At 69.9% G+C, this 55,853-nt stretch carries 53 protein-coding genes, 2 tRNA genes and 3 pseudogenes (1 of these 58 only partly in view); 19 read left to right on the plus strand and 39 right to left on the minus strand.

All coding sequences use genetic code 11. The features are described 5' to 3' along the window. Window positions 1-115 precede the first annotated feature (115 nt). Window positions 116-418 (minus strand): GroES family chaperonin, encoded by a 303-nt coding sequence (locus KHP12_RS22080; RefSeq protein ID WP_044581870.1) that lies wholly within the window; start codon window positions 416-418, stop codon window positions 116-118. Window positions 419-548: 130 nt separating this feature from the next. Beyond that, entirely contained in the window at window positions 549-911 is a 363-nt protein-coding gene (locus KHP12_RS22085; RefSeq protein WP_086884603.1) for a DUF3618 domain-containing protein, read from the minus strand. A 138-nt stretch (window positions 912-1,049) separates the two neighbouring features. Here KHP12_RS22085 and bcp point away from each other — a divergent pair, with 138 nt between their 5' ends. Then, window positions 1,050-1,517 (plus strand): thioredoxin-dependent thiol peroxidase, encoded by a 468-nt coding sequence (gene bcp / locus KHP12_RS22090; protein WP_211833534.1) that lies wholly within the window; start codon window positions 1,050-1,052, stop codon window positions 1,515-1,517. 121 nt (window positions 1,518-1,638) lie between these two features. On the opposite strand, the pseudogene KHP12_RS22095 reads toward bcp, so the two are convergent. Both KHP12_RS22095 and KHP12_RS22100 read right to left on the minus strand, forming a co-directional pair. Then, window positions 1,639-1,806 (minus strand): annotated as a pseudogene (locus KHP12_RS22095) (site-specific integrase); the annotation flags it as partial. Between the two features lie 29 nt (window positions 1,807-1,835). After that, window positions 1,836-2,555, minus strand: a complete 720-nt coding sequence (locus KHP12_RS22100) for a DUF8548 family protein (RefSeq protein ID WP_498073218.1) — start codon at window positions 2,553-2,555, stop codon at window positions 1,836-1,838. A gap of 274 nt (window positions 2,556-2,829) precedes the next feature. Between KHP12_RS22100 and KHP12_RS22105 the strand changes: the two genes are divergently transcribed. Further along, window positions 2,830-3,597: a BRCT domain-containing protein gene (locus KHP12_RS22105; protein WP_211833544.1), complete on the plus strand. Its 768-nt coding sequence runs from the start codon at window positions 2,830-2,832 to the stop codon at window positions 3,595-3,597. A gap of 725 nt (window positions 3,598-4,322) precedes the next feature. Here the strand turns inward: KHP12_RS22105 and KHP12_RS22110 are convergent. From KHP12_RS22110 to KHP12_RS22125, 4 genes and pseudogenes are all read right to left on the minus strand, one after another. Next, the gene (locus tag KHP12_RS22110; RefSeq protein WP_211833552.1) at window positions 4,323-4,670 is read right to left on the minus strand and encodes a hypothetical protein; all 348 of its coding nucleotides are present in this window, start codon (window positions 4,668-4,670) and stop codon (window positions 4,323-4,325) included. A gap of 190 nt (window positions 4,671-4,860) precedes the next feature. Next, on the minus strand, window positions 4,861-5,280 hold the full coding sequence (locus KHP12_RS22115; protein WP_308016956.1) for a hypothetical protein: 420 nt from the start codon (window positions 5,278-5,280) through the stop codon (window positions 4,861-4,863). Window positions 5,281-5,389: 109 nt separating this feature from the next. Beyond that, window positions 5,390-6,571: a helix-turn-helix domain-containing protein gene (locus tag KHP12_RS22120; protein ID WP_211833556.1), complete on the minus strand. Its 1,182-nt coding sequence runs from the start codon at window positions 6,569-6,571 to the stop codon at window positions 5,390-5,392. A 257-nt stretch (window positions 6,572-6,828) separates the two neighbouring features. Then, window positions 6,829-7,442: pseudogene (locus KHP12_RS22125) on the minus strand (IS481 family transposase); the annotation flags it as partial. Between the two features lie 211 nt (window positions 7,443-7,653). On the opposite strand from KHP12_RS22125, the gene KHP12_RS22130 reads away from it, so the two are divergent. The 3 genes from KHP12_RS22130 (at window position 7,654) to KHP12_RS22140 (ending at window position 10,476) form a co-directional block, all read left to right on the plus strand. Beyond that, window positions 7,654-8,760: a hypothetical protein gene (locus tag KHP12_RS22130; RefSeq protein ID WP_211833558.1), complete on the plus strand. Its 1,107-nt coding sequence runs from the start codon at window positions 7,654-7,656 to the stop codon at window positions 8,758-8,760. Between the two features lie 573 nt (window positions 8,761-9,333). Next, window positions 9,334-10,338, plus strand: a complete 1,005-nt coding sequence (locus KHP12_RS22135) for an HNH endonuclease signature motif containing protein (RefSeq protein WP_107471862.1) — start codon at window positions 9,334-9,336, stop codon at window positions 10,336-10,338. 54 nt (window positions 10,339-10,392) lie between these two features. Next, window positions 10,393-10,476: transfer RNA gene (locus tag KHP12_RS22140), tRNA-Leu, on the plus strand. A gap of 64 nt (window positions 10,477-10,540) precedes the next feature. Here the strand turns inward: KHP12_RS22140 and rdgB are convergent. The 4 genes and pseudogenes from rdgB to KHP12_RS22160 form a co-directional block, all read right to left on the minus strand. Next, window positions 10,541-11,176 carry an RdgB/HAM1 family non-canonical purine NTP pyrophosphatase gene (rdgB, locus tag KHP12_RS22145; RefSeq protein ID WP_086884604.1) on the minus strand — a complete coding sequence of 212 codons (636 nt, stop codon included), beginning with the start codon at window positions 11,174-11,176 and terminating at the stop codon, window positions 10,541-10,543. 47 nt (window positions 11,177-11,223) lie between these two features. Further along, the gene (locus tag KHP12_RS22150; protein ID WP_037962150.1) at window positions 11,224-11,619 is read right to left on the minus strand and encodes a hypothetical protein; all 396 of its coding nucleotides are present in this window, start codon (window positions 11,617-11,619) and stop codon (window positions 11,224-11,226) included. Window positions 11,620-11,699: 80 nt separating this feature from the next. Continuing rightward, window positions 11,700-12,431 carry a ribonuclease PH gene (gene rph, locus KHP12_RS22155; protein WP_037962148.1) on the minus strand — a complete coding sequence of 244 codons (732 nt, stop codon included), beginning with the start codon at window positions 12,429-12,431 and terminating at the stop codon, window positions 11,700-11,702. 86 nt (window positions 12,432-12,517) lie between these two features. Further along, a pseudogene (locus tag KHP12_RS22160) lies at window positions 12,518-12,760 on the minus strand (PTS sugar transporter subunit IIB); the annotation flags it as partial. Between the two features lie 192 nt (window positions 12,761-12,952). On the opposite strand from KHP12_RS22160, the gene KHP12_RS22165 reads away from it, so the two are divergent. Then, the gene (locus KHP12_RS22165; RefSeq protein WP_086884606.1) at window positions 12,953-14,260 is read left to right on the plus strand and encodes a PTS transporter subunit EIIC; all 1,308 of its coding nucleotides are present in this window, start codon (window positions 12,953-12,955) and stop codon (window positions 14,258-14,260) included. A 79-nt stretch (window positions 14,261-14,339) separates the two neighbouring features. On the opposite strand, the gene KHP12_RS22170 is transcribed toward KHP12_RS22165, so the two are convergent. The 8 genes from KHP12_RS22170 to clpS form a co-directional block, all read right to left on the minus strand. Then, window positions 14,340-15,092 carry an MBL fold metallo-hydrolase gene (locus KHP12_RS22170; RefSeq protein WP_037962143.1) on the minus strand — a complete coding sequence of 251 codons (753 nt, stop codon included), beginning with the start codon at window positions 15,090-15,092 and terminating at the stop codon, window positions 14,340-14,342. A 222-nt stretch (window positions 15,093-15,314) separates the two neighbouring features. Next, window positions 15,315-16,265: a PLP-dependent cysteine synthase family protein gene (locus tag KHP12_RS22175; RefSeq protein WP_037962141.1), complete on the minus strand. Its 951-nt coding sequence runs from the start codon at window positions 16,263-16,265 to the stop codon at window positions 15,315-15,317. Next, window positions 16,265-16,543 (minus strand): MoaD/ThiS family protein, encoded by a 279-nt coding sequence (locus tag KHP12_RS22180; RefSeq protein ID WP_086884607.1) that lies wholly within the window; start codon window positions 16,541-16,543, stop codon window positions 16,265-16,267. The genes KHP12_RS22175 and KHP12_RS22180 overlap by 1 nt, the downstream gene beginning before the upstream one ends. Window positions 16,544-16,637: 94 nt before the next feature. Continuing rightward, a complete protein-coding gene (locus tag KHP12_RS53435) occupies window positions 16,638-16,754 on the minus strand; it encodes a putative leader peptide (protein ID WP_014061047.1) in 117 nt (38 codons plus the stop codon). A 91-nt stretch (window positions 16,755-16,845) separates the two neighbouring features. Then, the gene (locus tag KHP12_RS22185) at window positions 16,846-17,271 is read right to left on the minus strand and encodes a M67 family metallopeptidase (protein ID WP_037962137.1); all 426 of its coding nucleotides are present in this window, start codon (window positions 17,269-17,271) and stop codon (window positions 16,846-16,848) included. 80 nt (window positions 17,272-17,351) lie between these two features. Further along, window positions 17,352-18,770 carry an amino acid permease gene (locus KHP12_RS22190; protein ID WP_037962135.1) on the minus strand — a complete coding sequence of 473 codons (1,419 nt, stop codon included), beginning with the start codon at window positions 18,768-18,770 and terminating at the stop codon, window positions 17,352-17,354. A gap of 211 nt (window positions 18,771-18,981) precedes the next feature. Beyond that, window positions 18,982-19,593: a DUF2017 domain-containing protein gene (locus KHP12_RS22195; RefSeq protein WP_086884608.1), complete on the minus strand. Its 612-nt coding sequence runs from the start codon at window positions 19,591-19,593 to the stop codon at window positions 18,982-18,984. After that, window positions 19,593-19,904, minus strand: coding sequence for an ATP-dependent Clp protease adapter ClpS (gene clpS, locus KHP12_RS22200; RefSeq protein ID WP_037962133.1), 312 nt, complete (start codon window positions 19,902-19,904; stop codon window positions 19,593-19,595). Before clpS ends, KHP12_RS22195 begins: the two co-directional genes overlap by 1 nt. Before the next feature lie 83 nt (window positions 19,905-19,987). On the opposite strand from clpS, the gene KHP12_RS22205 reads away from it, so the two are divergent. Both KHP12_RS22205 and KHP12_RS22210 read left to right on the plus strand, forming a co-directional pair. After that, entirely contained in the window at window positions 19,988-21,322 is a 1,335-nt protein-coding gene (locus KHP12_RS22205) for a nicotinate phosphoribosyltransferase (protein WP_086884609.1), read from the plus strand. A gap of 98 nt (window positions 21,323-21,420) precedes the next feature. Continuing rightward, entirely contained in the window at window positions 21,421-22,005 is a 585-nt protein-coding gene (locus KHP12_RS22210) for a nicotinamidase (protein ID WP_086884610.1), read from the plus strand. A gap of 597 nt (window positions 22,006-22,602) precedes the next feature. On the opposite strand, the gene KHP12_RS22215 is transcribed toward KHP12_RS22210, so the two are convergent. Beyond that, window positions 22,603-22,917: a hypothetical protein gene (locus tag KHP12_RS22215; protein ID WP_086886108.1), complete on the minus strand. Its 315-nt coding sequence runs from the start codon at window positions 22,915-22,917 to the stop codon at window positions 22,603-22,605. Between the two features lie 134 nt (window positions 22,918-23,051). Beyond that, window positions 23,052-25,439 carry an immune inhibitor A domain-containing protein gene (locus KHP12_RS22220; RefSeq protein ID WP_086886107.1) on the minus strand — a complete coding sequence of 796 codons (2,388 nt, stop codon included), beginning with the start codon at window positions 25,437-25,439 and terminating at the stop codon, window positions 23,052-23,054. A 319-nt stretch (window positions 25,440-25,758) separates the two neighbouring features. On the opposite strand from KHP12_RS22220, the gene KHP12_RS22225 reads away from it, so the two are divergent. Then, window positions 25,759-26,040 (plus strand): hypothetical protein, encoded by a 282-nt coding sequence (locus KHP12_RS22225; RefSeq protein ID WP_086886106.1) that lies wholly within the window; start codon window positions 25,759-25,761, stop codon window positions 26,038-26,040. Between the two features lie 49 nt (window positions 26,041-26,089). Here the strand turns inward: KHP12_RS22225 and KHP12_RS22230 are convergent, their stop codons facing one another. The 3 genes from KHP12_RS22230 to KHP12_RS22240 form a co-directional block, all read right to left on the minus strand. Then, window positions 26,090-26,596 (minus strand): RDD family protein, encoded by a 507-nt coding sequence (locus KHP12_RS22230; RefSeq protein WP_037962120.1) that lies wholly within the window; start codon window positions 26,594-26,596, stop codon window positions 26,090-26,092. Between the two features lie 113 nt (window positions 26,597-26,709). Further along, on the minus strand, window positions 26,710-27,294 hold the full coding sequence (locus KHP12_RS22235) for an RDD family protein (RefSeq protein ID WP_210609352.1): 585 nt from the start codon (window positions 27,292-27,294) through the stop codon (window positions 26,710-26,712). A gap of 174 nt (window positions 27,295-27,468) precedes the next feature. After that, complete coding sequence (locus KHP12_RS22240; protein ID WP_086886117.1) at window positions 27,469-29,241, minus strand: RDD family protein; 1,773 nt, start codon at window positions 29,239-29,241, stop codon at window positions 27,469-27,471. 303 nt (window positions 29,242-29,544) lie between these two features. Here KHP12_RS22240 and KHP12_RS22245 point away from each other — a divergent pair, with 303 nt between their 5' ends. Next, a complete protein-coding gene (locus tag KHP12_RS22245) occupies window positions 29,545-30,465 on the plus strand; it encodes a helix-turn-helix transcriptional regulator (RefSeq protein WP_210609355.1) in 921 nt (306 codons plus the stop codon). A gap of 143 nt (window positions 30,466-30,608) precedes the next feature. Continuing rightward, on the plus strand, window positions 30,609-31,658 hold the full coding sequence (locus KHP12_RS22250) for an NAD(P)-dependent alcohol dehydrogenase (RefSeq protein WP_210609357.1): 1,050 nt from the start codon (window positions 30,609-30,611) through the stop codon (window positions 31,656-31,658). Between the two features lie 106 nt (window positions 31,659-31,764). Here the strand turns inward: KHP12_RS22250 and KHP12_RS22255 are convergent, their stop codons facing one another. From KHP12_RS22255 to hppD, 3 genes are all read right to left on the minus strand, one after another. Next, the gene (locus tag KHP12_RS22255) at window positions 31,765-33,132 is read right to left on the minus strand and encodes an FAD-binding oxidoreductase (protein ID WP_164430271.1); all 1,368 of its coding nucleotides are present in this window, start codon (window positions 33,130-33,132) and stop codon (window positions 31,765-31,767) included. 114 nt (window positions 33,133-33,246) lie between these two features. Beyond that, window positions 33,247-34,242: a phage baseplate protein gene (locus KHP12_RS22260; protein ID WP_244203499.1), complete on the minus strand. Its 996-nt coding sequence runs from the start codon at window positions 34,240-34,242 to the stop codon at window positions 33,247-33,249. Window positions 34,243-34,530: 288 nt separating this feature from the next. After that, window positions 34,531-35,679 (minus strand): 4-hydroxyphenylpyruvate dioxygenase, encoded by a 1,149-nt coding sequence (gene hppD / locus KHP12_RS22265; RefSeq protein ID WP_211833560.1) that lies wholly within the window; start codon window positions 35,677-35,679, stop codon window positions 34,531-34,533. Window positions 35,680-35,838: 159 nt separating this feature from the next. Here hppD and KHP12_RS22270 point away from each other — a divergent pair, with 159 nt between their 5' ends. The 4 genes from KHP12_RS22270 to KHP12_RS22285 all read left to right on the plus strand — a co-directional run bounded on the left by KHP12_RS22270 (window position 35,839) and on the right by KHP12_RS22285 (window position 38,591). After that, window positions 35,839-36,306, plus strand: a complete 468-nt coding sequence (locus tag KHP12_RS22270; RefSeq protein ID WP_037962099.1) for an Lrp/AsnC family transcriptional regulator — start codon at window positions 35,839-35,841, stop codon at window positions 36,304-36,306. A gap of 91 nt (window positions 36,307-36,397) precedes the next feature. Next, complete coding sequence (locus tag KHP12_RS22275; protein ID WP_086886424.1) at window positions 36,398-36,994, plus strand: ArsR/SmtB family transcription factor; 597 nt, start codon at window positions 36,398-36,400, stop codon at window positions 36,992-36,994. Between the two features lie 21 nt (window positions 36,995-37,015). Then, a complete protein-coding gene (locus tag KHP12_RS22280) occupies window positions 37,016-37,231 on the plus strand; it encodes a hypothetical protein (protein ID WP_037962095.1) in 216 nt (71 codons plus the stop codon). A gap of 1 nt (window position 37,232) precedes the next feature. Further along, window positions 37,233-38,591, plus strand: coding sequence for an MFS transporter (locus KHP12_RS22285; protein WP_086886425.1), 1,359 nt, complete (start codon window positions 37,233-37,235; stop codon window positions 38,589-38,591). Here the strand turns inward: KHP12_RS22285 and KHP12_RS22290 are convergent. The 9 genes from KHP12_RS22290 to KHP12_RS22330 form a co-directional block, all read right to left on the minus strand. Continuing rightward, on the minus strand, window positions 38,530-39,315 hold the full coding sequence (locus KHP12_RS22290; RefSeq protein ID WP_086886426.1) for a S16 family serine protease: 786 nt from the start codon (window positions 39,313-39,315) through the stop codon (window positions 38,530-38,532). The genes KHP12_RS22285 and KHP12_RS22290 overlap by 62 nt on opposite strands. Window positions 39,316-39,552: 237 nt before the next feature. Next, the gene (locus KHP12_RS22295; protein ID WP_037962091.1) at window positions 39,553-40,194 is read right to left on the minus strand and encodes an IclR family transcriptional regulator; all 642 of its coding nucleotides are present in this window, start codon (window positions 40,192-40,194) and stop codon (window positions 39,553-39,555) included. An 807-nt stretch (window positions 40,195-41,001) separates the two neighbouring features. Next, a complete protein-coding gene (locus KHP12_RS22300) occupies window positions 41,002-42,798 on the minus strand; it encodes a DEAD/DEAH box helicase (RefSeq protein ID WP_086885612.1) in 1,797 nt (598 codons plus the stop codon). Window positions 42,799-42,908: 110 nt separating this feature from the next. Then, window positions 42,909-43,283: a type II toxin-antitoxin system death-on-curing family toxin gene (locus tag KHP12_RS22305; protein ID WP_037962087.1), complete on the minus strand. Its 375-nt coding sequence runs from the start codon at window positions 43,281-43,283 to the stop codon at window positions 42,909-42,911. Continuing rightward, window positions 43,283-43,480: an Arc family DNA-binding protein gene (locus KHP12_RS22310; protein WP_020870939.1), complete on the minus strand. Its 198-nt coding sequence runs from the start codon at window positions 43,478-43,480 to the stop codon at window positions 43,283-43,285. Before KHP12_RS22310 ends, KHP12_RS22305 begins: the two co-directional genes overlap by 1 nt. A gap of 32 nt (window positions 43,481-43,512) precedes the next feature. Further along, window positions 43,513-45,057 carry an MFS transporter gene (locus KHP12_RS22315; protein ID WP_086885611.1) on the minus strand — a complete coding sequence of 515 codons (1,545 nt, stop codon included), beginning with the start codon at window positions 45,055-45,057 and terminating at the stop codon, window positions 43,513-43,515. Window positions 45,058-45,190: 133 nt separating this feature from the next. Further along, window positions 45,191-46,261 carry a YeiH family protein gene (locus tag KHP12_RS22320; RefSeq protein WP_051573809.1) on the minus strand — a complete coding sequence of 357 codons (1,071 nt, stop codon included), beginning with the start codon at window positions 46,259-46,261 and terminating at the stop codon, window positions 45,191-45,193. After that, entirely contained in the window at window positions 46,258-46,953 is a 696-nt protein-coding gene (locus tag KHP12_RS22325; RefSeq protein WP_244203360.1) for a cysteine dioxygenase family protein, read from the minus strand. Before KHP12_RS22325 ends, KHP12_RS22320 begins: the two co-directional genes overlap by 4 nt. Before the next feature lie 83 nt (window positions 46,954-47,036). Further along, window positions 47,037-47,942 carry a LysR family transcriptional regulator gene (locus KHP12_RS22330; RefSeq protein WP_086885610.1) on the minus strand — a complete coding sequence of 302 codons (906 nt, stop codon included), beginning with the start codon at window positions 47,940-47,942 and terminating at the stop codon, window positions 47,037-47,039. Window positions 47,943-48,262: 320 nt separating this feature from the next. Here KHP12_RS22330 and KHP12_RS22335 point away from each other — a divergent pair, with 320 nt between their 5' ends. The 4 genes from KHP12_RS22335 to gntA all read left to right on the plus strand — a co-directional run bounded on the left by KHP12_RS22335 (window position 48,263) and on the right by gntA (window position 54,634). Beyond that, window positions 48,263-49,138, plus strand: a complete 876-nt coding sequence (locus KHP12_RS22335; protein ID WP_211834893.1) for an alpha/beta fold hydrolase — start codon at window positions 48,263-48,265, stop codon at window positions 49,136-49,138. A gap of 170 nt (window positions 49,139-49,308) precedes the next feature. After that, a tRNA-Cys gene (locus KHP12_RS22340) sits at window positions 49,309-49,383 on the plus strand. A gap of 316 nt (window positions 49,384-49,699) precedes the next feature. Then, window positions 49,700-53,710, plus strand: a complete 4,011-nt coding sequence (locus KHP12_RS22345; protein WP_210609359.1) for a non-ribosomal peptide synthetase — start codon at window positions 49,700-49,702, stop codon at window positions 53,708-53,710. 231 nt (window positions 53,711-53,941) lie between these two features. Next, a complete protein-coding gene (gene gntA, locus KHP12_RS22350) occupies window positions 53,942-54,634 on the plus strand; it encodes a guanitoxin biosynthesis heme-dependent pre-guanitoxin N-hydroxylase GntA (RefSeq protein ID WP_086884177.1) in 693 nt (230 codons plus the stop codon). A gap of 79 nt (window positions 54,635-54,713) precedes the next feature. Here gntA and KHP12_RS22355 read toward each other — a convergent pair whose 3' ends face one another. Together KHP12_RS22355 and KHP12_RS22360 are read right to left on the minus strand one after the other, a co-directional pair. Then, window positions 54,714-55,517: a polysaccharide deacetylase family protein gene (locus KHP12_RS22355; RefSeq protein WP_086884178.1), complete on the minus strand. Its 804-nt coding sequence runs from the start codon at window positions 55,515-55,517 to the stop codon at window positions 54,714-54,716. Window positions 55,518-55,685: 168 nt separating this feature from the next. Next, window positions 55,686-55,853 carry the end of a xanthine dehydrogenase family protein molybdopterin-binding subunit gene (locus KHP12_RS22360; protein WP_086884176.1) on the minus strand. It continues 2,154 nt past the right edge of the window, so the window shows 168 of its 2,322 coding nt (coding positions 2,155-2,322); the start codon falls outside the window, past its right edge — the gene reads right to left on this strand; it ends in the stop codon at window positions 55,686-55,688.

Below are 55,853 nucleotides of genomic sequence, written 5' to 3' on the forward strand. Positions count from 1 at the left end.
GCGCCCCGAAGGGGCGCGGGGGCTGTGTCGACGTGCGGCTCCGCCGCGTGGGCGCGACCAGCCACGACGGCGGCGCGGACGATCGACGGCAGGTCGGGGCACACCCGCGGGCGTCCTACAGGTAAAGCCCCGTGGAGTCGTCCGCGCCCTCCAGCCGCTCCGCGGCCACCGCATGCAGATCGCGCTCCCGCATCAGTACGTAGGCGACCCCGCGGACCTCGACCTCGGCCCGGTCCTCCGGGTCGTAGAGCACCCGGTCACCGGGCTCCACGGTCCGTACGTTCTGCCCGACCGCGACCACCTCGGCCCAGGCCAGCCGCCGGCCGACCGCCGCGGTGGCGGGGATGACGATTCCGCCGGACGACCGGCGCTCGCCCTCCGGAATGTCGGTGCGGACCAGCACGCGGTCGTGCAGCATCCGGATGGGCAGCTTGTCATGGGTCGTGTTCGCACTCACGCCATGACCGTACCTGGCCGGAGAGCGGAATGACGCCTCAGGGCCACGCCTCAGGGCCGGAGCCCGCCGCCGAGACCGCCGCCCTCCTCCCTCACCGGCGCCGCTTGCCGCACCACGAGGAGCGGGACGTCTTGGCGGACCGGGAGGACCTGGCCGAGAGCGCGAGCACGCCGACCAGCCCGACCACGAGGAGCGCGGCCGGCACGATCCGCTCCATGCGGGGCCCGCCCTCCTCCGACACCAGCTGGCCGCGCACGCCCGTGACCACTCGGTTGACGGACACATAGGCCCGCCCGGCGGTCCGGTCCACGGCCGACGCCGCCTTCGCCTTCGCGTCCCCGATGATCGTCTTCGGGTGCACCCGCACCCCGATCTCGTCGAGCGTCACGGCGAGCTCCTGCCGCCTGCGGGCGATGTCCGCCTCGATCTGCGCAGGGGTCCTGGCATCCGACACCGCGCTGCCTCCGTCAGTCTCGATGATTCGTAGTGGACAGTCTGTCAGCTCGCTCTCCGCACCGCCCCACGGCACCCCCGGACGGGAAGCTGACTAATGTCGGGTGTGTACCCCCGATGCCACGAGGAGCACCAGACCATGAGCGAGCGACTCCAGCCCGGCGACACCGCCCCCGCCTTCACCCTCCCCGACGCGGACGGCAAGCAGGTCTCGCTCGCCGAGCACGCCGGCCGCAAGGTGATCGTCTACTTCTACCCCGCGGCCCTCACCCCCGGCTGCACCAAGCAGGCGTGCGACTTCACCGACAACCTCGAGTTCCTCTCCGGCCACGGCTACGACGTCATCGGCATCTCCCCCGACAAGCCGGAGAAGCTGGCCAAGTTCCGCGCCCAGGAGGACCTGAAGGTCACCCTGCTCGCCGACCCCTCCAAGGAGACCCTGGAGGCGTACGGCGCCTTCGGCGAGAAGAAGCTCTACGGCAAGACGGTGACGGGTGTGATCCGCTCCACCGTCATCGTCGACGAACAGGGCAAGGTCGAGCGCGCCCTGTACAACGTGAAGGCCACCGGCCACGTAGCCAAGATCGTCAAAGACCTGGGCCTCTGACACCCGCTCTCCCAAAGCGGGTGTAGCAGGTTCGAATCCCGCTGGGGGCACCGGCCGAAGCGCCCCGGACCGATCATGGTCCGGGGCGCTTGTCGTCCAGCTCTGACATCAACGGCGACGGTCAGCCAGGCCCAGGCAGCCGCTTGAGCAGCCAGTCCATGTGGCTGATGGCCTCACGCTGAGTGTCCTGCACAACGTGCGTGTACACGTCCATGGTGATGCTGATCTGGCTGTGCCCCAGGCTCTCCATCACGGCACGGGGAGTCACCCCGGCCGCCGTCAACAGGGGGTGCAGCCGTACCGGGCCATGCGACCGGCTCACGCGGAGCCGTCCTGGCGCCTGGCCCGTAGAGGTGATGGCTTTCGTTGGTGCTCCCAGATCGCATGATCCAACTGCCAAGGTGTACAACCCAGGCGTACCGCAGCCTCAGTAATGAGTTGGACCGCTGCGGATGTGCACACAGCACGGTGCAGTGCCACTTGCAGCCACCGAAGAACCATGCGGTCTGGCTTAATGCAGCCGTCGTCACCGAGGAGCATCCACAGGTAGGCGAGACGGGCGCCGGAGCCGTGGCCCGAGACGGTCGCGAGATCCCGTTCGACGATCTTTAGTCTGTCCGGCTCAGCGAGTAGCTCATTGGCATCGGCGAGAGTCTCTATGCCATTACACATCAGGATCTCGGCGTAGCTGTGGGCTGCCTCGACCTTGAGTGGCGCTCGCGGGTTTGCCCAGGTGCGCTGATTGTTATGCAAGATCTGTGTCGCGAAGGCTGCATCACCGTAGGCCTGGAGGTGCATCACCAGCTCCCGCAGTGGTCGCTCGTCGCGGACCGGAAGATCCGCCCCGCAGGAGAGGGGAGGGGAGATGCCTGCCCAGGTCGCGTATCGGTGGCAGGTCGGGACAGTATGGCGGTCGTAGTGGGCCATGATTGAGAAGACAGCATCCAGGACGCACAGAGCTGTATGAGCCCATCGAGGACCCCGCGGCTTGATCTCAAGTTGTCCCGCTGCCACGACAACGTGGCTTACCTCGTCCACGAACCCCCCAAGGTCGAACGACGCCAAGAGCCAGTGTCGCAGCCAACCCCGACTCCTGACCGATGCGCGCCCGACACTACCGCCGCTCTCACAAGACTGGTCATCGGATCAGAAGCGGGTTCTGGCGAATTTGCCACAGGGTCTGCCTATACGCTTTCCCGTAGCTGACTGCATCAGTACGCTGCGCGATGAAGGCTACTCAAACCCGGGGAGGCTGACGAGGATGCCCGCACCGTGTACAGGATGGATACTTGAACTCCGAGGCCAAACACTTATGTTCACCGGCAAGACTCTGGTGGATGGCGAATGGGTATTTCGCAAGGACTGCATCTCTCGTTCCAAGAACTTAGGCGCCATCTGCCAGAACAGCTTCTCCAAGCGAGTAACACTCGTCGTTCACGGAGAGCTGGCAGGCAACGTCAAGGACGCAGACCGGGGACTAAGTCAAAAACTCCTGAAAGTAATGCAGTCCCGTAGAGAGGGACTGCATATTCATGTGGTCGACGCTGCCGGCTACTCAGATCTTCTGTTCGGAGCTCCGGCCCGTTGTCGGGATCTCAAGATGCATGGTGACCAAGTAGCGGTGATGCCCGAGGTCGGCGACGGAGTTCTCGGTGGACCGTTCAACCGACTTGGTCTGCGTAATCGCAGGATCGACCGGCTTGAGGCTCGCGTCTTTGGGCGCGGAACGCCTCGACATGAGAGGCTTTTGTCGCGTCTAGTTGATCAGATGACTGGACGAGCGTCCCTCGAAGTACGAGGCCCAGCCCGTCGTGCTCCACAATTCGACCTCGGCTGGGTCGAAGGACAGACTGCCTACGGGGCCTGGGTGGCGAGCCCTGAACCTCTGAACGATGGGGGACTAGATCGGCTAAAAGAGGCCGCCTTGCAAATTGGCCGGTCAGTCCGCTCCGCGCCCTCACAGACTCAGTTTCAGCCCCTAATGGTGCTGGAGAATTCCGCGGGCCTGGGTTCTGGGCTGCAGCAGACAGCTAAATCGGCAGGCGTTATCGTCAGCAGCATTCAAGCCTTTTCCGGCTGAGACTGGAAAGACCATCCACATTACTGAGTGCGGGTCACGTCCGAATGTTCATCTGAACGGTATCTACCCCCCGGCCGTTCTCCTCAGCGCCCCCGGCCGAGCGCTGCGGCAGCTCCTCCACACGCGCGTACATGCGAACGCTCATGGGCGTTCGTCACCAGGTCGACCGGCAGCCCCGCAGTTTCGCGATACAGAGGCGCCGGAGAGTGCGCTGTCGACCGTCATGCTGACGACCGCCACTGGAAGTTGGACGGGCGTCTCGCCGGCATCGGCCTGTCCATGCGGCTGTTCGGGGCACTCGGGCACATCTCCCGCGATGCCGACCTGCCGTACAGCAATCTGGCTCACCGCGCGGGCATCACGAGCCAGAGCACGCGCGCCACCATCGCCATGCTGGAGGAGCTGGGCAGCGGAGCACAACCTGCTCGGGCAGGGGTAGCGCTCACGGCTGGCGCCGCCCGAACAGGGCCGCTCGCTGCCCGCTGAAGCACGGAGCATCGTGTGCGAGTTGGACGAGGAGTTCCTGAGGAACGGGCAGCCGCAACACGGCCCACTAAGGCCGGACCAACCTCAGGTACGGAGCGTTTCCGGTACGGGGAACACGTGGCGCAATGGGCGGGCCAGGGAACCTCCGCGCTGCAGGGGATGGGGATACGGCTAAGCAGGTATAGCCAGCGGCCCGCAGCCGCCGCTCTTGGCATCAAGGGGGCAGCGCGGCCGGGCGGTCACTGTGCCCCTCCGGCGAGGGCATCCCGCACCTCGCCATGCAGCGTGTGCCCGGTGGCGCATCGCCGGCCATTCCGGCAGTCAACGCAGGCCACGGCGTGGTCGAGGAACCGTCCCCAGGCCGTCGGCTCCGGCGGGGCAGGGCACACGCCACATGCGGGGGCGCATGCCCATACCTCGACCGTCGCCCGGGTCGTGCCACGGTCGACAGTGACGGTGCCGAGTGGTCGGTCGACGGTGAGGTGCGCGCCGCACAAGGCGCAGGCCCAGCCCTGGAGCTGTTCGTGGGTGAGCGTGGCCGGGTCCAGGTCAGTCGCAGTGGCCGCGAGGTGCTGGTGGGCCGTCATCGCCGCTGGCTGATGGGGACGTAGCGGGTGGGGAGGCCCCCGTCGAACGGGCCGCACTGCTTCGGGAAGCTGTCAGCGCACTTGCCCGGGCAGGCGTAGACCGTACGCCCCCCGACGCTCGCACCGTGCTCGATCGCGACGATGACGGGTTGCCTGGTGGTCGCCTGGCAACGGGCGCATGCCTGGGGCATCATCGGGCCGTCGCCCCCTCGATCTCGGCGGCGAGCGCCTGCGCCAAGGCCCCGCGCAGCCGGTTGGCGTCCGTCAGGTACCGGTCCGGCCCCACCGGGATGTACCAGTGCAGGCGCGGGCCCTCCGTCCAGTCCACGGGCGGCACACCGACATACGTCGTCTCGGCGCGGTGCGCGCCGAGGGCGTGAATCTCGTTCCGCAGGCGCCGCCAGTACTGGGCCTGGCCGCTGGGGATGAGCCAATACATCAGGCCGTAGTCCGCGATGACGGCGCCGGAGGCGTCTTCGAGTAACGCGAGGGCGCGTTCGCCGATCTCCGCGGGGGCGCGCAGGACATCCCAGTAGGGGCCGACTTTGACCATCTCAACCTCGCCATGCGGCGGGGTCCAGGGCAGCGGCTCATGCGGCTCAGCGATCACGACACGGCTCCTCAACGCCTGTTTGTATCCGTGCCGTGACGCTAAGTGTGGCGTGGGTCACTACTCAATGGCACTTTCCGTGAGCAGCCACCGGTAGTGCCAAGGAGGCTCACATCGGGAGGCCTACCGCATCAGCCAGGGACCGCATCTCCGGTGTGAGCGTGCGCCTCCGCCCGATGACCTGTCCCATGATGTCCCGCGCGTACCGCTGTTGAGACAGCCATTCGGGCGCCGAGTTGTTGATCCCACTCAGGATGGACATGGACTCGGAGTAGTTGCGCATCGTCGCGTGCGCGCTGGCCACGTCGAGCAAGTGCCGATTGCGATTGTTCGACGTCGCTCGAAGCCCACCCTTCGAGATGCCCTCGGCCAGCTTCAGAACTCGGTCCGGCTTGCCGCTGACAGCGGCATTCTCAGTTCGCTTCAGCGCCACCGTCACCGGGCCGAAGGCGCGTAGAAAGTCAGCACCGGGAGCGTACTCACTATCCAGCGCAACCGCCGCAGAGCGCGCCAACCGCAGCGCGTACGTGGCTTCACCTGCTCGGTGGTCGCGGACGGCGGCGGCGGAAATACGGAGCAGCAGCCATCCCCAGGCGCTCAGCTCTGCCGGCGTCGCCTTCGACATCCGTGGCTCGACTTCGTCGGCCCAGCGCACGGCGAGTTCACGCGCCTGCGCGAGTTGACCTTGCCGCAGCAACAACCAGCTCTGCGTGCTGACGGTGGTTGCGCCTTGGAGCCTGTCGTTCTCTTCGTCCAACGACCGGTCCAGCGCCTCGGCGGCGGCCGCGTACTGCCTGTTCTGGGTCAGGAGCCAGCCGGTCAGCTGGAGCAAGCGTGCGCGGAGTGCGCGGCCGTCAGCCCCGGCTTCTGCCACCGCGTCGGCGTCGCGAATCAGCTGCGGCAGAACCTCGGCCAGGTCCGCAAACCTATCGCTGGAAAAGAGAGGCAACGCGCCATCGAGCGTTGCGCGCACACCCTTGACTGTGGGCTCATCCTCCAACGGGGCGGTCCGAGGCGGGGCTTGCAGAGCTTGACGCACCCCTGCCCACAGGTCCAAGGTCGCGGCGTCTGCCTGCTCTGCGTCACGCTGAATGAGGCACGTCGTGGTGACCCGCAGAGCGCGAGCCAGTTTGTACGCCGTTTCCAGGCGTGTGTGGCGCAGTTCTCCCTGCTCCAGCTTCCTGATGAGGGAAAGCGATACGTCGGAGGCCACCGACAGCTCGCGTTGGGAGAGGCCCCTACGCTTGCGGATGTCGCGAACGCGGGCGCCGATGTGAGCGTCATCGGGCATGCTGAACTCCGTTCTGAACTCGACACCCAGACGGTACTCCCGGGGAACCCTGCGATGCAGTGATCGGACCTCACGGTGACGTGAGGGCCGTCCTGATTCCCGGGTCCAGGCACTACGAAAGCCCCCTCGCTCGGTCAGCAGGCCAGCGAGGGACCCAGCGTCAACCATCAACCGAAACAGGACACGCGCCAAGCGCAAGCTGTCGGGTCTCGGGTGATGTTTGACGGTTTGGCGTCGGGTGATGCTTGATGTCTGTCCTAGACAATCTTCCGTCGGTTGCACTCTGCGGATTTGCGGACGACCACCTCCTTGGCAGTCGCGCGGGGGACGGTGGTGATCAGGTCGTTGCCGTGGAAGACCTGTATGACGGTCTCGTCGAGGTGAGCGGTGACGACCTGGCGAGCCCAGGTCCGGCCGATCTGGACGCGCTGGCCTGCGGCGGTGAAGCCGCCGTTGCTGCTGACGGTCCGCTAAGCGATCTGTGGGGCGGGCAGCGGAACAGCCGGGGTGGGCCCGCCGGGCGTGCTCCGCACAAGCGGCCGCAGGCGGTGGCCAGCAGCGGGCAGGACAGCGCGGCCAGCAAGACCAGCTGCTCGTCCAGGACCTGCATCACCGTGCCGTCCAACCGCAGAGTGACCCGCCGTCCGACGAACGCCCAGCCGATATTGCACCGGTCACCGCCCAGACCGACGTAGCCGACCGGGTTGACCGTGCGGTCCACCTCCACCGCCGAACCATCAACGGCCGGGCTGGGATCAGGCTCCCAGCCCGCGGCCGACCGGGCCTGCCCGCTCGCCAACAAGGCCCGCAGATCCCGGCCGGACAGCTTCGAGGGCAAGGTCTTGTGCCGAGCCCCGCCGATCAGCACATGTGCGGGCCTTCTCGTTGCGTGTCACTGATGGCGAGTAAGCCTCAAGCGCCGCCGAGCCCGCAGACCGGTCCCATGTGCAACACAGCACCTGGGACGTCGCGTTCGCCATGGCTGCGGTCACTCTGGAACAGCGACCTCTCGAAAGGCAGTTGCGCAGGCAGCAGCGAAGCGGCGAGCATTTTTTCATGGTGAGTGCAGCTCAGGAGGGGTCTTGCCAACCACAGCAGAGGTAGTCCAAGCCAGCATCGCCCTCGACGCCACATACATGGGCCGCGTGTACACCGAACTGAACCATCTTCCGAACGCGAAGATCCTTAGCATTGGATCTCTCTGCGTCGCGCCGTTCATGTCACTGGTGATTTACGAAGCATTGAGGAAGGCCAGTTCCCTACCTGCGTCAGCGAATATCGCCCTATCCGAAGATGTCTATGATGTGTGCGGTAGGGCACGCCACAGCCTGAAACTTTTTACCGACACAAACGGAGGTATTGATAGGCAGTTAATGCATTTCGAGAAAGAAATCATGAAGGAGCATTCAGGATATTTCCTCGGCAACACCTGGCTTCCTCTAGCGCGATTCCTTGAAACCGATCTAGGGGTCTTCACCTACGAAGGTCAAATCATCACCACAACCCACTCGGCAACCTTTCACCTTGGCATTCCGTCGCATCGCCTGTTTCAAGACGGCTTCGGACCCGTCATGCAGTCGATTCTGCAACAGATGGGTCGCTGCCTTGCCGAACTCGGCACCGGAGGGTACATCGGAAAACCGAGTACGTTCGCGAGCTACGTCCCTGATTCCTCGCTGAGGAACCGCGATGCACGGGCATCCAAGCACTACAAACGTACCTTTAACGGACCTGAGACACCTTACATAAACGGAACGCTCACAGATTTCCAAGCGATTACGAACTTCATCGCATCACTACTCGTCACTGGAGCCGATCCGCTCTCCCTCGAATACTCTGTATTCAAGATCCGCTACATCGCCCTATTTCATGTCCTCGCCAGCTTGCGCGTCCTCCAGGGCAGGCTGGACATGGGACTGTCCCGGAGATCATCAGAAATAATCGAAAGGATTGTCGGCACCAGTGAGGCCCAGATCGTTACTGATCCATCAACACGCGGATTCAGGAACACCCTCATGCACTACGGACCAACAAATGCGATGCTCGGCCAGATTGACCTGAGTGCACCTCTATTCGGTCTCGTGCCCATCTGTTTCCCAGACCATGACTTCAAGTCGCTCAGCGCGCTAGTGGACCGGTGCATTCGCACTACGTCGAGGGAGCTGAACGAATGGTCAAAGATGACATAGCAGCGCCTTGCGCAACCGTAAACCTTCGGCGCGTGCAAGACGCAGCTGACCACGCGCCTCGCTACCAGACGCGAATCTTGAGCGGTAGCAGGCAGACGGTGTCGCTGCGCCGGACGGTGAGCTACAGAGCTACAACACCGAACGGGGGCGTACACCGGCACTTGTGTCCGGCTGTCGCACCAGCCAACGACAGTCGCCGGAGCAGGCTTGGATCGAACTCCTAAAGCGGGTGTCGCAGGTTCGAATCCCGCTGGGCACCAGCCGAAACACCCTGTACCGATCATAGTCCGGGGCGTCCGCGGAGCGGCCGGACCTCGGGCGGATCCTGTTCGGGGGCATCGGCCTCGGCCCGTCGCATGGTCGCGACCAGCCACCAGCCACAGCGAGTCGTCCACGGAGAACCCCGCCCCAAGGGACCGGTCGCAGGGCATCGGCCCGGCCGGGACGATCGAACTCCGCCTGCGAGGTCCCGCACCCGAGGTGCGGGAGTTCGGGCTTGTCACGCGTAACCAATGGGCGAGCAATTCGTTACTCAGTGCGATGACGCGACATACCGTCGCACCGTGAGGGGCCATGCGAGCCGAATACACGCGCGAAGCACTTGCCGAAGCGGTGACCCGCTCATCGAGCTGGGCCGAACTCATGCGCGTCCTAGAGGTCAAGGCCAGCGGTGGCAGGCGTCGGGCCCTGCAGCAACTCGTGGCAGCACATGACATCGACACCGGCCACTTCAAGCAGCGCAGCCCGTGGAGCAAGTATTCGGACATGGCGATCGCCGAAGCCGTGGCGACGTCGACCACGTTGCGCGAAGTGGTCGAGAAGCTGGGGACACGCCCAGCGACGGGGACGCTGTCACACATTCGCAGAAGAATCGCGGCATCCGGCATCGATATCAGCCACATCGCCGGGCTGAACCGACCGCACATCGACTTGCCCTTCAGTCACAACCAGCTGAGAGAAGCCGCCCTCTCCGGGGACAGTATCCGGTCCGTTGCGCGCCTTCTGGGGGTTCCCGACGACAGCCGGTCACGGGCCACCCTGCGCCGCATGCTGCACGAGCAGGAGATAGACGTCTCGCACTTCTCTCACGCTCGGATCACCATCCCCGAGGGTCCCCTTCGAGCAGCCGTCGCGGACAGCACGAGCTATGCCGAGGTGATGCGCGCCCTGGCCCTGCCGGTCAACGACTCCAACCACCGTCGTGTGCACCGCCAGACGGTCCGATTGGGCCTGGACACCACACACTTCAAGCGGCGCACTCGGCGCCAGACCCGAGCGGTGGCGTCGAAGCCCGTGGCGGATGAGGTGCTCCGGGTCCGTCCGCCGGGTGCTCCTCGCACCAACCACTCCCGGCTTCGTAAGGCCCTGGATGAAATCGGCCGCCCGTACAGGTGCGCGCGGTGCGGCAACACAGGCCAGTGGCAAGGGGTGAGCATGACGCTGCAGATTGATCACGTGAACGGCGACTGGCTCGATAACCGCCCGGAAAACCTGCGGTACCTCTGCCCGAATTGCCACGCGATCACGGATACGTGGTGCGGCCGGAATCGCGGGCGTAGACCCCGAGCTGCCACCTAGCGCCTACGCGAAGTGACCCGCCCGCCATTAGGCCGCTACGATGGCTCACGAGGAGCGGCGGTGGCGCAACGGCGACGCAGCAGACTTAGGATCTGTGGCCCGTGACAGGGCTTGAGGGTTCGAATCCCTTCCGCCGCACCGCATACGGCCTGCGATTCATCGCTCGAATCGCAGGCCGTTATACGTTGCCGCAGCGCAGCACCTATCCCAGGAGTTCGCGCACGACCGGGGCGATGGCGCGGAACGCCTTGCCGCGGTGGCTGATGGCGTTCTTCTCGTCGGGGGTCAGTTCGGCGCAGGTGCGGGTCTCGCCGTGGGGCTGGAGGATCGGGTCGTAGCCGAACCCCCCGCCGCCCACGGGCTCGTGGCGGAGGGTGCCGGTGAGCCGGCCGGAGACCACGCGCTCGGTGCCGTCGGGGAGGGCGAGGGCGGCGGCGCAGGCGAAGTGGGCGCCGCGGTGCTCGTCGGGGACGTCGGCGAGCTGGGCCAGCAGCAGATCGAGGTTGGCGCGGTCGTCGCCGTGCCGGCCCGACCAGCGGGCCGAGAAGATGCCCGGGGCGCCGCCGAGGACGTCCACGCAGAGGCCGGAGTCGTCGGCGATGGCGGGGTGGCCGGTGGCCCGGGCCAGGGCGTGGGCCTTGAGGAGGGCGTTCTCCGCGAAGGTCACGCCGGTCTCCTTGACGTCCGGGACCTCCGGATAGGCGTCGGCGCCGACGAGTTCGACGTCGAGGCCGGTCTCGCCCAGGATCGAGCGCAGCTCGGTGATCTTGTAGGCGTTGCGGGTGGCGAGGATGAGACGGCGGGGGTGCGGAGGGTGTCCCTCAGTGCGCTGCTGCATAGCTCTCGATTATCGAGGGTGGATGGCTCGTGCCGATCGCGGGGCGGTCAGGGCGAGCAGACGTTGGTGAGTTCGCCCGCCGCGTCCTTGACCGGGGTCAGATCGGGGTCCTTGCCGCTGTCCACGGACTTCTGGACGTTGTCCACGGCCTTCTGGAGGTCGTCGATGGCCTTGCCGACGTCCGCGTTGTCGGTGCGGTCGCCGACCTTGTCGATGTCCTTGTCGAGGGAGTCCAGGATCTTGTCGGCCTGCTGCGGGTCGACGGCGGCGCCGGTCAGGGCGTCCTGGAGGTTGTCCACGTCGTTGGATATCTCGACCGCGAGCTGGGCGCAGTCCAGGGCCTTCTCCACCGCGCTGCAACCCACCGTGACCGGCACGGCGAGCGCGACGGCGGCGAGGGCGGTGAGGGCGGTCGTACGGCGGTGACGGTGGCGCGGCGCCATGGAATGGGTCCTTCCCCGGGAAAAGGTGCTGGTACCTGACTAAACGCCAGGCGCCGCGCGGCGGTTGCCCGATGCCGCCGTCAGTTCGCCTCGGCCAGTGCCGCGCGCTGGATTACGGACAGGGCGTCACAGCCCGCCACGGCGAGGTCCAGCAGGCCGTTCAGCTCCTCGCGGGCGAAGGGCTCGCCCTCGGCGGTGCCCTGCACCTCGACGAAGCGTCCGTCACCGGTACAGACCACGTTCATGTCGGTCTCGGCGCGCACGTCCTCCTCGTAGCAGAGGTCGAGCAGGGGAACGCCGCCGACGATGCCGACGCTGACGGCGGAGACGGTGCCGGTCAGCGGCTGCCGGGTGGCCTTGATCAGCTTCTTCCCCCGGGCCCAGCCGATGGCGTCGGCCAGGGCCACATAGGCGCCGGTGATGGCGGCGGTGCGGGTGCCGCCGTCGGCCTGGAGGACATCGCAGTCCAGGACGATGGTGTTCTCGCCGAGCGCCTTGTAGTCGATGACGGCACGCAGCGAGCGGCCGATGAGCCGGGAGATCTCATGCGTACGGCCGCCGATCTTGCCGCGGACGGACTCGCGGTCGCCCCGGGTGTTGGTGGAGCGCGGCAGCATCGCGTACTCCGCGGTGACCCAGCCCTCGCCGCTGCCCTTGCGCCAGCGCGGCACGCCCTCGGTGACGCTCGCGGTGCACAGGACCCGCGTATCGCCGAAGGAGACGAGGACCGAGCCCTCGGCATGCTTGCTCCAACCGCGCTCGATGGTCACGGGGCGGAGCTGGTCGGGGGTGCGGCCGTCGATACGAGACATGGGATGAGCCTATCGGCATCGCGAAGGGCCCCGGTCCGCGTCCGGCGCGGGCCCCGCCCCGGGGACGGCGCGGTGGGCTCAGTGGCTCACATCAGGTCTTCGATCTCGGCGGCGATGGGGTCCGCGTCGGTGCCGATGACCACCTGGATCGCCGTGCCCATCTTGACCACGCCATGGGCGCCCGCGGCCTTCAGGAGGGCCTCGTCGACCAGGGCGGCGTCCTTGACCTCGGTACGGAGGCGGGTGATGCAGCCCTCGACCTCGATGATGTTGTCGATGCCGCCGAGCCCCTCGACGATCTTGTCAGCCTTGGTGGCCATGTTCGCTCCTGTCGTCCTGCTGTCCGCGTTGCGACCAAGTGGTCTACACCATTATGCGGGTGAGGAGGTCACTCGTCACATGGAAGAATAGATTCCTTTATCGGATCCCTACGTGCTACAACAGGTCTACACCACATGTGGTTTAGACCATAGAGCGGGCCGCCCCTTCCCCCGAGAGCCCGCCTCACCAGGAGGAATCCGATGAGTACGGCCACCGCCCAGGCCGGGCCCGCGCAGAAGCGGGGTGCCGGTCTGATCAAGGGTATGCAGAAGATCGGCCGCAGCCTCCAGCTGCCCGTCGCCGCCCTGCCCGCCGCGGGCGTCCTGAGCCGGCTCGGCCAGGACGATGTCTTCGGCAAGACGGGACTCGGCTGGAACAAGCTCGCGGAGATCTTCGCCCATGCGGGCGGCGCGCTCTTCGACAACCTGGCCCTGCTGTTCTGCATCGGCGTGGCCATCGGCTTCGCGAAGAAGTCGGACGGCTCCACGGCGTTCGCGGGCCTGGTCGGCTTCCTCGTCTACAAGAACGTCCTGACCGGCTTCGTCAGCGATGTGACCGGCAAGCCGGAGGACCCGGGCGTCCTCGGTGGCATCGTGGTCGGCCTTACCGCCGCGGTGCTGTGGGAGAGGTACCACCGCACCCGGCTGCCGGACTGGCTGGGCTTCTTCAGCGGTCGCCGCTTCATCCCGATCCTGATGTCCTTCGCGGGCGTCATCTACGGCGTGCTCTTCGGCTACCTCTGGGGCCCGATCGGCGACGGCCTCAACAACTTCTCCGAGTGGCTGTCGTCCAACGGCGCGGCCGGCTCCGGGATCTTCGGCGTGGTCAACCGGCTGCTGATCCCGGTCGGCATGCACATGCTGCTGAACTCCTTCGCCTGGTTCCAGTTCGGTGACTACAACTCCGGCGGCCAGACCTGGCACGGCGACATCGCGCGCTACTTCCACGACGACCCGTCGGCCGGAATGTTCATGACCGGCTTCTTCCCGATCATGATGTTCGCGCTGCCCGCCGCCGGTCTGGCGATCGCGCACTGCGCCCGTCCCGAGCGGCGCAAGGCCGTGATGGGCATGATGATCTCGGTCTCGCTGACGGCCTTCGTCTGTGGTGTGACCGAGCCGATCGAGTTCTCGTTCATGTTCATCGCGCCCCTGCTGTACGGCATCCACGCGGTCCTTACGGGTGTGTCCATGGCCCTGACCTGGGCACTCGGCATCCGCAGCGGCTTCACCTTCTCCGGCGGGCTCTTCGACTACCTGCTGGGGTGGTCGCACAGCGAGAAGGCCTGGATGCTCATCCCGATCGGGCTGGCGTTCGGCGTCGTCTACTACGTGGTCTTCCGCTTCGTGATCACGAAGTTCAACATCCCGACGCCGGGACGGGAGCCGGAGGACACCCTGGACGACGCGGCGGCGACGGCGGACGCCAAGAAACCGGCGGAAGCCAAGAGGACGGCTGAAGCCAAGGGCACGGCGGACGCCGAGAAGGCGGCTGACGCCAAGAAGTAGCCCCACCGCGAAACGGCGAAGCGCCGGGCTGGTCCTCCAGCCCGGCGCTTCGCCGTCTCCGCGCCGCCGCGCGGCCCGCTCAGACCTCGTAGACCGCGCCCGCCTTGGCCAGCTCCACCGGCCCGCCGAAGACCGCCTGGGCGTCGCGCTGGTTGATCTGGGGGTCCGTCCACGGCGGCACATGGGTGAGCACCAGGGCCCCTACCCCCGCCCGCAGCGCGTGCTCACCCGCCTCGCGGCCGTTGAGATGCAGCCCCGGGATGTCCTCCTTGCCGTGCGTGAAGGCCGCCTCACACAGGAAGAGGTCGCCGCCCCTGGCCAGGTCCACCAGGGCCTCACAGGGGCCCGTGTCGCCCGAGTAGACCAGCGAGCGGCCGCCGTACTCGATCCGGAAGCCGTACGCCTCCACCGGATGGCAGACGCGCTCGGCGCGGATGGTGAAGGGGCCGATCTCGAAGCTGCCGGGCGTGAGCGTGCGGAAGTCGAAGACCTCGCGCATCGACTTCTCGTCGGGCACGTCGTCGTACGCCTGGACCAGCCGTCGCTCGGTGTCCTCGGGGCCGTAGACGGGGATCGCCTCGGCGCGGCCACCGTCGTGCCGGTAGTAGCGCGCGACGAAGTATCCGCACATGTCGATGAAGTGATCGGGGTGGAGATGGGACAGCAGCACGGCGTCGAGGTCGTAGAGACCGCAGTGGCGCTGCAACTCGCCAAGGGCGCCATTGCCCATGTCGAGGAGCAGCCGGAAGCCGTCGGCCTCGATGAGGTAGCTCGAGCAGGCCGATTCCGCGGACGGGAACGACCCTGAGCATCCGACGACGGTGAGCTTCATGAAGCAGGAACCTCCTTGGGGGGTCCCCATGCCGAGGGCCATGGGCGGGTGCGGGGGGTCATGCGGTGCCCACGAGCGTAAGGCGCGAAAGCCCAGGCAGCTCCTCCACGGGGCCGCGTTGTGGGCGGAATCACCAGGACGGAGCCGGGTGGCGCCCGGCCTTGCCCCCCGCCGGCCGATCCGGGCCCTGCGGGCCATGCCCCCGCCGGCCGATCCGGCCCCCTACGCCCAGAGCTGGCCGTGCAGCGTCTCGATCGCCTCCTCGGTGGTGGCCGCCGTGTAGACACCGGTGGAGAGGTACTTCCAGCCGCCGTCGGCGACGATGAAGACCACATCGGCGCTCTGCCCGGCCGTGACCGCCTTACGGGCGACACCGAGCGCGGCGTGCAGCGCTGCCCCGGTCGAGACGCCCGCGAAGATGCCCTCCTGGGCGAGGAGTTCCCGGGTGCGGGACACCGCGTCCTCGGAGCCGACGGAGAAGCGGGTGGTCAGGACGGACTCGTCGTACAGCTCGGGGACGAAGCCCTCGTCGAGGTTGCGGAGTCCGTAGACCACGTCGTCGTAGCGCGGTTCGGCGGCGACGATCTGGACGTCCGGCTTGTTCTCGCGCAGGAAGCGGCCGACGCCCATCAGGGTGCCGGTGGTGCCCAGACCGGCGACGAAGTGGGTGATGGAGGGCAGGTCGGCCAGGATCTCGGGGCCGGTGGTGGCGTAGTGGGCGCCGGCGTTGTCCGGGTTTCCGTACTGGTACAGCATCACCCAGTCCGGGTGCTGCCCCGCCAGCTCCTTGGCCACCCGGACGGCGGTGTTGGAGCCCCCGGCGGCGGGCGAGGAGATGATCTCCGCGCCCCACATGGCGAGCAGCTGGCGCCGCTCCTCGCTGGTGTTCTCCGGCATCACGCAGACGATGCGGTAGCCCTTGAGCTTGGCCGCCATGGCGAGGGAGATGCCGGTGTTGCCGGAGGTGGGCTCGAGGATGGTGCAGCCGGGGGTCAACCGGCCGTCCTTCTCGGCCTGTTCGATCATATGGAGCGCGGGGCGGTCCTTGACCGAGCCGGTGGGGTTGCGGTCCTCCAGCTTGGCCCAGATCCGTACGTCGGACGAGGGCGAGAGCCGCGGCAGCCCTACGAGCGGCGTATTGCCGACCGCGGCCAGGGGGCTGTCGTACCGCATCAGACCATTCCGCCTGCGACCGCCGGGAGGATCGTCACATTGTCGCCGTCCGAGACCTTGGTGGAGATGCCGTCGAGGAAGCGGACGTCCTCGTCGTTCAGATAGACGTTGACGAAGCGGCGCAGCTCGCCGCCGTCGACCAGGCGCTCCTGGATGCCGGAGTGCCGGCTCTCCAGGTCGGCGAAGAGCTCGGCGAGCGTGGCCCCGCTGCCCTCGACCGCCTTCTGGCCGTCGGTGTAGGTGCGGAGGATGGTCGGGATGCGGACCTCGATGGCCATTCTTAAGCTCCTGTCGGAGGGCGGGGTGGACTCCCGGACCGGGAGCGGCCGGGAGGGCGTCGTCGAAGGGCGTCGGGGCTTGTCGGGCGCGCGCTCAGGCGGCCACGGCGCGGCGCGGACACATCGCGCTGGCGAGCCGGCACAGGTCGACGTGGAGCCGCGCCACGAGCAGCATGCCCGGCGTCTTCTCGCTCACGTCATCGAAAACCATGGACTCATCGTATCGATTCCCGAACCGGGCTCCGGTAGGTGATCCCGCGATACGGACGGGTAGTGACCGTGATACGAGACGACGCGCCGATTCAGCCACCCGGGACGATCTCCACCTCTTCCTCGGTGACCTCGCCGTCCACGATCCGGAAGGACCGGAACTGGAAGGGTCCCTCGTCATTGCCGCATTCGGCCGTGGAGACCAGGACGTAGTGGGCACTGGGCTCATTGGCGTAGGAGATGTCGGTACGGGAGGGGTACGCCTCGGTGGCGGTGTGCGAGTGGTAGATGACCACCGGCTCCTCGTCCCGGTCGTCCATCTCGCGGTAGAGCTTGAGCAGGTCACCCGAGTCGAACTCGTAGAAGGTGGGGGAACGGGCCGCGTTCAGCATCGGGATGAACCGCTCGGGGCGGCCGCTTCCGGCCGGGCCCGCGATCACGCCGCATGCCTCGTCGGGGTGGTCGGCGCGGGCGTGCGCGACGATCTTGTCGTGGAGCGCCTGGGTGATGGTCAGCATGGCCACAGAATAGGAGGCGGGCTCCGGACATCGGTCCGGAGCCCGCCTGCTGAGATGCTGTGCCCGAAAGGCGATACGGGTTACTTGCGCGCGTACTCCGGCTCCGCCTGGGCGTCACGGGCACCCGGCTGGGCGCCGCCACCGTTCGACTTCAGCACGAACCAGCCGATCACCAGCAGCACGGCCCAGCCGGCGCCCACGTACAGACAGACCCGGGCGTCCTTGTCGTACGCGATCAGGCCGGTCACGATGATCAGGAAGATCAGCGCCACCCAGCTGAAGACGGCGCCGCCGGGGGCCGGGAAGGACGAGGCCGGCAGCCGGCCCGAGGTCACGGCCTTGCGGTACTTGATGTGGCTGAGCAGGATCATCGCCCAGGCCCAGATGCCCGCGGCCGTGGCCACCGAGGTGACGTACTCGAACGCCTTCTCGGGGACCATGTAGTTGAGGATCACGCCGATGCCCATCAGCGCCACGGAGACGGTGATGCCGATGGCCGGGGTCTTACGGGCGTTGAGCCTGCCGAAGGCCTTGGGTGCCTCGCTGTTGGCGGCCAGGCCGCGCAGCATCCGGCCGGTGGAGTACATCCCGGAGTTACAGGAGGACAGGGCCGCGGTGAGCACCACGAAGTTGACGATGCCGGCCGCGAACGGGATGCCGATCTTGGAGAAGGCGTGCACGAAGGGGCTCTCGCCGGCCGAGAACTCGGTCCACTTGACGACGGCGAGCAGCACCACCAGGGCACCGACGTAGAAGATGATGATGCGCCAGGGCAGGGTGTTGATCGCCTTGGGCAGGGTCTTCTCGGGGTCCTCGGACTCGCCCGCGGTGACGCCGACCAGCTCGACGGCGAGGTAGGCGAACATCACGCCCTGGAGGGTCATCAGGCTGTCGCCGATGCCGTTGGGGAAGAACCCGCCGTGCGACCAGAGGTTGGAGGCGGCCGCGGTGTCACCGGCGTCGGAGAAGCCGAGGGTGAGCACGCCCAGGCCGATGACGATCATGCCGATGATCGCGGTGACCTTGACCATCGAGAACCAGAACTCGACCTCACCGAAGATCTTCACCGAGATCAGGTTGACGCCGAACAGCACCACCAGGAAGACCAGGGCGCTGACCCACTGCGGGATCGAGGGGAACCAGTAGTTGATGTAGATGGCGGCGGCCGTGAGCTCGGCCATACCGGTCACCACCCACATCAGCCAGTACGTCCACCCCGTGACGAAGCCGAAGAACGGGCCGAGGAACTCCCGGGCGTACTCCGCGAAGGACCCGGAGACCGGGCGGTACAGGAGCAGCTCACCGAGCGCTCTCATGATGAAGAAGATGACCACACCCGCGAGGGCGTACATCAGGATGATGCTGGGGCCGGCCTTGGCGATGTTCGCCCCGGCACCCATGAACAGGCCGACGCCGATGGCGCCGCCGATAGCGATCATCTGGACCTGGCGACTGCCAAGGCCGCGCTCATAGCCCTCTTCCGGAGCCGCTGAGGTCATATTGCTGCGCCTTTCTCCCTGTGGCGGCTGGCTGCGATCGTGAAGATTTACCACGACCGCCACGCTGATCGACTGCGCCGCATGTGGTGCACACCACAGGAAGAAGCGGACAAAAGTTGCGCTGCACAACAAAGGCAGCGATCGCAGTGATGCGATCGTTATCCGGAGTTGAGCATCCTCTAAACGAACACTCAGTAGTTGCCGGAGGAAATCATTCCGGCATGAGCGTCTCGATCAGGGTCTCCTGGAGCCCGCCGAGCCAGAAGTACGCCATCACCATCGGCTTGCGCGGATCGGAGTCCGGCAGCCGCAGCAGCTCACCGCCGTCGTCCTCGTCGGTGACCTCCAGCCGGGTCCCGATGGCCAGCCGCAGGTCGTTCAGCGCGCCCAGCCAGTGCCGGGACCTCTCCGGCGCCAGCTCCAGCACCGCGGGGGCCCCACCCGAGGAGCCGGGGCCCAGCGCGTCCAGGTCGCGCACCACCGTCAGGGCGTCATCGCGCTTGCGCGCCCGCAGGTCGTTCTCGGTGAAGCGGCGGAACTCCGCGGACGCCTCCCGCGCCTCCTTCTCCTCCCGCGCCCCGAGCTCCTGGTCCGGCGGGGAGTAGGCGTCCGGGAAGAGCCGGGCGAGCGCCGGATCCTCCGGCGGCTTGCTGGGGCCGTCCGCGAAGAGCGCGGCCAAGGGATCCTCGCCCTCGGCGGGCTGGTCGCCCGGGCCGATCAGCTCGGCGAGCTGCATGGCCAGGCTGCGCAGGATGGAGATCTCCACCTCGTCCAGGGCGATGGCGGCGCCGCCGCCCGGCAACGGCTCGAAACGTCCCGACATCAGCGCTCCTGCTGGAGGGTCGCCCACAGGCCGTAGCCGTGCATCGCCTGCACGTCGCGCTCCATCTCCTCGCGGGTGCCGCTCGAGACGATCGCGCGGCCTTTGTGGTGGACGTCGAGCATCAAACGGTTGGCCTTGTCCTTGGAGTAGCCGAAGTAGCTCTGAAAAACGTAGGTCACATAGCTCATGAGATTGACGGGGTCGTTATGGACCACCGTCACCCAGGGAACGTCGGGCTCCGGCACCGACGAGGGTGCTTCACGGGATTCGGGACGTTCGATCTCCACGGGCGCGACACTCACACGTCCCATGCTGCCACCCGGCAGGGGCCGTCGCCTAAACCGGCACCCAGATCTCGTCACTCTGACGAGTACGGGAGGTAGCATCGTCAACCATGGACACTGCGGACTTGGGACTGCCGGTGGACGTGCCGTCGACCGCACTCTTCACCGACCGGTACGAACTCACCATGCTTCAGGCCGCGCTGCGGGCGGGCACCGCCGACCGCCGCTCGGTCTTCGAGGTCTTCACCAGGCGTCTCCCCGAGGGCCGGCGCTACGGCGTCGTGGCGGGCACCGGGCGGGTGCTGGACGCCGTCGAGAACTTCCGCTTCGACACCGACGTGCTGGACTTCCTCGCCCAGCAGCGGATCGTGGACGAGCCGACGCTCTCCTGGCTCGCCGACTACCGCTTCCGCGGCGACATCTGGGGCTACCCCGAGGGCGAGGTCTACTTCCCCGGCTCGCCGATCATCCGGGTGGAGGGCACCTTCGCCGAGGCGGTGCTGCTGGAGACGGCCATCCTCTCCATCCTCAACCACGACTCCGCGGTGGCCGCCGCCGCGTCCCGGATGTCCACCGCCGCCGGCGACCGGCCGCTCATCGAGATGGGCGCCCGCCGCACCCATGAGCTGGCCGCCGTGGCCGCCGCCCGCGCCGCCTACGTCGGCGGCTTCACCACCACCTCCGACCTCGCGGCCGGATTCCGCTACAACATCCCCACCGTGGGCACCAGCGCCCACGCCTTCACCCTGCTGCACGACAGTGAGCGGGACGCCTTCACGGCGCAGGTCCGGGCGCACGGCAGCGACACCACCCTGCTCGTGGACACCTATGACGTCGCCGAGGCGGTGCGCACCGCCGTGGAGGTGGCCGGCAAGGACCTGGGCGCCGTGCGGATCGACTCCGGCGATCTGCTGCTGCTCGCCCACCGGGTGCGCCAGCAGCTGGACGAGCTGGGCGCCAAGAACACCAAGATCGTGGTGACCAGCGACCTCGACGAGTACGCGATCGCCTCGCTGGCCGCGGCCCCCGTGGACGCGTACGGGGTCGGCACCCAGCTGGTCACCGGCAGCGGCCACCCGACCAGCTCCATGGTCTACAAGCTGGTGGCGCGGGCGGTTTCGGACGAGGCGGACGCGCCGCTGCTGCCGGTGGCCAAGAAGTCCATGGGGGCCAAGACCTCGGTGGGCGGCCGCAAATGGGCCGCGCGGCGGGTGGACGAGCACGGTGTGGCCGAGGCCGAGGTGATCGGCACCGGCGCGGTCCCCGAGGAGCTGGCAGACCATCAACTGCTGGTGGAGCTGGTGCGCGGGGGCGAGATAGTGGCCCGCGAGCCGCTGGACGCGGCGCGGGACCGGCACATCGCGGCCCGTGCCGGGCTGCCGCTGTCGGCGACCCAGCTCTCGCGCGGGGAGCCGGTCCTGCCCACCGAGTACGCGCGGGCCTGAGGCGGACGGGCCATGAGCGGGAACACGGACGGGTCATGAGCGGGAACACTGAGCACGCCCACTGCCGCAATCGACGTGGAGTGTCTACCCTCGGTGACATGCACCGGGCACTGATCGTCGTCGACGTCCAGAACGACTTCTGCGAGGGCGGAAGCCTCGCGGTGACGGGGGGCGCGGATGTCGCCGCCGCGATCACCGATCTGATCGGGGAGGCCACGCCCGGTTACCGGCACGTCGTCGCCACCCGTGATCACCACATCGATCCGGGCGATCACTTCTCGGACAATCCGGACTATGAGCACACCTGGCCGGTGCACTGTGTCGCGGGCACCGAGGGTGTCGGGTTCCACCCGAACTTCGCACCCGCCGTCGCCTCCGGGGCGATCGACGCGGTCTTCGACAAGGGCGCGTACACGGGGGCGTACAGCGGCTTCGAGGGCACCGACGAGCACGGCACCCCGCTCGCCCAGTGGCTGCGCGAGCGGGAGGTGACCGAGGTGGACGTGGTGGGCATCGCCACCGACCACTGCGTGCGGGCCACGGCGCTGGACGCGCGCCGCGAGGGGTTCGCGGCGCATGTCCTGCTGGACCTGACCGCGGGCGTCTCCCCGGGCACGACCGAGCGTGCCCTGGAGGAGCTGCGGGCGGCCGGGGTCGAGCTCACCGGCAAGCCGGTCGTCTGAGCCGCCGGAGGCGCTCAGAGCGCCCCCCAGCCGCCTTCCGGGCGGCTTGGCGGCCCCTTCCGGGCGGCTCGACCGGCCGGGCTCGACCGGCCGCCCTCCCGGGCCCCGGCGCCACGGGGGCCGACGGTACGCGTACGCCTGCGCCTGCGGCGGGCTGCTTCCCCTCCCCGCCCCTTCCCGATACCAGGGGCTCCGCCCCTGGACCCCGGGGGCCGGGGGCCGGGGGCGAAGCCCCGCCTCCCAGCCCCTCCGGCGCCTGAGGAACGGAACCTGGAACGGAACCCCACCTCCCAGCCCCTCCGGCGCTCGAGGAACGGAGCCTGGGACGGAACCCCACCCCCCAGCCCCTCCGGCACTTGAGGAACGGAACCTGGGACGAAGCCCCGCCTCCCAGCCCCTCCGGCGCTCGAGGAACGGAACCTGAGGCAGAGCCCCGCCCTCCAGCCCCTCCGGCGCTCGAGGAACGGAACCTGGAACGGAACCCCACCTCCCAGCCCCTCCGGCGCTTGAGGAGCGGGGTCTGGGGCGGAGCCCCAGTTTCGGGAAGGGGCGGGGAGGGGCGCAGCCCGCCGCAGGCGTCAGGATCCGCCGGACCCCCTACGAGGCCGGGGCCGGTGGTCTGAGGAGGGCGGCCATGGGATGCCAGAGCTCCCCTCCGCGATCCGGCGCGGTGCGCCAGACCACCCCGTCGGGATGGTGGAGCACCGCCGTCACCTCGTCGGGCGTCGGCGGCGCGGTATTGCCGCGCAGATAGACAGCGCGAAGCCCGAGATTGCGGAGCCTGGTCAGGGCTCGCTGACGGTTCGCGGCGTGTACCAGTACGCGGACGCCACCCTCGCCCAGCGGGCGCGGCAGCGTCAGTGCGACCACCACACTGCCGCCCGGCAGCTTGGTAAATCCTCCGTCGGCCATTGCGGGTCATGTCCCCCGTGAGACGTCGTGTCAACAAGCAGGTCTAAGGGGCATCTAAACGCTAACGGCCGCCGCCCGCTAGGGGGCGACGGCCGCTACCGCTCTGACCTGCGAAAACGCAGACTGGTGTGGACCTAGGAGGCGGACGGTCCGACCTGGACGGTCATCGTCGAGCCGCCCGGGAGCTCCTTGAGGATCTTGATCCGGGTGTTGGTGTCAGCAATCTTGACACTGCCGGTCGGGTTGCTCTCGTCCCAGTACGTACCCTTGTGGTCATCGAAGACCGGGATGCCCGGCTTCGGCTTCACCTTGGCGGCCTTGCCGTCGTTGTGCAGCGTGAAGCCGTCCGAGGGGAGCCGGCTGAAGGGCGAGTCGTACGCCTGGACCCGGTTGCGCATCAGCTTGCCGTCCGCCCACTTCTCGGCGGCGGGGTGCGCGTCGATCGGCAGGATCAGACCGCTGCCCGGGTGGACGCCGACGTTGTTGTCCGGCTGCGAGGTGTCCCACTGCCAGATCAGCAGCCCGTTCTGGTACGGGAAGTGCTCGACCCAGCTGGGCCGGCTGGAGGCCCAGCCGAAGTTGTACGGACCGGTCTTGAGGGTGGTGTCGTACGACACGTACTGGCGGTTCTCGGCGAGGTAGTACTGCGGGTAGTCCTTGGTGAAGGAGCCGCCGATGCGCGAGAAGCCGTTCGCCGTCCAGCCGTTGTCGTCGCCCTCGGCGCCGTCGCTGAAGACCGGGGCGCCGTCCGCGGTCAGGGTGATCGCGTCGGCCGCGAAGCCCTTCTGCGCCACACCGCCGTCGGTCTGGTAGCGGAAGCGCAGGTCGATCTTCTTGCCCGCGTAGGCGTCCAGCGGGAAGGAGAGCTTCTTGTACGCGCCCGAGGTGCCGGTCAGTGCCGGCTTGTCACCGGCATCGCGCGGGATGGCCTTGCCGTCCGCGGTGCCGTCGACGGGCGTCCAGTTGGCGCCGCCGTCCGTGGAGACCTCGGCGTAGAGGTAGTCGTAGTTCTCCTCGATGTCCCACCAGCCCTGGAGGTCCAGGCTGGCCTTGGACTTGCCCGTGAGGTCCACGGACCGGGTCAGGGTGTTCTTGAGGTCGTCACCCATCCCGCTCCACCACTGCTTGGAGCCCTCGGCGGGGGCGACCACCTCGGTGGTGACGGCCTTGGGGGGCAGCTCGACCACCAGCGCCTGCTTGTTCTTGGTGTTGTACTCGGCCACCCCGAGGGTGTGGGTGGACTTCTTACCGGCCTTGGCCGAGGCGTAGTTCAGCCAGCCCAGCTGGAGCTTGTCCCAGGCGTTCATATCGCCGGGCAGGTCGCCGATGGCGTCCTTACCGGTGCCGAGCCAGGATCCCGCGGACATCAGCGACCAGTAGGCGACGGACGACTCCCCCTTGCCGGTGGTGTCGTACTCGTCCGGCAGGCCCAGGTCATGGCCGTACTCATGGGCGAAGACGCCGAGGCCGCCGTTCTCCGGCTGCATCGTGTAGTCGCCGACCCAGATGCCGGTGTCGCCGATCTGCGTACCACCCGACTTGTTCTCGCCCGGGCCGGTCTTGCCCGCGTCGGTGCCGTACGCGTACCAGCGGTGCGCCCAGATGGCGTTCTCGCCCTGGACCCCGCCGCCTGCGGACTCGTCCTCACCGGCGTGGACGATCTGGAAGTGGTCGATGTAGCCGTCGGGCTCGTTGAAGTTGCCGTCGGCGTCGTAGTCGTAGCGGTCCCACTGGTCGTACTTGGCCAGGTCCGCCTTGATCTGCGCGTCGGTGCGGCCGGCCGCCTTCTGGTCCTTGGCCCACTGGTTGACGCCGTCGCGGATCAGGTCCCAGGCGTTGGCGCAGTTGGTGTCGCCGCAGTAGTTGGAGCCGTAGCGGGCCTCGTTCCAGTCGACCTTGACCCAGTCGGAGACCTCGCCGTCCACCGAGTAGCGGCCCGAGGACTGCTTCTCGTAGTACTTCTTCAGGGACTGCTTCTTCTTCTCCGTGGAGAAGTAGAGGTCCTGGAAGTGCTGGCGGTTGTAGTCCTTCTGCCAGGCCGTGCTGTTGTCGTCGGCGCGGTCCGGCTGGGCGATGGTGTTGTGCGCCGGGCCCGGGTCGCCGCCGTACTTCTTCACCGGCGGCTTGGGGCCGTCCCCGTCCGGGTCGTACATGGTGGTGTCGTCCACCTTGTCGCCGAAGTCGACCAGGATGGTGAAGATCTTGTCGGTCTTCTCCCGGGCCAGCTCGACGTACTTGCCCTTGCCGAGCTTCACGACCTTGGACGCCCCGCGCGTGGTCGCCTTGGCGTCACCGGAGATGACCTGACGCAGCGCCTCCTGGCGCTGCGCTTCCCGCTGCTTGCTGTAGGGACCTTCGAGGTCGTGCTGGACATCCGTCTTCGCGGGCGCCGGGTCATGGCGCTCGACACGCGTAGACGGTGCGTCCGCCTGGGCCATGCCGGTCGAGAGTGCCGCCGCTCCGAGCGCGGCCACCACTGTGGCTATGGCGGCCGATCTGGCCGCCCTCCGTTGGCTGTTCACTCGCTCAGTCCTCCCCTTTCCACACCAGTGCCGGACATTTGACCGGAGTGGCAGGAGAAAAGACAGACCTTGACTTGGACTGGTGAGACAAGTACGTTCTGCGATCCCGACGTTCCGTTTAACGGACAGCAACGGGCGCGCCATGCACGCCGGTTGGCACAACCGATGATTCCGTGCGCCCCCTGTGCAACGGCGCCGTGGGTGAGGTCACGCTTACTTCCGTTCCCCACGGGCATGCAGGACCGTAGAGTCAGGACTGACGGTGCACATCAGCCTGACTCATGCCCCCTGCATATCGCCCCCGAGGACGGATCCCGCCATGCCGCGTCCGACTCCTGCACAGCTTGCCTATGGTTCGGCCACCGTCGTTCTCTCGACCTTCGCCATGCTGCTGCTCTCCCAGACCCAATCGGGGCTGGGCGTGGCGGTGGTGACCGTGGTCGGGCTGGTTCTCGGGCTCCTCGTCGCCGTCACCGTGCCGGTGGCCCGGGTGTCCCGCACCGGCCGCACCGTCCGCACCAGCCGCCCCGTGGCGGGGTCCGGACCGGCCGACCCGGCGCGGGCGCACACTCGGGCGCACGCCGACTCACTGCGCGGCTGACCCGCTCACTGCACGGCTGACCCGCTCACTGCACGGGCTGCTGATCCACTCACTGCACGGCCGACACCACGACGGTCCGCGCGGCCTTGTCGTGCAGACAGCGCTGGAGCGGCTTGTCCCACAGCAGTGAGACCGAGTTGACCAGCCAGAAGACCGTGCCGACCAGCAGCGGGATGAGCATCCCCGGCAGCACGTAGACCGCCGCGCGGACCCAGCCCTGACCGGCCGGCACATTCCCGTCGGACAGCATCGCCACCCGGATGCGCAGCGCCTTCTTGCCGAGCGTCTGGCCGCTGCGGGCCAGCATGACGCCCTCGTAGCCGAAGTAGAGCGCCATCGTGATGATGAGCGCGAGGGTCACCTTCCCCATGTCCTGCTCGCCCGGGTGGTCCATCGTGTACTGGAGCGCGCCGGTCGCCGTGAGCGCCACCGTCCAGATCGCGCCGAGGATGACGATGTCGATGAGCCGGGCGGTGAAGCGCTGACCGGGGGTGGCCAGCGGGGGCATCCCCGGGGGGATCACAGGCGGGGGCGAGGACAGCGGATCGGGGGCCATGCCCCCGATTACATCAGCGGTGCCGGAGGACCGGAAGCTCAGGGGGGCACCCCCGGGCCGGGGGCACCTCGGGGGCTCGGGGGCACTCCGGGGACTCGGGGGCACCCCGGGGCTCAGGGCACGGCCGAGACCACCAGCGTCTTGGCCGCCTTGTCGTGCAGGCACTGCCGGTAGGGCCGGTCCCAGGTGCACCACAACACATTGATCAGCCAGAAGAGGAAGCCGCAGCAGGGCACGATCTCGGGCAGGGCGTACACCCCGGCGCGCAGCCAGCCCGCCTGGCCGACCGGCGGCCGGCCGTTCTCCAGCATGGCGACCCGGATCTTCATCGCCTTCTTGCCGACGGTCTGGCCGTCCCGGGTCAGCATCAGCCCCTCGTAGAGGAAGTAGACCAGGACGTAGACCAGCGTGACGGTGGTCGAACGCGCGCTGCCCTCGATCGGGTCGTAGGCCCCGGCGACCGCGGTCACCACGAGCCCGACCGGGATGCCGATGAGCAGCGCGTCGATGATCCGGGCGATCAGACGGCGGCCGAGGTGCGCGAGCGGGGGCATCCCGGCGTACGGCTCGGGCCCGGCGGTGTGGTCCCCGTAGTCCCCGTACGGGGAGCCGTTCGCCCGCGGTTGTTTCGCGAACGGATCGCTGCTGTCCCGGTCCCGGGGCTCATCGGGCCCGGGCGGCGGCTGGTCGGTGCTCATGGCCCGAGTCGACCCCGGAGCCGGGACGGCCGCATCCGGCGCGCCCCGTTCGGGCGACCGGGATCGTCCATCCGCCGCAGCCTGGGCGGATGTTCGGTTCGGCGGCGGGCGGCTCGGTCGGCCGCCGCTCGGTGGGCCGCTGCCTCAGTCGGCCGCCGCTCAGTCGGCCGCCGCTCAGTCTGCCGACGCGACGAAGGTGCGGGCCGCCTTGTCGTGCCAGCACTGCCGCCACGGGCGGTCGAACAGGCACCACAGCACGTTCAGCACGCCGATGACGAGCACCCCCAGCACCGAGTAGACCAGCCAGCGGCGCAGCGCGGCGCCGAAGGACGGGGTGTCGTGCTCCTCGATGTCCAGCACCCGCACCCCGCACAGCCTCTTGCCGAGCGTACGGCCCCACTTGGCGGTCGGCAGCGCCTCCAGCACGACGCCGAGGACGAGCAGCAGACCGAGGACGATGCCCAGATAGCCGCTGGTGGTGCCGTCCAGGAAGTAGACCGTGACGGTCTCGCCGCTCTGCTTGGCCGACTCGACCTTCTCGTCGATGTGGTCGCTCGCCTTGCTCCACAGCGGGAACGCGACGGCGCCGACGACGCCGAGCAGCACGACCGAGTCGATCAGCCGGGCGGCGAGGCGGCGGCCGAGCGAGGCGGGCCGGCCCTCGGCCTGGGCGGCCAGCAGGAAGGGGTTGTCGACGGGCGGCTTCCAGGGGATGACGCCCTCGGGCGCGCCCGGTCCCGCGCCGTGCGGGGCCGCCTGGGGAGCGTGCGGGGCGGCCTGCGGCAGGCTCTGCGGCGGGCCGGGCCGCTGGGCGAACTGCCCCTGCGGCTGCCAGGCCGGGCCGCCGCCCTGGGCGGGGATACCACCGAAGGGCTGCTGGGGCTGATGCGGCTGCGGGGGCTGCTGGGGCTGATGTGTCTGCGGCTGTTGGGGCTGGTGCGGGGGCTGGGCCGGGGGTGCGGCCTCGGCGCCCTTGCGCCGCGTGCCGCCGCGGCCGATCGCCCGGATCGCCATCGTCCCGTCGTCCCGGCCTGCCGCCTGGCCCCGGCCCTGGTCCCAGCCCTGGTCCTGCCCCTTGTCCTGACCCTGGCTCTGGCCCTGGCCGGTCGCGGGTGCCGCTCCGCCGCCGCGCCCCACCGTGCGGAACGTCATCGTCCCGTCCCCCGCCGGAGCGGGGGTCTCGTCGTCCGCCGGGGGCAGCTCCGGGGCCCGGCGGACGGGCGGCAGGGCCTGCGTCGAACGGTCCCCGGTGCGCCCGCTCCCGCCCGCGCGCATGGTCAGCGTGCCGTCATCGCGACCGGCGTCCTCGCCCGGGCCCGCGCGCCGCGGGTCGGGCACCCCGGGCCACTGCCCACCAGCAGGCTGCCCGGCACCGGCCTGGGGACCACCGGGCTGCCCGCCACCGGCCCGGGGGTCGCCGGGGGCGTCCGACTCCGCGCCCCAGGAGACCCGGCGGTCCTGCTCACCGCCGAATCCGCCCTGCTGGGCGGCGTCCGCCTGCCAGGCCGATCCGGCGTCGGGGCGGGTGCCGTGCAGCCGCTGGGGATCGTTCCAGTCCACGGACGCCGGGACCCCGCCGGGCGGCACCGGCTGGGTCCCCATGCCACCGGCCGACGCCTCGGGCGGCCCGCCCGCGCCCCGGACGTCCATCTCGGCGCTCCGGCGCAGCTCGGGCAGTGCGCTACCGGTGTCCTCGACGGCCCGCGGCGCCGGATCCTCGTCCAGGAACATCGGGCCCGTCTCGTCCGGCGGCGGGCTGATCACCTGGGTATGGGTGACCCCGGGCGGCGGGGCGGGCATGGCCTCGCCCTCGGCCGGGGCGGGACGGCTGGTGCCGGGCACCCAGGCGGCGCCGTTCCAGTAACGGATGTAGCCAGGGATGGACGGATCGGGATAAAAACCAGGAATGGAGCTGCCGTCCGCGGATCCTGAGGTAGGGGCGCTCATGATCTCCGATGTCCCATATCTGCTCGGCCGTGCTGTACTGCGCTGCGCCTTTGCGGTGCCTCGCGGTGAGGGTGGGGCGTAAGCAGTTTGCCGTACAGGAGCCGCAGTGCAACCCGGAGCGCGCGGTCAAGGTCTATCAGACCGGCCCCCCGGCACCAGCCCACCGCTCCCGCCACCACTCTCCCGTGCGAGCGCCACGAAGCCGTACGAGCGGCGACGGCCCGCATGGCCCCGCCCGGCCTAGGTTCAGCAGACCTACTTTGGCACGCTCAGATGCCTTTTCCGTTGCCAATACTGGAACCCATGGACCGCAATACCGAGCTCAGTGAGTTCCTGCGGAGCCGCAGGGCACGTCTGAGCCCCGGCGACGCGGGCGTGAGCGTGAGCAACGACAGCCCCCGTCGGGTGCCGGGGCTGCGCCGCGAGGAGCTGGCGCAGCTGGCCGGCGTGAGCACGGACTACTACACGCGTCTGGAGCAGGGCCGGCATCTCAATGTGTCGGAGACGGTGCTGGACGCCGTGGCCCGCGCTCTTCAGCTCAATGAAACCGAACGTGCGTACCTCTTCGAGCTGACCCGGCCGCGCCCCCGGCGCACGGTGCGCCGCCGGCCGCCCCGCCCCCAGCGGGTGCGGCCCGGGGTGCACGCGCTGCTGCGCATGCTGGACGGGGTCTCACCGGCCTTCGTCCTCGGCCGCAGGGGCGATGTCCTGGCCTCCAACCAGCTGGCCCGGGCGCTGATCATCGATTTCGAGGCGCTCCCGTACCACGAGCGGAACATGGCCCGCTTCATGTTCCTCGACGAGGCGGCCCGTTCGCTGTGGCCGGAGTGGGAGACGGTCGCGGCGGAGATGGTGGCGTCCCTCCGGCTGGAGGCCGGACGTCATCCCGACGATCCCCGGCTGACCGAGCTCGTGGGCGAGCTCACCATCAAGAGCCCTGAGTTCCGCACCTGGTGGGCCGACCACAACGTGCGGGAGAAGACCCACGGCGTCAAGCTCTACCACCATCCGGTGGTCGGGGACATGACGCTGGCCTACGAGAACGTGACCGTGCCCGGCGATCCCGACCAGGCTCTGTGCATCTACACGGTCGAGCCCGGCTCCCCCTCCGAGGCGGCCCTGCGGCTGCTGGCGAGCTGGACCGCGACTTCCTCGGCCGATCCCTCCGCACCCTCGTCCGAAGCGCGTCCTTCGGGGGGACCGTCCTCCGACGTCTCCCCCTGATCCGCCTGATCCGCCTGATCCCCTGATCCGCCCCTTCTGATCCCACCCCCTTCCCCCGCACACCCTTCCCCCTTCCCCCTCCTTACCTCCCCCTTCCCTTCACCCATCCCCTTTTTCCTAGTTCGTCACAGGGAGACACATTTATGACCACCAGCGTCACCGCCTACGCAGCCCCCGCTCCGAAGGCCCCGCTGGAAAGGACCACCGTCGAGCGCCGCGCCCTGCGCGAGCACGACGTGCTGATCGAGATCGCCTACGCCGGTATCTGCCACTCCGACATCCACCAGGCCCGCGAGGAGTGGGGCACCGCCCTCTTCCCGATGGTGCCCGGCCATGAGATCGCCGGTGTGGTCGCCGAGGTCGGCCCCGCCGTCACCAAGTACGCCGTCGGCGACCGGGTCGGCGTGGGCTGCTTCGTCGACTCCTGCCGTGAGTGCGAGAACTGCCTCGCGGGCGAGGAGCAGTACTGCCTCAAGGGCGAGGTGCCCACGTACAACGGCAATGAGTACGACGGCGCCCCCACCTACGGCGGCTACAGCACCCACATCGTGGTGGACGAGAACTACGTGCTGCGCATCCCCGAGGGGATCTCGCTGGACGTCGCCGCCCCGCTGCTGTGCGCCGGGATCACCCTCTACTCCCCGCTGGCGCACTGGAACGCCGGTCCCGGCAAGAAGGTCGCCATCGTGGGCCTCGGCGGCCTCGGCCACATGGGCGTGAAGATCGCCCATGCGATGGGCGCCGAGGTGACGGTGCTCAGCCAGACGCTCCGCAAGCGGGACGACGGGCTGCGGCTGGGCGCCGACCACTTCTACGCCACCAGCGACGAGTCCACCTTCACCGAGCTGGCCGGCACCTTCGACCTGATCGTCAACACGACCTCGGCGAACCTCCCGCTGGACGGCTATCTGTCGCTGCTGAAGCTGGACGGCACGCTGGTGCACGTGGGCGCGCCGGAGAACCCCAGCGCGTTCAACCAGTTCTCGCTGATCATGGGCCGGAGGTCGATGGCCGGATCGAAGATCGGCGGCATCCGGCAGACCCAGGAGATGCTCGACTTCTGCGCCGAGCACGGGCTCGGCGCGGAGATCGAGCTGATCGACGGCGAGCGGATCAACGAGGCGTACGACCGCGTCGTGGGCAGCGATGTGCGCTACCGCTTCGTGATCGACATCGCCTCGCTCAAGGCGTGATCGGCCGCCAAGGCCTGATCAGCCACTGAGACCGAGGCCGTCCGGACCACCCCCGGGTCCGGGCGGCCTCACAACAGGCCCCCAGAACAAGCCTTCAGAAGAGGCCTCAGAAGAGCTTGCCGGGGTTGAGCAGGCCCAGCGGATCGAAGACCTGCTTGATCCCGCGCTGCATCTCCACCCCCACCGGGCCCAGTTCACGCGCCAGCCACTCCCGCTTGAGGACGCCGACGCCGTGCTCCCCGGTGATGGTGCCGCCGAGCTCCAGGCCCAGCGCCATGATCTCGTCGAACGACTCCCGGGCCCGCCGCGACTCGTCCGGGTCCGCCGGGTCGAAGCACACCGTCGGATGGGTGTTGCCGTCTCCGGCGTGGGCCACGACGCCGATCGTGAGGGAGTGCTTCTCGGCGATGGCGGCCGTGCCGTCGATCATCTCGGCGAGCCGGGAGCGGGGCACACAGACGTCGTCGATCATGGTGACGCCCTTGACCGCCTCCAGCGCCGGAAGCGTCATCCGGCGGGCCTGGAGCAGCATGTCGGACTCGGCGGCGTCCTCGGCCGGGACCACCTCCGTGGCACCGGCCGCCGTGCACAGCTCGGCCACCGCGGCGAGGTCGGGGGCCGGGTCCGGGGTGTCGAAGGCGGCCATCAGCAGCGCCTCGGTGGACTCCGGGAGGCCCATGTTCCCGATCGCGTTGACCGCGCGGACGCTCGTACGGTCCATCAGCTCCAGCAGCGAGGGGGCGTGACCGCGCTCCATGATCCGGCAGATGGCGTCGCAGGCGGACGCGGTGGAGGGGAACTCGGCGGCGAGCACGAGCTGTTCGAGCGGGGCGGGCTTGAGGGCGAGGACCGCGCGCACGACGATGCCGAGGCTGCCCTCGGAGCCGACGAAGAGCCGGGTCAGGTCGTAACCCGCGACGCCCTTGGCGGTGCGGCGGCCGGTCTTCAGCAACCGGCCGTCGGCGAGGACGACATCGAGCCCGAGGACGTATTCGGCGGTGACGCCGTACTTCACACAGCACAGCCCGCCGGACGCGGTGCCGATGTTGCCGCCGATCGTGCACTGCTCCCAGCTGGAGGGGTCCGGCGGATAGTAGAGGCCCTTCTCCATGACCGCGCGGGACAGGGTCGCGTTGATCACGCCCGGTTCGACGACCGCGATCCGGTCCACCGGGTTGATCTCCAGGATCCGGTCCATCTTGACCAGGGACAGCACGACGCAGCCGTCCGACGCGTTGGCCGCGCCCGACAGCCCGGTGCGCGCGCCCTGGGGCACGATCGGAACGCGCAGCGCGGTGGCGGTGCGGCACACGTGCTGCACCTGTTCCACCGTGCGCGGGAGGACCACCACGGCGGGCGCGCCCGCCTCGCAGAAGCTCGCCATGTCATTGGCGTAGGCCCCGGTCACATCGGGGTCGGTGAGCACCGCCTCCTCGGGGAGGCCCTCCCGCAGCAGCTCGATGAGGTCCGTCATATCTCCAGACTCGCACCCGGGAAGCGCCCGGGGAAGATCGCTGCAACGGATGGGTGAACCACGAGGAGGGCCGTTGAGCAGGGCGGCGAGGAGGGCCGTGCCGTACTACGGACGCTACTGTGCCTTGTAGTAGACGCTGACCTTACGGTCCCCGGCGGCGCCCGAGGCGAAGCCCATGCACAGCCGGCGCGGGCTGGACAGCTGGACGGCCATGCCCTCCGGCTCGCGGTAGCTCAGCGAGTAGGCGGCCTCGGTGCGGGCGCGCTGGACGAGCTCGCCGGTGCGCAGATCGACGCAGGACACGTAGGTGTTGCCGTGGCCGGAGGGCGGGTTGGCGCCGTCCTCGCCGGTGTAGGCGGTGCCGGTCAACTGGTACACGTAGTCGCCGAGGACCGTGAAGCCCTGGAAGACCTCGCCGTCCTCGACACCGGTCTGGGGTATGTCGTCGTACACGGCGGTGTAGTCGCCCGCGCTGACCCCGGACAGGCTCATCAGCCGGTAGCGGACCTCGCCGTCGAGGCGGTAGCGCAGCAGCAGCCGGCGGTTGAGCATGTCGACGGCGGGCTGGTTGCTGGTGGAGCCCGGCACCGGGCGGTGCTTGGCCGGCGAGGACGAACCGGACGACAGCACGGTGCCGTCGGCGAACTTGAAGCGGCTGATGGCGCGGCCGTAGCCGGAGTCGGGGTTGGCGTCCGACTCGGTCCACAGATAGGCGGTGGAGCCGACCGGCTCACAGCCCATGGCGACGCCGTGCCCGAACCCCTTGAGGTACATCGAGCCCAGCTCGGCACCGGCCAGGGACAGCTTGGTGACGCACAGATCGCCGTGAGCGGCGCGGTCGGCGCCGGAGACGGGGGCGGACTCCCCGCTGAGCCGGATCCCGCCCTCCATCAGCTGGATCGTGTAGATGTGCCCACCCACGTCGTCGAACGCGAAGGACTGGAGCACGGTGGAGTTGTGCGGGGTCTTCTCGCGGATCAGCTGGGTGGAGGGCACCGACAGATCGAACCGGCCCCCCGCCACGGTGGTGGCCCCCGCGCGGGCGGCGAAGGCACCGAGCGCGCCAGCCGCGGCGGCTCCCCCTCCGAGGGTGAACCTACGCCTGGTCAAACGGCCCGCAGCGTACTTTTCCGTGTGCATTGATACTCAACAACTCCCATGTGATCACGCCGTGTTGGAGTGAACAGATCGCCGTGAGTGTAGACGGTGGGAAAGCGCTCCCATTCAGGTGTTCGCATTTTCTGGCACCGACTGCGCATGGGCACGGAAGTGTGGGCGCATGTGCGCGGAATTGGGGGGATGTGCGCGGCCGTGCGGACCGCCCCGTACGGCCGTGCGGGGCGGTCCGACGGCCGTACGGGGCGGTTCCCGCGGGCCACGGTCCGCCCCGCGTGGCGGTCAGAGGTTGCCGCGCTTGGCCTGCTCGCGCTCGATCGCCTCGAAGAGCGCCTTGAAGTTGCCCTTGCCGAAGCCCATCGAGCCATGCCGCTCGATCAGCTCGAAGAAGACGGTCGGCCGGTCCTGGACCGGCTTGGTGAAGATCTGGAGCAGATAGCCGTCCTCGTCCCGGTCGGCGAGGATCTTCAGCTCACGGAGGGTCTCCAGCGGGACGCGGGTGTCGCCGACCCACTCCCCCAGGGTGTCGTAGTACGAGTCCGGCGTGTCCAGGAAGCTCACCCCGGCCGCGCGCATCGCCTGCACCGTGGCGACGATGTCGTTGGTGGCGAGCGCGATGTGCTGGACGCCGGGGCCGCCGTAGAACTCCAGATACTCGTCGATCTGGGACTTCTTCTTGCCGACCGCGGGCTCGTTGAGCGGGAACTTCACCTTGCGGGTGCCGTCCGCCACGACCTTCGACATCAGCGCGGAGTACTCGGTGGCGATGTCGTCGCCCACGAACTCCTTCATGTTGGTGAAGCCCATGACGTCGTTGTAGAAGCGGACCCACTCGTCCATCCGGCCGAGCTCCACATTGCCCACGCAGTGGTCGATGGCCTGGAAGTTCCGGCGCGCCGGCGGGGCGACGATCGGCTCGGCCTCGGCGTAGCCGGGGAGGTACGGGCCGAAGTAGCCGGTGCGCTCGACGAGGGTGTGGCGGGTGTCGCCGTAGGTACGGATCGAGGCCATGACCACCGTGCCGTGCTCGTCCTTGAGCTCGTGCGGCTCCTCGATCCCGGTGGCGCCGTGCTCGAGGGCGTACGCGTACGCGGCGCGCGCGTCCGGCACCTCGACCGCGAGGTCGATCACGCCGTCACCGTGCTCGGCGACGTGCTCGGACAGGAAGCGGCCCCAGGCGCTCACCGGTTTGATGACGGAGGTGAACACGAAGCGTGCGCTGCCCGAGACGAGGACGTAGCTGGCCGTCTCCCGGCTGCCGTTCTCCGGACCCGAGTAGGCGACGAGCTTCATACCGAAGGCCGTGGCGTAGTAGTGCGCGGCCTGCTTGGCGTTGCCGACGGCGAAGACGACCGCGTCCATCCCCTTCACGGGGAACGGGTCGGCGTGCCGTGCGTCCCCATGCTCCAGCATCTCTGTCGTCTCAGTCATACTTCGAAGCGTCCCCCGACGGCTCAAGGTGCGCAACACTTCACGAAATTGCTGGTCAGGCTGTATAGCTAGGGCCACATTCGGCAGCGCATCCTGTACAGGGTGACTACCGTCACAGAGGGCACCTCAAGAGAAGCCTGGGACCTGGAGGGGGACCGCATGGGAATCGACGGGCTCGACGCCCGCCTGATCGAGCTGCTCGCCGAGGAGCCGCGGATAGGGGTACTGGAGGCGTCACGCCGCCTCGGTGTCGCCCGCGGCACGGCGCAGGCGCGGCTGGACCGGCTGCGGGCACAGGGAGTGATCCGGGGCTTCGGCCCCGATGTGGACCCGGCGGCGCTCGGCTACCCGGTCACGGCGTTCGCGACGCTGGAGATCAAGCAGGGGCAGGGGCCGGACGTACGGGCCCATCTGGCGACCGTTCCGGAGGTGCTGGAGCTGCACACGACGACGGGCCACGGGGACATGCTGTGCCGGCTGGTGGCCCGCTCCAACGCGGATCTCCAGCGGGTGATCGACCTGGTGGTGGGGATCGAGGGGATCGTCCGGGCCTCGACGGCGATCGTGATGGAGAACCCGGTGCCGCTGCGGATCATTCCGTTGGTGCGGCAGGCGGCGCGGGACTGAGCGGGGCGGTTTCGAGCCATTGAAGCGGATCCAAAGACTCCGTTGCAAAGAAGGCGTTGCAAGCACATCTTTGCATGCTTAGGCTCCGCACATGGCAGAGAACGAACAGCCTGTGCCCGACGATGTGCGGGTGCTCGACCCGCGCTCCCTGCGCGGGCTCGCGCATCCGCTGCGGATACGCCTGCTCGGAGCGTTGCGCGAGTACGGACCGGCCACCGCGTCCCAACTGGCCGACAGATTGGGCGAGTCCAGCGGCGCCACGAGCTACCATCTGCGTCAGCTGGCCGCCCATGGCTTCGTCAAGGACGACCCGGAGCGGGGCAAGGGGCGGGAGCGGTGGTGGAAGGCGGCGCAGCGGGGCGTGCGGGTGGGCACCGACAAGTTCCTGACCAGCCCCGACCCATCCGTACGTGGAGCGATCAACACACTGCTCCACGAGTGGGCCACCATCCACGGCCAGGACCTGTCCACCTGGTTCAGCACCATGCACGACTGGCCTTCAGCATGGCGCAGCGCTTCGGACATGAGCGACTTCGCTATGCGCCTCACCCCTGAACTCGCCCGCGAAATGCGCGACAAGGTGCACGAAGTGATCGAGAGCTACCGCGAGAAGGAGGTCGACCGGGACACCGAGGGCTCCGCCCCGTACCGCGTCCATCTGCACGCCTTCCCGCGCGACGAGGACTGACCGATCCCTGGGGGGAACCACATGTACGGCGACGAGATCCATCTGTGGCTGCACCGCATACGCGCCGAGCGGCTGCGTGACGAGGCCCGCGAGGCGTCCCGGCCGCACCGCCGCTCCCGCACCGCCCGCGCCCGGGTGCTGCGCACCCGGGTCGGCTGGACGCTGGTGGAGGTCGGGCTGCGGCTGGCCACGCCGCGGCTGCCGCAATCCGGTCTGACCGCCCGGTTCGACCACTGACATGGCCGACGACACAGGAGACGGAGAGCGCCGGGGGAACGGCCGGGACGGCCGAAGACCACTCTTACTCGTCCTCGCCGCCAACACCGTCTCCATAGCGGGCAATTCCCTCACCCTGATCGCCGTCCCGTGGTTCGTCCTGGAGACCACGGGCAGCGCCGCCAAGGCCGGGCTGGTCTCCTTCTGCGCGACCCTGCCGGTGGTCGTCTCCGCCGTCATCGGCGGACCGGTCATCGACCGGATCGGCCGCCGACGGGTCTCCATCGCCTCCGACTCGCTGTGCGGGGTGGCCGTCGCCACGATTCCGGTGCTGCACTTCGCCGGGCTGCTGCGGTTCTGGCAGCTGTGCGCGCTGATGGCGTTCTGCGGACTGCTCCACGCGCCGGGCGAGACCGCCCGCCAGGTGCTCGTCCCCGCGCTGGCCGAACGGGCGGGCACCACCCTCAGCCGCGCGGCCAGCTTCTACGACGGGGCCTCGCGCGGGGCCAGGATGCTGGGCGCCGCGCTCGGCGGGCTGCTGATCGCGCTGCTCGGGCCGCCGTCGGTACTGCTGCTCGACGCGGCCACGTTCGCGGCGTCCGCGGTGCTGATCATGGCGGGGCTGCGCGGACTGCCCGCCGCCGCGCCGCGCAAGCCCGTCGTCCCGGTGTCCGCCCGCGCCTACCGCGCGGAGCTGCGCGAGGGGTACCGCTTCCTGCTGCGCCATCGGCTGCTGCTGGCCATCGTGCTGATGGTCATGGTCACCAACGGCCTCGACCAGGGTGTGTCCTCCGTACTGCTGCCGGTCCACGCCGAGCGCCATCTGGGCGGTTCGGTGCAACTGGGGCTGCTCACGGCGCTGTTCGGCGGCGGAGCGCTGGTGGGGGCGCTGCTGTACGGGGCGGTGGGCGACCGCTTTCCGCGCCGGACCGTGTTCGCGGTGAGCTTCCTGGTGTGCGGGCTGCCGCGGTTCCTGATCGCCGCGTTCGTGCCCGGGGTGTCCCCGCTCGCCGTGACGATGGCGATCAGCGGGGTCGCGGCGGGGATGCTCAACCCGATCCTGACCACGGTGACGTACGAGGCCGTCCCCGACGAACTGCGCAGCCGGGTCTCGGGGGCGCTCACCGCGGGGGTGTGGGTGGTGATGCCGCTCGGCGGGCTCGCGGCCGGGTGCCTGGCGGAGGGGGTGGGACTGACCGCCGCCTTCCTGGTGACGGGCGGTGTCTACTTCCTGGCCACGCTCAGCCCGCTGGTCTTCCCGGCCTGGCGCGGGATGGACGAGGGGCCGACTGTGGACGAGAGCATGGCGGTGCCGACGCTCAGCAGTGCGGGACCGCGCCGCCCGACCGCAGCGCCCGCAGAGCCGTCACCGCACCCTTGAGGGTGGTGACGGGGATCAGCCGCAGCCCCTTGGGCAATTCGGCCGTGGCGTCGGCGCACTCGGCCTTCGGCACCAGGAAGACCGTGGCGCCGTCCCGCTTGGCGGCCTGCGTCTTCAGCGGGACCCCGCCCACGGCCCCGACCTTGCCCTTGGCGTCGATGGTGCCGGTGCCCGCGATCGTCCGGCCGCCGGTGAGGTCGCCGCCGCGGCCGTCGCCGTCCAGCTTGTCGACGATGCCGAGGGAGAAGAGCAGCCCGGCGCTCGGACCGCCGACGTCGGCGAGGCGCAGGGTGACCTTGACGTCGCGCGGGGAGCGGTGGAGGTAGCCGAGCGCGGCGCTGGTGGCCGAGGACTGGGACTCCTCCATCTCCTCGGCGTTGTGCCGCTCGATCTGCTTGGTGGTGCCGCCGACGTAGACCGAGTCATGCGGCATGACGGCGCGGTCGGTGGCGAACCAGCCGCTGACGACGTCCTTCACCCGCACGGTGGCCTCCGGGCCGGTCGCCAGGATCGTCGTCATCCGCAACTGCCCGGCGGTCTTGCGGGTGCCGGTCCCCGAGACGCTGATCACCGGCTTGCCGCGGTCGGAGCCCAGGACGTTCACGGTCGAACCGGGCTGGGCCACGGTGAACGGCAGCGGCGCGAACGCGGCCACCGCGAGCAGGGCGAGCACGGGTGCGGAGCAGAGCGCGAGGGTGCGGGCGCGGGGGGAGACGGCAGGCATGGTGTGAATCTAGTTGACCGCCGGGGAACATGAGCCGCCACCCCGGCCCCACGGGGCCGCCCGGGGCGGCGTGAACCCGGCCGTGCCGCCAGGCCGCCCGACGCGGGGCCCCGCGCGGGCGGGCGGGTTTTGGGGGCGGGCGGGTTTTGCGGGCGGGCGGGTTTTGCGGGCATGCGCCCGGTCGCGCCGGTCGCATGCCCACCGCTGCCGCCAGGCCGGCCGCCTGGCGGCCCACCCTCACCTCAAGGCGTCCGAGACCTCTCGGGCCGCGTCGACCACGCGGGGGCCGACCCGCTCCGGGACCGAGTCGCAGAGCATCACGACTCCGACGCTGCCCTCTATCCCCGTCACCCCGACGAGCGGGGCGGCCGCGCCGCTCGCGCCCGCTTCCAGTTCGCCGTGGGTGAGGGCGTACCCGGGGTCGTCGGGGCGGCCGGCGCGGGCGGCGAGGATCGCGCGCCCGGCGGCGCCCCGGTCGAGCGGATGCCGGAATCCGGCCCGGTAGGCCACGTGGTAGTCGGTCCAGGTCGGCTCGACGACCGCTACGGCGAGTGCCTCGGTGCCGTCGACCAGGGTGAGGTGGGCGGTCGCGCCGACGTCCTCGGCGAGGGAGCGCAGCGCGGGCAGCGCCGCCTCCCGTACGAGCGGATGCACCTGACGGCCGAGCTGGAGCACCCCGAGCCCGACGCGCGCTCGCCCGCCGATGTCCCGGCGGACCAGGGAGTGCTGCTCGAGGGTGGCCAGCAGCCGGTAGACCACGGTGCGGTTGACGCCGAGCTTGTTGGACAGCTCGGTCACGGTCAGCCCGTGGTCGGTGTCGGCGAGCAGTTTGAGGACGCGCAGTCCCCGATCGAGCGTCTGAGAGGTCTCCGCGGTCACGACGCCCCCTCCTCGGTGATGAGTGGCGGCTCTTCGTGCGGTGGCCCGCCGGTCCCGACGACGGCGCGCGAAGAGGCCGCCGGTCGCGGTGGTCACGCACCGGCTGCGCTCCGCGGCGGCGCTGCCACGGGGCGTGTGCGTGCCCGAACGCTAGCGAGCCGGTCCGCTTTGCGGAAGGGTTTGTCCAGAATCCGAGCGGAGCTGCCAAGGCGCGCGGTGCGCGGGCACCCCAAAACGTTGCGGTTTGCCCGGATTCACGAGGGGGGTCTGCGACCGGTTCATGAAATTTTTCGAAAGGGGGTTGCGGAGGACGAGACACCTGCGGCGGCTACTCCCCCACCCCGCCCCTCCCCTCAACTGGGGCTCCGCCCCAGCCCCCGGCCCCCACCACGCGGCGGAGCCGCAAATCGACACACAGGGAGGGCCGGGGAGGGCCCGCGCCCAGACCCCGGCGCGAACGAAAGCCGCATATCGATGCACGGGGACGGGCGGGGAGGGGAAAGCCGCGTCGGCCCAGCCGCCAGGCCCCGCCGTGCTGGCGAGCCAGCCCACCAAGGGGTATCCGGGGCCCCGCCCCCGAACCCGGGGCCTGGGGCTGGCCCCAGTTCCGGGAAGGGGCCAGGAGGGGAAAGCCCCGCCGGACCCGCCGCCCCAGCCCGCACCACCCAGGCCAACCCAGCCGCCAGGCCCCGCCGTGCTGGCGTGCCGGCGTGCTAGGGGGTGTGCGGGCTCCGCCCCTCGGTCCCAGGTCCAGGGGCGGAGCCCTTGGTTAGGGGAGAAGGGGCGGGGAGGGGAAAGATCCGCGCGTCAGCGCATGCGCGTTGCCCACTCCCGGACCTTCTTGATCCGCTCACGGATCTGCCCCGCCGTCGCCTCCGCACTCGGCGGCCCACCGCACACCCGGCGCAGCTCCGTGTGGATCACGCCATGCGGCTTCCCGCTCTGGTGGACATACGCCCCCACCAGCGAGTTGAGCTCCTTGCGCAGCTCCAGCAGCTCCTTGTGGGTGACCACCGGCCGCCGCTCCGCCGGAAGCTCCAGCAGATCCGCCTCCGTATCCGGCTTCTTGCGGCTGTGCGCGATCTGCTTGGCCTGCCGCTTCTGGAGCAGCATCTGCACCTGGTCGGGTTCGAGGAGCCCCGGGATGCCCAGGTAGTCCTGCTCCTCCTCGCTGCCCGGATGCGCCTGCATGCCGAACTCGGCGCCGTCGTACAGCACCCGGTCGAAGACCGCGTCCGACTCCAGTGCCTCGAAGGGGAGTTGGTCCTGCTCTCCGGTGTCCTCGTCCTGCTGCTTCTCGGCCTCCTCGAGGAGCTTCTCCTCCTCCGCGTACGGGTTCTCCTCCTCGCCGTCCTTCTTCGGCTTGTCCAGGACGTGATCGCGCTCGACCTCCATCTCATTGGCGAAGCCGAGCAGGTTCGGAATGGTGGGGAGGAAGACGGACGCGGTCTCGCCGCGCCGCCGCGACCGTACGAAACGGCCGACGGCCTGGGCGAAGAAGAGCGGGGTGGAGATGGTGGTCGCGTACACCCCGACCGCCAGCCGGGGCACGTCCACGCCCTCGGACACCATGCGGACCGCGACCATCCAGCGGTCGTCGGAGTGGCTGAAGTCCTCGATCCGCTGGGACGCCGCCGCCTCGTCGGAGAGCACGAGCGTCGCCTTGGTGCCGGTGATCTCGCGGATGAGCTTGGCGTAGGCGCGGGCCGAGTCCTGGTCGGAGGCGATGACGAGCGCCCCCGCGTCCGGGATGCCCTTGCGGACCTCGGACAGCCGCTGGTCGGCGGCGCGCAGCACGTTCGGCATCCAGTCGCCGCGCGGATCGAGCGCGGTGCGCCACGCCTGGGAGACGGCGTCCTTGGTCATCGGCTCGCCGAGCCGCGCCTCGATCTCGTCGCCCGCCTTGGTGCGCCAGCGCATGTTGCCGCTGTAGGAGAGGAAGATGACGGGGCGCACGACGCCGTCCCCCAGCGCGCTGCCGTAGCCGTAGGTGTAGTCGGCCGAGGAGCGCCGGATGCCGTCGTTGCCCTCTTCGTAGGTGACGAAGGGGATGGGGTTGGTGTCGGACCGGAACGGGGTGCCGGTGAGCGCGAGCCGCCGGGTGGCCGGCTCGAACGCCTCCAGACACGCCTCGCCCCAGGAGCGGGAGTCACCGGCGTGGTGGATCTCGTCGAGGATGACCAGCGTCTTGCGCTGCTCGATCCGGTTGCGGTGCAGCATGGGCCGGACGCCGACACCCGCGTAGGTGATGGCGATGCCGTGGTACTCGCGGCTCAGCGGGCCCGCGCTGTACTCCGGGTCCAGCTTGATGCCGATCCGGGCGGCGGCCTCCGCCCACTGCTTCTTCAGGTGCTCGGTCGGCGCGACGACCGTCACCTGCTGGACGACATGGTGGTGCAGCAGCCAGGAGGCGAGGGTCAGGGCGAAGGTGGTCTTCCCGGCCCCGGGGGTCGCCACCGCGAGGAAGTCCCGCGGCTGCTCCTGGATGTACTTGTCCAACGCACCCTGCTGCCAGGCGCGCAGCTTGCTCGCGGTACCCCAAGGCGCCCGGCCGGGGAAGGCGGGCGAGAGGTGATGGCTGGTGGAGGCGGCAGTAGTACTCACGGTCTCCGTCGGGCTGGCTCGGCGGGTCGATCGGGAACCGCGTCAGCCTACCGGTGCCGTCCTTCACACTCCGGGGTACGGGCCGATCCCACCCGGGGGTGGGATCAGACTCACATTCCGTTGGTGAACCGGGTCAGCCCCTCCGCGATCTTCGGCACGTCCAGCTCGCCCTGGCAGACGCTCAGCACGAAACGCTCGGCCTCGTCGACGTCGAAGTCCGCGTGCAGTGGATGCCCGTTGATGTGGAGGAAGACCCAGGTCGCGTACCAGGAGAGCCGCTTGTTGCCGTCCACCAAGGCGTGGTTTCGGGCCAGCGACTCCATCAGCGCCGCCGCCTTCTGCCACACGTCCGGGTAGGCGTCCTGGCCGAACACGCTCGCCTGCGGACGGGCCAGAGCGGACTCCAGCAGCCCGTAGTCGCGCACCTCGTCGGCCCCGAGCCGCTCCGCGAGGTTCAGCAGCTCGGGCAGGGTGAGGTAGTGCATCAGGCGAGCCTCCGGTTGAGCTCTTCACTCGCCCGCAACACATGGGCGGCGGCCTCGTTGAACAGCCGGGAGTGCTCATTGATCGCAGCGATCACCGCGTCGTGGGCGAACGACTGCATACTCCGGCCCTCCGCCTCCGCGCGTTTGCGCAGTGCGTCGAGCTCTTCGTCCGTAAAGCGTAGATTCAGCGCTGCCATGCCCCGATGGTACCGCGTGGTACCACGCGGTGCTAACGGATGTCGGGCCGCAACCGAGTCGTCACCCAGACGCCCGCCAGCGCCACCGCCGCCATCGCCACATAGACCGCCCCGAAGGCGGCCGGCTGGTGGGTGGCCGCGGTGCCGGTGGGGGCGATCTCGCCGCCACCGAAGGTGACGAAGAGGACACCGCTGAGGCCGACCAGCGTGATGTTGCCGAGCGCGTCGGAGACCTGGAGGGAGGCGGAGTTGCTGCCCGCGTCCTCCGGGCGGGAGAGCTTCAGCAGCAGCACGCTCCCGCTGGAGATGGTCAGCCCCATTCCGTAGCCGCCGATCACCCAGGCCACGGCGACGATCCAGGCGGGGACGGAGTCGGTGAGGGCCAGGAGCACCATGGCGATGGAGACGGCCATGAGGAGCATGCCGAGGCCCATCAGCCGTTCGCGGTGCGGCTCCAGGCGGGGGCGGCTCTGGGTGTAGGAGCCCAGGGCCCAGGTGAGGCCACCGCCGGTGAGGCAGAGCCCGGCGGCGGTCGCGGACAGGCCGCGCTGGGTCACCAGCATCAGCGGGACGAAGCTCTCCGCACCCAGGAAGGACCCCGCCGCCACCCCGCGCAGCAGGATCACCGAGGGCAGGCCGCGGGCGGCGCGGAAGGTGCCCTTGGGCAGCAGCCGCAGTACGCATGGGACGAGCAGGGCGAGCCCGGCGGCGGCCGGGACGAGGGAGAGCCAGCTGAGGTCCTGGCCCGCGTACTGGAGCAGCCCGGCACCCACCGCGACGGCGAGCGCGAGCAGGATGCGGCGCCGGTTCATGCCCGCGGAGAGCTCGCTCGGGGACAGGGCGCGCAGCGCGGGGAGCATCACCGCGAGCGGCGGCAGCACCAGCACCGGGATGGCGAGGAACACCCAGCGCCAGCCCACGTGTTCGGTGACGGTCCCGGCGGCGAGCGGGCCGACGATGACCGGCAGCACCCAGGCGGCGGAGAAGGACGCCAGCACGGCGGGCTGGAGCCGCTGCGGATAGGCGCGACCCACCACCACGTACAGCGCGACGATCACCAGCCCGCCGCCTATGCCCTGCACCGCCCGGCCGCCCACGAACATCCACATCCGCTGTGCCGAACCCGCCACCAGCAGCCCGGCCGCGAACGCCGCGATCCCGGCGAACAGCGGCGCCAGCGGCCCCTTGCGGTCGCACCACTCCCCCGACAGGGCCATCGCGAACAGGCTCGCGGTGAAGTAGGCGGAGAAGGCGTACGCGTAGAGCTCGACCCCGTCCAGCGCGCGGGCCGCGACCGGCATCGCGGTGTTGACCGCGCTCGCCTCGAAGGCGATGAGGGAGACGACGCTGACGATGCCGAGGGTGAGAGCGCGGTAGCGCCTCCCCAGTACGGTGTCGCCGGTGCCACCGGTGTCACCGTCGTCCGCCGGGTCCAGGTCACCGGCTTCCGCCGGACCGAGGCCCCCGGCTGCCGGCTCGGGGTGGACGGCGGAGGCGGCGGCCGCCTGGGGTGGCAGGGCGCCGTCCGTGACGGCGGCGTCGGCGGCACCGACGTCGAGGGGGTCGCGAGGGGTCATGGCGTCAGGGTAAGTGGCGTTCCGGGACGTCACACCTGTCGCGGGACCGAACCGCGCTCGGCCGCTGGGCCTAGGTACATCCGCCGCCCTGCGTGACGCCCGACGTGACGCCCTACGTGGTGAGGCCCCGGCCCTACGTGGTGAGCAGGACGCCCCCGTACGACGCGCCCGCGATCACCACCCACGCGCACAGCCCCAGCGCGGCGACCCGGGCGCCGGTGCGGGTGAGGGAGGGCAGGTGGACGGCGCTGCCCAGGCCGAAGAGGGCGGCGGCGAGGAGGAGTTCCTGGGCCGTGGCTGCGGTGTCCAGCACGGTGGTGGACAGGACGTCCGTGCTGCGCAGGGCCGTCATGGCGAGGAAGCCGAGGACGAAGAGCGGCACCAGCGGCGGCCGCCGCCGCTGCGTCTCCTCGCCCTGTGCCGCCTGGCCCTCCGTCCGCTTGGCGCGCCCCCGCGCCCGTACGGACGTCGCGAGCGCCGCGACCAGCGGGGCGAGCAGGGCCACCCGCACCAGCTTGACCAGCACCGCGTCGCCCAGCGCCGACGGCCCCGCGGTCTGTGCGGTGGCCACCACCTGGCCCACGTCGTGCACGCTGGCCCCCACCCACCGGCCGAACGCCTCGTCGCCGAGCCCCAAGGGGTGCTGGAGCAGCGGCAGAACGGCGATGGCGAGCGTGCCGCAGAGCGTCACCAGCGCCACGGAGGTGGCCACATCGCGCTCATCGCTGTCCGACACCTCGCTCACCGCGCCGATCGCGGACGCCCCGCAGATCGAGTAGCCGGTGGCGATCAACAGCGGCTGGTCACCGCGCAGCCCCATCCGGCGACCGAGCCACCAGGTGCCGCAGAAGGTGGCCGCGACCACGCCCAGGACCATCGCCACGGTGGCCCAGCCCAGGCCCAGCACATCGTTCAGGCTGAGTTTGAGGCCGAGCAGCACGATGCCCAGGCGCATCAGACGCTTCCCGGCGAGCGAGAGCCCGGCCCGGCAGACGCCCCGGACCAGGCCGCGCGCCCCCGGCAGATGCGCGGCGACGATGCCCAGCACCACGGCGGCGGTCAGCAGGGGGACGGCGGGGAGCAGCCGGTGGACGCCCCAGGCGGTCGCGACCCCGGCCGCGGCCAGCCCGAGCCCGTACGCCGGGGCGGGCGGCCGCCATCCGGCAGCCTGCCGCGCCCGGCCGGGCGCGGCCGCGAGCGTCACTGGCCGTCCGCCGTCGGAAGGTGGCCGCCCGCCGCCGGGAGGTGGTCGTCCGCCGCCGGAAGCTGGTCATCCGCCGTCGGGAGCTGGTCATCCGCCGTCGGGAGCTGGCCGCCCGCCGCCGGGAGCCGGTCATCCGCCGCCGGGAGGTCGTAGACCCGCCGGACGCTGCTGCCCAGGCGGGCGATGTCCGCCCCGTAGACATGGATCGAGATCGCCTTCGTCCCGCAGGCGTTCCACACCCTGTGGATATCTCCTGGCGGTGCGAATCCGCACACCGCGCCGCGCGGGTTGACCACGTCCTCCACCGCGATCAGCCGCGAGCCCGGCCCGTCCGGGACGAGGCGGTAGCGCCGCTCGTGCTCCTCGCCCTCGTGGACGCCGGTCACACACCAGGACACATGGTCATGGATCGCCGTGCGCTGGCCGGGCAACCACACCAGCGCGACGATCGAGAAGCTGCCGTCGGGCTCGGCGTGCAGGATGTGCTGGCGGTAGCGGTCGGGGTCGCCCGCGCGCTGCTCGGGGGTGAGCAGATCGTCCGCGCCGAGGTGGGGGGCGAGCCGCTCACCCACCAGATAGGCGGTCACATCGGGCGCCAGGCCCCGGCCGACGGCCTCGCGGACGTCGCCGACGAACGCGCCGAGGCGTGCCGTGAGAAGACGGGAGGACGGATACGCGGTCGGGGTGGTCATGGTGGCAGCGTCCTGCTGCCCGCACCATCACGTCCAACGACAGGTTGTTGAGCCGTCCCCAAGCTCCGCTTATGGATAAGGGGTCAACAGCCGACCCGGTTCCCGGCCACCGTCTTCAGCTCCTCCAGCACCCGCGCGGTGGCCGGTATCCCCAGGTGCTCGCGGAGGACGTACGCCGAGACATGGCGGCGCGAGGCGGGGTCCAGGGCGCGCCCGGTGACCTTCTGGTGACAGAGGAACGACAGCACCAGGCCCGGCATCATCGCCACGCCGAGCCCGGCCGCGACCATGCTCTGCACCACCAGATTGTCGTCGGTGGTGAAGGCGATGTCCGGGGCGAAGCCCTGCTCGGCGCATTCGTGCAGGAAGTTGGCGCGGCACCGCAGACATCCGGCGATCCAGCGCTCCTCGCTCAGCTCGGCCAGCTTGACCGCCCGCCGCCGGGCCAGCGGATGGCCGGTCGGCAGCAGCACCGTCAGCTGGTCCTCCAGCAGCGGGATCTCCACCAGCTCGGCGGGGGTCTCCTCGCGCAGCCCCGGATAGGTGAAGGCGAGGGTGATGTCGCACTCCCCGCGCACCACCCGCCCCAGCGAGTCCGGCGGCTCGCCCTCCAGCAGCTCCACCCGTACCCCCGGATGGGCGGCGGCGAGCCGGGCCATGGTCTCGGGGATGAGGGTCGCGTTGGCGCTGGGGAAGGCGCAGACCCGCACCCGGCCCGAGCGCAGCCGGGTGATGGCGCTCATCTGCTGCTGGGCGGTGGAGATGCTGGTCAGAATGGTGTCGGCGTGCCGGGCGAGGGTCTCCCCCGCCTCGGTGAGCCGCATCCCCCGGCCGACCCGGATGAACAGCGGGCTGCCCACGGCCCGTTCGAGCGCCTTCATCTGCTGGGTGATGGCCGGCTGGGTGTAGCCGAGGGCACGGGCGGCCCCGGAGTAGGAGCCGGAGCGGACCACCTCGTGGAACGTCTTGATGTGCCGGGAATCGAACACACTCGCATCATACGGAGCCCGGAACGGAAACCATAAGCGGGATTTGGGGCCGCACAAGATCGCCCCTACCGGCGCTTTTGCGTCACGCGGACGGCCGGGACATCGAGCCGCGCCACGAAGCCGGGCCACTGAGCCGGGTCGGAGCCGCCCCACGGCCCGGCGCCACGAGACATACCGCCCGGCGCCACGAGACATACCGCCCGGCGCCACGAGGCATACGGCCCGGCGCCACGAAGCATACGGCCCGGCGCCACACCCGATGCGCGAGAGACACCCGGTCAAGGACGGTCAAGATGACGAAGCTGGGGCAAGCTGACCCCATGCCGCACTACACCTCGTACGACGGAACCGAGCTGGCCTACCGCGTCCTGGAGGCCCGGGACGGCTCGGCGGGGCCACCGCTGATCTGCCTGGCGGGCGGGCCGGGGCGGGACGCCGCGTATCTGGGCGACCTCGGCGGGCTGGACGCCCATCACACCCTCATCGTCCCCGACAGCCGCGGCACCGGGGACTCGCCGCCGTCCGCCGACCCCATCGGCTACGCCTTCCCCGGGCTCGCCGAGGACCTCGAGGCGCTCCGCCGCCATCTGGACCTCGTCCGCTTCCCGCTGCTCGCCCATGACGCGGCCGCCGCCACCGCCCAGGCGTACGCGGCCGCCCACCCCGAGCCGCTCAGCCGCCTGATCGTGGTCAGCCCGGGCGCCCGGCTTCAGGGCGAACTCCCCGAGGACGCCCGGGAGATCTTCGAGTCCCGCGCCGACGAGCCCTGGTGGGAGGAGGCGTACACGGCGGTGCAGCTCCTGCCCGACACCACCGACCTCCCCGAGATGCGCAGGCTGCTGCTCCAGGCCGCCCCCATGGCGTACGGCCGCTGGGAGGAGCCCCAGCGGGCGCACGCCGAGAGCGAGGGCGAGCAGCTGGGGCGGGTGGCACGGGCGGGCTTCTGGCAGGGCGTCGACGAGGCGGGGCGGCGCGCGGTGCTGGCCCGGCTGCGCGAGGTGCCCTGCCCGGTGCTGGCGATCACCGGCGACCGGGACGCGGTGACCGGGATGCGGGCCGGGGAGCTGGTGGCCGAGTCCTTCCCGGACGGCCGGGCGCGGCCGCTGCCCGGGGTGGGCCACTACCCATGGGTCGACGATCCGGACCTCTTCCGCCAGGTGGTCGAGGACTTCCTGGCACAGCGCCCCACGCGGTGAAGGCGGGCCGCGAAGGGGGCCGGGGGCGCGGCGGAGGCGCGGCCGTCAGGCCATGAACGGCGGCCGTCAACGGCGGCCGTGAACGCAGTGTGTCAGTCGTATGGCAGCCCCCGCCGCTCCGTTGTGCCCGCCCCACCCCGGTCCTATCGTCGAGAACACAACACGACATCGGCCGTGTGCCCGAGTGGTTGAGGGGCTCGACTGCAAATCGAGTTACGTGGGTTCGATTCCCGCCACGGCCTCCACACCCCGGCGCGGGCGCCTCACTCGGCGCCCGCGCATTGGGTTGCCTCTCGGTGAACCCCCGACATCCTCTGGACACTCGCGCCCGTAGGGCGCATGCTCATGCACGCGCTCATGGTGTTCCGGCATCGCGATACTCCAGGTAAACACCTAGGGCTCGGCGATTTTCACAGTCTCGCCACCGAACGGTCTCTTGACCCCCGCACTGAGTGCAATTCCGTCTCATAGGGTCGCGTGTGGTGCCTGCGACCGAGCGGAAAACTATTCCCGGTCGGCGGGCACATTTTCGACCGTGGTCCCATTCTCAGTGGGGGAAATGTGCAGCCCGCCGTACCGGCCGCCCGTCTGCCGCTCTCGACCGGCCAGAGTGAAATCTGGTTCATAGAGCAGCTGGAGCCGCCGGAGAGCACCACCTTCCGGGTCGGTGAGTACCTGGAGATACAAGGACCGATAGACACCGAGCTATTCGAGCGGGCCCTGCGCAGAGCCGTGGCGGAGGCCGAGCCCTACAACATCCGGGTCGGGGAGGACGACGGGGAGCCCTGGCAGGCCCTTGACCCGGTGACCGACTGGGAGCTCCCGAAGCTGGACCTCACCGCCGAGGACGACCCCTGGGCCGAGGCCGAGCGGTGGATGAAGAACGACCTGGCCACGGGGGCGCTCAAGCTGGGCGACCACCCGGCGTTCTCGTTCGCCCTGATCAAGGTGGAGGCCGAGCGGTTCCTCTGGTACCAGGGCACCCACCACATCGTCTCCGACGCCGGTTCGGCCGCCCTGCTGGGCCGGCGGACCGCCGAGGTGTACACCGCGCTCGTCGAGGGGACCGACCCGGCCGAGGGGGAAACGGTCTTCGGCTCCCTGCGGGCGATGCTCGACCAGGACGCGGAATACCGGGCCTCACCGGATTTCGCCAAAGACCGCGCGTACTGGCTGGAACACTTCGGTGATTCCCCGCGCCCGGCACGGCTTTCCACCCACCCCACCAGGGAACTTTCCACCGTCCTCCGCCAGACCGCCTACCTGACCGAGGCGGAAGCGGTCGAGCTGCGGGCCGCCGCGCGTAAATACGCCACCCACTGGTCCGCTATGATCATCACGGCGACCGCGCTGTATCTGCACCGATTGACCGGTAAATCGGACATCATTCTGACGCTGCCCGTATCCGGCCGTACCGATGCCACTTCCCGCGCCATTCCCGGGATGTTCGCCAATGTGGTGCCGCTGCGCATCCAGGTGCGCGCCGATATGCGAATACGGGACCTGGTCCGGCAGATCTCACGAGAAGTCAGGCAGGCCCTTCGCCATCAGCGCTACCGCCGTATCGACCTGGCCCGGGATCTGCGACTCCCGGACGGCGGAAACGGTTTGCTCGGCCCGCACGTCAACATCATGACGTACGACTACGACTTCCACTTCGCCGGTCACCGGGTCAAGGCGCACAACCTCTCCAACGGCACCGTCGAGGACCTCTCGATCATGGGGTACGACCGGTCCGACGGCACCGGTATCCGGATCGACCTCAACGCCAACTCCAACCTCTACACCGAGGACGCCCTCATCGCCCACCGGGAGCGCTATCTCGGCCTGCTGCGCACCCTCTCCGACACCTCCGACATGCAGCGCACCGTCGGCTCGCTGGAGCTGCTGTCGGCCGAGGAGCGCCGGCGGGTCCTGGGCGCGCCGGGCGACACGGCGCACCCCACCTCCGGCGCCACCCTCCCGGAGCTGCTGGCCGCCCAGGCCGCCCGCACCCCCGGCACCCAGGCCCTGGTCTGCGACGACACCGTGCTCAGCTACGCGGAGCTGGACCGGGCGGCCAACCGGCTGGCCCGGGTGCTCATCGCGCGCGGCGCCGGGCCCGAGCGCACCGTCGGCGTGGCCCTGCCCCGCTCCGCGGACCTGGTCATCGCGCTGATCGCGGTGCTGAAGACGGGGGCCGCGTATCTGCCCCTGGACCTGGACTACCCGGCCGAGCGGCTGGCGTACATGCTCGACGACGCGGGCCCCGCCCTCGTGGTCACCCGCGGCGACAGCGCCGGTGCGCTGCCCGCGCGAAATGGCGTGGGGCGGCTGCTGCTGGACGTCGTGGACCTCACGGGCGTCGACGACGCCGCGGGCGGCTCCGCCCCGGCGGTGGCGATCGACCCCGAGCACCCCGCGTACATCATCTACACCTCGGGCTCCACCGGCCGCCCCAAGGGCGTCCTGGTGCCCCACCGGGCCGTGGCCAACAGCATGGAGTGGATGCGGGGCACGTACGACCTCGCTCCCGGGGACCGGATGCTCCAGAAGACCCCGGCCGGGTTCGACGCCTCCGTCTGCGAGTTCTTCTGGCCGCTGCTCAGCGGCGCCACGCTGGTGGTGGCCAAGCCCGGCGGCCACAAGGACCCGGCGTACCTGGCGCGCACGGTGCGCGAGGCGGGCATCACCGCGCTCCAGTTCGTGCCGTCGATGCTCCAGGCGTTCCTCGCCGAGCCGGGCGCCGCCGAAGCGTGCGCGGGCATCCTGCGGCGCGCCTCCAGCGGCGGTGAGGCGCTGCCGCGCGAGACCGCCGAGCGGTTCCACGAGCGGTTCCCCGGCGTACCGCTGAACAACCTCTACGGGCCCACCGAGACCACCATCCAGATCGCCCACCACCCCTCCGCGCCCGGCGGCGAGGGCCCGGTGCCGATCGGCCGGCCGGTGTGGAACACCCGGATGTACGTCCTGGACACCGCGCTGAAGCCCTGCCCGGCCGGGGTCACCGGCGAGCTGTACGTGTCCGGGGCACAGCTGGCCCGCGGCTATCTGGGCCGGGCCGCCCTCACCGCCGAACGCTTCGTCGCCGACCCCTACGGCCCGCCCGGCACCCGGATGTACCGCACCGGCGACCTGGCCCGGCTGCGGCCGGACGGCGAGGTCGAGTACGTGGGCCGCACCGACGGCCAGGTCCAGCTGCGCGGCTTCCGCGTCGAGCTGGGCGAGGTCGAGGCGGCGCTGCGAGCGCTCCCCCAGGTGGCCGAGGCCGCCGCGGCGGTCCGCGCCGACCGGCCCGGCGACCAGCGGCTGGTCGGCTATGTGACGGCCGCCGGGGACACCCCGCCGGACGTCGCCGCGGTCCGTGAGGCGCTGGGCGAGGTGCTGCCCGAGCACATGGTGCCGAGCGCGTTCGTGGTCCTCGACACCCTTCCCCTGGACGCCAACGGCAAGCTGAACCGCGCCGCGCTGCCCGCGCCCTCCTTCGAGGCCACCACGGGCGGGCGGGCGCCCCGCACCCCGCGCGAGGAGACGCTGTGCGCGCTCTTCAGCGAGGTCCTGGGCGTCGACGGCGTCACCGTCGACGACGACTTCTTCCTGCTCGGCGGCCATTCGCTGCTCGCCTCCAAGCTGGCCAGCCAGGCCCGCGCCGCGCTGGCCACCGAGCTGTCGATGCGCGACCTCTTCGAGGCGCCGACCGTCGCCCGGCTGGTGGCCCGCCTGGACGCCGCGGGCCCTGCCGAGGCGCACCAGGGGCAGCCGCTGGACATCCTGCTGCCGCTGCGCGGCGAGGGGGCGCGCCCGCCGCTGTTCTGCGTCCACCCCGGCGGCGGTCTCGGCTGGTCGTACACCGGGCTGCTCCGCCATCTCACCCCCGACCAGCCGGTGTACGCCCTCCAGGCGCGCGGTCTCACCGAACCGGACGTCCTCCCGGCGAGCGTCGAGGAGATGGCCGCCGACTATCTGGAGCAGATCCGGACCGTCCAGCCGACCGGTCCCTACCATCTGCTCGGCTGGTCCTTCGGCGGGCTGATCGCCCACGCCATGGCCACCCGGCTCCAGGCGCGGGGCGAGGAGGTCGCCACGCTGGCCGTGGTGGACGCCTACCCCGACAACGCCCAGGCGCTGCCCGAGGCGCCCGAGCTCAGCAAGCGCCAGTGGCTGGGGGTGCTGCTCGACGACATCGGCGGCGGCGACATCTTCGCCCCGGGCTGGCTGGAAGCGCACCCCGACGGGGCGGACGGCACCGCCGACCTGGTGGCCGACCTCTGCCGGGAGACCGGGCTGCCGGCCCGGCTGCTGGAGGGCGAGGCCAGCTTCCCGCTGCTCGACATCCTGCTCAACGACCAGGAGCTGATGCGGAAGTTCGCGCCCGAGCGGTTCCATGGCGACATGCTGCTGTTCCGGGCCGTGGAGGAGATCCCCGGCTACCGGCGCGATCCGCTGCACGTGGCGGACGCCTGGCTCTCCTTCGTGGACGGCGCCCTGGTGGTGCACGGCGTCCCCGACCACCACTACCGGATGATGCGGGAGGAGTCCCTGGACCGGATCGGCCCGGTGGTGGCGGCGGCGCTGGACCGCGCCCGCAGCTGACGGGCCGGGGCCCAGGGTCCGGGCCAGGACTCAGAGCCCGGACCGGGGCCGCTCCCTCGGGGGCGGCCCCCGACCCGATTTCGCCGATCGGGCCCTCGACGATCACAATTCAGCCAGGCGCCCCATCTCGTTCTCCTGCTCTCCTACGCAGGTGAGCAGGGTGGGCGCCTTCATGTGGAGAAGGAGATGAGCTCCCAGCGAGGAGGCACGTAGTTGGAAGGAAGGCTGGCCATGACAGTGGACGCAACGGACGAGGTGGAGCGGTTCATCCTGGGGGACCGGTTCGCCTGCCTGGCGGGACGGTCCGCCTGGCGCAAGGGTGGCATCACCCATCGTCACTACGACCGGATGGGATCCCACGATTCGGCCCGGCTGATGGCACTCGACCTCGCGGATTTCGTGGCCTCGGCCGACTGGAGCCACCGGTCGTTCACGAGCTTCATCGCGACCTTCGAGCAACCTCGCGGAGTGGATGAGCTGCGGTTCGAGGAGCTGCTGTGGGAACAGCTCCAGCTACTCCACGAACAGGACTCCCGGTCCCACCGCTGGGCCGAGGGCCGCTCGTCCGACCCGCAGACCAGGGAGTTCGCCTACAGCGTCGCCGGTCACCCCTTCTTCGTCATCGGCCTGCACGAGACCCACCGCCGCTGGGGCCGCCGTCCTCCCTTCCCGATGCTGGCCTTCAACTCGCATGAGCAGTTCGACCGCATCAAGGGCGCCAACATGTGGGACCGGCTCGCGGAGAAGATACGCAAGCAGGACATCCAGCTCCAGGGCGACATCAATCCCAACCTGCTCGAGTACGAGGAGCTCTCCGAGGCCCGCCGCTACTCCGGCCGCCCCAAGCCCGCCGACTGGCAGTGCCCGTTCACCGCCCGCGAGGACGAGCGCGAACCCGCCCTGACGGGTCGGCCCCCGGCCTGACCGGAGCGCCTGTCACCGGCGGGCGGATGACGCCCGCCGGTGACGGACACGGCACTGTGCGGGCGCTCTGCCTCCCGGTTCAGCGCTCCGGGAAGCCGAAGCTGTATCCCTGCTGCTTCAGCCACGGCAGGACCTGGCGCAGTGCCTCGACCGTCTGGCCGCGGTCGCCGCCCGCGTCGTGGAAGAGCACGGTGGGGCCGTTGGAGATCTCGTTCTTGACGGTGTTGACCTCAGTCTCGACACCCGGCTGCTTGAAGTCCTTGGAGTCCACGTTCCAGCCCAGCGGCCGCATGCCCTGCGAGGCGGCGATCTGACGGCTGTACGGGGTGAACGCACCGCCCGGGGCGCGGTAGTAGAGCGGCTTGACGCCGCCCGACGCCTTGGTGATCAGTCGCTGGGCGTCGAGGATCTCCTTGGACTGGTAGGCGGACGACTTCTTGTCCATGGTCGTGTCGTGCGACATGGAGTGGTCGCACAGCCGGTGCCCGTCCGCGACCACGTCCTTGACCAGGTCCGGATGGGCCTGGGCCTGCGGGCCGACCATGCAGAAGGTGGCCTTGACGCCGTTGGCCTTGAGCACCTGGAGGACCTGCGGGGTCCAGGTCGGATCCGGACCGTCGTCGATCGTGATGTTGACGCCCTTGGCGCCCTTGTCGGAGGCGTGGGCTATGTCCATGTTGACCACGGGAGCGGGCAGTTCGGGGTCCGGCTTGGAGGTCTGGCCCACGATCGGCGTCGGCTTCGGCGTCGGGGACGCGCCCGGATCGGCCTCGGCGGTTCCGGACTGGGCGGTCCACACGGCGGCCAGGGCGGTCACCCCCACCACACCGAACGCCGCCGCCAGTATCCGGCTGTTCGCCCCCATGAACCGGTGCCGTGCCATGTCCGCCTCGCTCCCCATGTCTCCGGTGTCGCTTTCGCAAACATGAGGATGGAGTTGGGGCGGGGAGGGATCCCTCTGTTACACATCTCGGACAATCCCGTGCCGTAGACGGCGGGGCGGCGGCGAGGCGCGGGCGGTGGGCCCGCCCGCGGCCTCCTTATCAGGTGCCTAGCCCCGGTTGACGACCGCCGCCTGGGGGCGGATCGGGAGGCGGTTGACCGGACGGCCGGTGGCCGCGCGAACCGCCGCCGCCACCGCGGCCGGGGTGGTGACCACCGGCACCGCGCTGGCCGCCTTGGCGCCGAAGGGGGCCACCACGTCCCGCTCCTCGACCAG

Origin of the sequence: Streptomyces asiaticus (assembly GCF_018138715.1) — a bacterium.
Lineage (GTDB): Bacteria > Actinomycetota > Actinomycetes > Streptomycetales > Streptomycetaceae > Streptomyces > Streptomyces asiaticus.

Coding starts and splice junctions, on each gene's coding strand:
- KHP12_RS22080 (WP_044581870.1), bottom strand. CDS start 418: ATGCTGCACGACCGCGTGCTGGTCCGCACCGACATTCCGGAGGGCGAG.
- bcp (WP_211833534.1), top strand. CDS start 1,050: ATGAGCGAGCGACTCCAGCCCGGCGACACCGCCCCCGCCTTCACCCTC.
- KHP12_RS22105 (WP_211833544.1), top strand. CDS start 2,830: ATGTTCACCGGCAAGACTCTGGTGGATGGCGAATGGGTATTTCGCAAG.
- KHP12_RS22110 (WP_211833552.1), bottom strand. CDS start 4,670: ATGACGGCCCACCAGCACCTCGCGGCCACTGCGACTGACCTGGACCCG.
- KHP12_RS22120 (WP_211833556.1), bottom strand. CDS start 6,571: ATGCCCGATGACGCTCACATCGGCGCCCGCGTTCGCGACATCCGCAAG.
- KHP12_RS22135 (WP_107471862.1), top strand. CDS start 9,334: ATGCGAGCCGAATACACGCGCGAAGCACTTGCCGAAGCGGTGACCCGC.
- rdgB (WP_086884604.1), bottom strand. CDS start 11,176: ATGCAGCAGCGCACTGAGGGACACCCTCCGCACCCCCGCCGTCTCATC.
- KHP12_RS22150 (WP_037962150.1), bottom strand. CDS start 11,619: ATGGCGCCGCGCCACCGTCACCGCCGTACGACCGCCCTCACCGCCCTC.
- rph (WP_037962148.1), bottom strand. CDS start 12,431: ATGTCTCGTATCGACGGCCGCACCCCCGACCAGCTCCGCCCCGTGACC.
- KHP12_RS22165 (WP_086884606.1), top strand. CDS start 12,953: ATGAGTACGGCCACCGCCCAGGCCGGGCCCGCGCAGAAGCGGGGTGCC.
- KHP12_RS22170 (WP_037962143.1), bottom strand. CDS start 15,092: ATGAAGCTCACCGTCGTCGGATGCTCAGGGTCGTTCCCGTCCGCGGAA.
- KHP12_RS22175 (WP_037962141.1), bottom strand. CDS start 16,265: ATGCGGTACGACAGCCCCCTGGCCGCGGTCGGCAATACGCCGCTCGTA.
- KHP12_RS22180 (WP_086884607.1), bottom strand. CDS start 16,543: ATGGCCATCGAGGTCCGCATCCCGACCATCCTCCGCACCTACACCGAC.
- KHP12_RS53435 (WP_014061047.1), bottom strand. CDS start 16,754: ATGGTTTTCGATGACGTGAGCGAGAAGACGCCGGGCATGCTGCTCGTG.
- KHP12_RS22185 (WP_037962137.1), bottom strand. CDS start 17,271: ATGCTGACCATCACCCAGGCGCTCCACGACAAGATCGTCGCGCACGCC.
- KHP12_RS22190 (WP_037962135.1), bottom strand. CDS start 18,770: ATGACCTCAGCGGCTCCGGAAGAGGGCTATGAGCGCGGCCTTGGCAGT.
- KHP12_RS22195 (WP_086884608.1), bottom strand. CDS start 19,593: ATGTCGGGACGTTTCGAGCCGTTGCCGGGCGGCGGCGCCGCCATCGCC.
- clpS (WP_037962133.1), bottom strand. CDS start 19,904: ATGGGACGTGTGAGTGTCGCGCCCGTGGAGATCGAACGTCCCGAATCC.
- KHP12_RS22205 (WP_086884609.1), top strand. CDS start 19,988: ATGGACACTGCGGACTTGGGACTGCCGGTGGACGTGCCGTCGACCGCA.
- KHP12_RS22210 (WP_086884610.1), top strand. CDS start 21,421: ATGCACCGGGCACTGATCGTCGTCGACGTCCAGAACGACTTCTGCGAG.
- KHP12_RS22215 (WP_086886108.1), bottom strand. CDS start 22,917: ATGGCCGACGGAGGATTTACCAAGCTGCCGGGCGGCAGTGTGGTGGTC.
- KHP12_RS22225 (WP_086886106.1), top strand. CDS start 25,759: ATGCCGCGTCCGACTCCTGCACAGCTTGCCTATGGTTCGGCCACCGTC.
- KHP12_RS22230 (WP_037962120.1), bottom strand. CDS start 26,596: ATGGCCCCCGATCCGCTGTCCTCGCCCCCGCCTGTGATCCCCCCGGGG.
- KHP12_RS22235 (WP_210609352.1), bottom strand. CDS start 27,294: ATGAGCACCGACCAGCCGCCGCCCGGGCCCGATGAGCCCCGGGACCGG.
- KHP12_RS22240 (WP_086886117.1), bottom strand. CDS start 29,241: ATGAGCGCCCCTACCTCAGGATCCGCGGACGGCAGCTCCATTCCTGGT.
- KHP12_RS22245 (WP_210609355.1), top strand. CDS start 29,545: ATGGACCGCAATACCGAGCTCAGTGAGTTCCTGCGGAGCCGCAGGGCA.
- KHP12_RS22250 (WP_210609357.1), top strand. CDS start 30,609: ATGACCACCAGCGTCACCGCCTACGCAGCCCCCGCTCCGAAGGCCCCG.
- KHP12_RS22255 (WP_164430271.1), bottom strand. CDS start 33,132: ATGACGGACCTCATCGAGCTGCTGCGGGAGGGCCTCCCCGAGGAGGCG.
- hppD (WP_211833560.1), bottom strand. CDS start 35,679: ATGACTGAGACGACAGAGATGCTGGAGCATGGGGACGCACGGCACGCC.
- KHP12_RS22270 (WP_037962099.1), top strand. CDS start 35,839: ATGGGAATCGACGGGCTCGACGCCCGCCTGATCGAGCTGCTCGCCGAG.
- KHP12_RS22275 (WP_086886424.1), top strand. CDS start 36,398: ATGGCAGAGAACGAACAGCCTGTGCCCGACGATGTGCGGGTGCTCGAC.
- KHP12_RS22280 (WP_037962095.1), top strand. CDS start 37,016: ATGTACGGCGACGAGATCCATCTGTGGCTGCACCGCATACGCGCCGAG.
- KHP12_RS22285 (WP_086886425.1), top strand. CDS start 37,233: ATGGCCGACGACACAGGAGACGGAGAGCGCCGGGGGAACGGCCGGGAC.
- KHP12_RS22290 (WP_086886426.1), bottom strand. CDS start 39,315: ATGCCTGCCGTCTCCCCCCGCGCCCGCACCCTCGCGCTCTGCTCCGCA.
- KHP12_RS22305 (WP_037962087.1), bottom strand. CDS start 43,283: ATGCACTACCTCACCCTGCCCGAGCTGCTGAACCTCGCGGAGCGGCTC.
- KHP12_RS22310 (WP_020870939.1), bottom strand. CDS start 43,480: ATGGCAGCGCTGAATCTACGCTTTACGGACGAAGAGCTCGACGCACTG.
- KHP12_RS22315 (WP_086885611.1), bottom strand. CDS start 45,057: ATGACCCCTCGCGACCCCCTCGACGTCGGTGCCGCCGACGCCGCCGTC.
- KHP12_RS22325 (WP_244203360.1), bottom strand. CDS start 46,953: ATGACCACCCCGACCGCGTATCCGTCCTCCCGTCTTCTCACGGCACGC.
- KHP12_RS22335 (WP_211834893.1), top strand. CDS start 48,263: ATGCCGCACTACACCTCGTACGACGGAACCGAGCTGGCCTACCGCGTC.
- gntA (WP_086884177.1), top strand. CDS start 53,942: ATGACAGTGGACGCAACGGACGAGGTGGAGCGGTTCATCCTGGGGGAC.
- KHP12_RS22355 (WP_086884178.1), bottom strand. CDS start 55,517: ATGGCACGGCACCGGTTCATGGGGGCGAACAGCCGGATACTGGCGGCG.